We start from the raw sequence: 51,163 nt of genomic DNA on the forward strand, positions 1-51,163 counted from the left end.
AGTCACACACCGCACGGCCACCGCCTGACCACCTCCCGCGGCACCCTGCACGCCCGTCACCTCGTCAACGCGGCCGGACTGCACGCCGACACCGTCGACCGGCTGCTCGGCCACGAGGACTTCGCCGTCACCCCGCGCCGCGGCCAGCTCCTCGTGTACGACAAGCTCGCCCGCCCGCTCGTGCGGCACATCCTGCTGCCCGTCCCGACCGCCCTCGGCAAGGGCGTCCTGGTCGCGCCCACCGTCTACGGCAACGTCCTGCTCGGGCCCACCGCCGAGGACCTGGACGACAAGCGGGCCACCGGCTCCACAGCCGACGGCCTCGCCGGCCTCCGGGACCAGGGCCGCCGCATCCTGCCCGCTCTCCTCGACGAGGAGGTCACCGCCGTCTACGCCGGGCTGCGCGCGGCCACCGGCCAGGAGGACTACCGGATCGCCGCCCACCCCGAGCAGGCGTACATCACCGTCGGCGGCATCCGCTCCACCGGCCTGACCGCGTCCATGGCCATCGCCGCCCATGTCACCGGCCTGCTGGCTGCCACCGGGCTCGACCTCGGCCCGGTGCGCGAGCCGGACCCGGTGACCATGCCCAACCTCGGCGAGGCCTTCCCGCGCCCCTACCAGCGGCCCGAACTCATCGCCGCCGACCCCGAGTACGGCACCCTCGTCTGCCACTGCGAGCGCGTCTCCCGCGGCGAGATCCGCGACGCCCTCACCACGACGATCCCACCCCGCACCCTGGACGCCCTACGCCGCCGCACCCGCGCCCGCGCGGGCCGCTGCCAGGGGTTCTACTGCGGGGCGACGGTACGGGACCTGTTCGAGAGGGGGCGAGCGTGACGGGGACGACGCCGCCGGATGCGAGGGGGACCGTGCCGGGCGTGTCGGGAACGAGGCCGGGCGGGAATGGGGCGGCGCTGGACGCGAGGGAATTCGGGCAGGGCAGGCCGGGCGCGGGGGCGGGCGTGACGGGGGCCGTGCCGGGCAGGGCGGGCGCGGGGGCCGCGTCGGATGTGACGGGAACGGGGCTGGGCGGGGCGGGAGTTGTGCCGGGCGTGACGGGAACCGGGGCGGGCCGGGTGGGAAACCGGGGGCGGGTGTGACGGCTTCTCGGTCTGTGGACGTTCTTGTCGTCGGCGGCGGTCCCGCCGGGCTCGCCGCCGCCGCGCGGCTGGCGGCCGCCGGTGCCGGGCGCGTGGAGGTGCTGGAGCGGGAGGCGGCGGCCGGCGGAGTGCCGCGGCACTGCGCGCACGGCGGCTTCGGCACATGGACCCGCCCGCTGACCGGGCCCCGCTACGCCCTCCTGCTGACGGAGGCCGCCGACCGGGCGGGCGCGGCGATCCGGACCGGGGTGACGGCGCTCGACTGGGGGACGGCGGGACCGGTGCTCACCGCCGTAGGTCCCGCCGGAGCGGAGACCATCGAGGCGCGGGCCGTCGTGCTGGCCACCGGCGCCCGCGAACGTCCGCGCGCCGCCCGGCTGGTGCCCGGCAGCCGCTCCGCCGGTGTCTACACCACCGGTGAACTCCAGCAGGCCGTCCACCTGTTCGGGCAGCACATCGGCACCCGCGCGGTCGTCGTCGGCGCCGAGCGGGTCTCCTACGCGGCGGCCGACACCGTGCGCACGGCCGGCGCCGAGGTCGTCGCCCTGGTCACCGAGCACCCCCGCGCGCAGACCGGCGGGGTCCGCGCCCATGCGGCCCGGCTGGGGCAGCGCATCCCGCTGCTGACGGACACCACCGTCACCGAACTCCTCGGCCACGGACGCCTGTCCGGGGTCCGCGTCCGCCACCGCGACGGCCGTACGGCCGTACTGGCCTGCGACACCGTCGTCTTCACCGGGGACTTCGTCCCCGACCACGAATGCGCCCGCCGCGGCGGCCTCACCCTGGACCCCGGCACCCGCGGCCCGGCCGTCGACGGCTCCCTGCGCACCTCGCGCCCCGGGGTGTTCGCCGCCGGGAACGTCCTGCACGCCGTCGAACCCGCCGCCACCGCGGCCCGCGAGGGCGCCCGGGCGGCAGCGGCCGTCCTCGGCTTCCTGGCCGCGGGCCCCGCCCGGCCCGCACCCGCGGTCCCGCTCGCCGTCGAGCCGCCGCTGCGCTGGATCGCCCCGAACCGCCTCACGTCCGCGGCCCGGCCCGAGCACTACCTCCTGCGCACCGAAGTCCCGCTGTCCCGCACCGTCCTGTACGTCCGCCAGGACGGCCGCCTGCTGCACCGCGAGCGACTCGGCCCCTGCACCGCCCTGCCCCACCGCACCCTGACCCTCACCGCCCGCTGGCACGACCGCGCCGACCCCGAGGGGGGCGAGGTGCGGGTGAGCGTGGACTGAACGACTGCCCCCGGATGTAGTCCTCAAGGGTGCGACCGCCTGTCCACCCTTGGGACTCGGCCCTGGACACGTCCAGGACGATGGAGCGGGCCAGCTGGTCGACCGCGTAACGGGTGAGGTGCGGCTCGGTGTGCGGACACAGCCGGGCCAGCGCCTGGGCCGCACCTGCGGCGGCGTGGGCGACTGCCGGGGGAAGGTGGCGGATCCGCGTCCGTACACCGTGGGCACGCAGGACCGCCCGTATCGCCCGGTCCCGGTCGTAGGGCGCCGGATCGGCGATGTTGTAGGCGCCCGGCGGCCAGGAGGCGGCGGCGAGGCACGCCTCGGCGAGATTCTCCACGGCCGTCAGGCTGAGGCGGACGCTCGGCCCGGGCAGCAGGAGCAGGCCGCCGCGGACGCGGGACAGCAGCCGCGGCACCAGATGGGGATCCCCACTGCCGTAGACCGCCCGGGGGCGCAGCACCACGGCACCGGCGTCGAGCGCCAGTGCCTCACCGGCGGCCTTGGTGCGGCCGTACGCGTTCAGCTGGCCGCGGACCGGGTGGTCCTCGGTGATGCGGGCCCGGCCGGGGCCGGGCGCGTACACGCTGGCGCTGCTCACCCACACCACCGGCCGGCCGGCGGCGGCCCGAAGGAGCCGCGCCGTGCCGTCGACGTTGACCGCGCGCATCGCGACCGCGGCGGCGGAGCCGGGCACCGAGTCGCCGACCGCCGCCGCACAGTGCACGACGAGGTCGGCGCCGGCGAGGTCCGGCACCTCGCGGGCGGCGTCCCACGGTATGTGCCGGCCGACCGGGCCGGGGCGGCGCCCCACACACAGCACCTCGGCACCCCGGGCGGCGGCCATGGCCGCGACATGGGAGCCGCAGAAGCCGCTCGCCCCGGTGACGGCGATCGTGGTCATCGGCCCTCCTGGGGGCGGGTGGTGGCGCGGACGGTGAGGGAACGCCAGCCGGGCAGCGCCGCGGTCCGGTCGACGCGGGCCCGCACGATGACGGGCCGGTGGGCGGCCAGGGCGGCAAGGGTGTCGTCGAGCTGCGCGCGGGCCAGCCGCGCGCCGGGACAGGCGTGGGGTCCGGCGCCGAAGACGAGCTGGGCCACGCCGGGCGGCGCGGGCTTTCGGGCGTCCGGAGGATCGGCGTGGGCGCGGGCGGCGTGCCGCGCCACCAGGATCAGCCGGTCCCCCGCCCGCACCGGGCACCCGTCCAGGACGGCGCCGGCGGCCGCCGCGCGCGGCAGCAGCGGGGAGGGGGCGATCACCCGCAGCAGTTCGCCCACCAGGGCCGGCCGGAGCCGGTCGTCGGCCGCCTGGTCCCACAAGGCCGCGTCGGCACACCAGGCGGCCGCGCGCGGGAGGGCTGCCACCGTGGTGTTGACGGCGGCGACCGCCAGCATCGCCCGCAGGGCCCTCTCCCCGGCCTCGCCGGGGGCGTCCTGGGCGAGCAGGGCCTCCAGCCGCGCCGTCGCCACGGCCGCGGCCCGCGCGGCACCGGGCGGCCGGGTACCCGGCAGATGGTCGCGCACGGCGGCGGCCGCGGCGCGCGCGGCCGCCTCGGCGACACCCTCCGGGTCCCCGCCCGTACCGAGCAGCGCACAGACGGTGGCCCCGGCCAGTTCGCGTGCCAGCGGCACGAGGTCGACGGTGCGGCCCACGGAGAGCGGGGCCAGACGATGCTCCAGCACCTCGCGCCACACCGGGCGCAGCCGCTCCACCCCGGCCGCGCCGAGACCTTCGGCCACCGCGCGCCGGGCGGTGCGGTGACCGGTGCCCTCCTGATCGAACAGCGCCCCGCCGGCGGACAACTCCCGCGCGGCGCCGCCGGTGGTACCGGCCGCCACGCGGTCCAGTGGGACACCGGTGAGGGCGGCACGGTACGCCTCGCTGCCGTGCACCAGCACCGTGCCCCCGAGCCGCGTCACGGGCCAGGTGGCGGGCGAGGGCGAGCAGCGTGAACAGCACGGGTTGGGAGCGGGCGTACACGCGCCGGTCGCGGCGGCGGGCCGCCCGGACGCCGGGCGGGACGGGCCTGGTGGTCATCGCACGTGCACCTCGCTCGCGTCGGCGGGGCGGTAGCGGCGGTCCCAGCACCACAGAAGAGTCCGGTGCGCTCCCCACGCGCGCAGGCGACGCAGGCTGGTGTGCACGACCATGTGCTCGGCCCGTGCGATCCGGTCGCTGTGCTCGCGCGCCCGGTTGAGGACGACCACGTCCTCGGGCGGCCCCTGAAGCGGTACCCGGGGCGTGCCCCCGCAGCGCAGGTACAGGTCGGCCGTGACGGCGAGGTTGTGGCCGTGGCACAGCACGTAGGGCGTGCGGTAGCGCGGATGACGGTGTTCCCTGCGGTGGCGGCCGTACAGCGCGGTCGTCCGGATCAGCGCCGGCAGCAGATACCGCTCGGCGAGCGAGGGATGCTCGTCCTGGCGCGGAACGCTTCGGCCGCAGGCCAGCTCCCGTCCGCGTCCGAACTCCGCGCGCGCAGCCGCGATCCAGTCGCGGGCGAGGGCACCGTGTGGCGCCGATCCGCCCCGCCTCCTGGTGCGCGGGCACCACCACCCACAGGGCGCTCACGCCTTCTCCCAGACCATCGTCATGAGGCTGACCCCACCGCCGAGGCCCACGAACAGCACGCGCTCGCCGGGCCGCAGCCGCTCGTGGACGAGGTCGAGCTGCACGCCCAAGGTGGCGCTGGCCATGTTGCCCAGTTCAGGGACCGTGACGACGAGCCGGTCCCGGGGAATGCCGGTCAGCTCCACGAACCGCTCCAGATAGGGCACGGTGACCTGGTGCACCAGGATGTGCCGGAAGTCGGCCCAGGCCAGCCCGGTGCGCCGCCGCATCCGGTCGAGCGCGGACGTGCCGATCTTCTCGAAGACCTCGCGCAACTCGGTCCCGTCACCGTGGAAGTACGTGTGCTCGTCGCCGCGAGGGTGCCGCGAACCGCCACCGAAGATCCCGCCGACGGACCAGTGCTCCGAGTGCGTCTCGGTGTCCACGTCGAGGATGCCGCCCCGCTCCACCGCCTCCAGCACCACCGCGGCTCCCGCGTCACCGAAGGTGTAGCCGGCGAAACCGTCCCGGAACTGGCCGGGGCCGCGAGGGGCGTGCCGCACGGACCGGCTCGGGGTCTCCCCGGTGACCACCAGAGCCCGGCGGGCCCGGCCGGACAGGATCATGCCCGCGCCGTGTCGATGCCGTTGACGAAGCTGTTGCACGCGTTCGTCACATCCAACGCATGTGCCCGGGAGCCCAGTTCGGCCTGGACGACATGGGCGGTCGCCGATTCGACCATGTCCCGCGTGGCGGAGGCGAAGACCAGCAGGTCCACGTCGTAGGGGGCCAACCCGGCCCGGGCCAGCGCGGTGCGTGCCGCCCGCACCGCGAGCGTCGAGGCGTACTCGCCCTCCGCCACGGCACGGCGCGAGGTGATCCCGGTGACCCGTTCGAGCATCCGCGCCGGCAACCGCAGCCCCGACGCCGCGGTGATCCGCTGCTGCAGGTACTCGGACGTCACCTCGCGCTCCGGCAGGCAGGACGCCACCGCGGTGATGCCCGCCCGGAGTACCGGTCCCACAGTGTGGTCTGTGTATGTGCCGTGGACGCTACGAGCCGCCCGGACGGCCTGCCTGAGCACCCGTACTCAACCGGCCTGAGTAGACGGCCCCGCGCGCCTGCGCCCGGCTGCCCGAGGAGCGAGGACGGCAGCGGGCCGCGCGGTTCACAGGTCCGAGAACGACCCGTGCCGTCCGGCCCCGGAGGCGAACCGGGCGGCGCCCGCCGCGCTCTGTCCCAGTACGTCCATGCCGTACCGGAGTTCACCGCGCAGCGCCGCCTCCTCGTCCAGTCCCTCCTGGTCGAGGACCGACGCGCGGTCGCTGCGCAGGCAGGCCTGCGGGAAGCGGGCGATGTCCGCCGCCAGTGCCTCGGCCTCGGCACGGGCGTGTCCCGTCGGCACCACGCGGCTCACCAGCCCGATCTCGTACGCCTCGCGGGCCGGGACCGGACGGCCGGTGAGGATCATGTCCAGGGCCCGGCCGGTGCCGATCAGCCGGGGCAGCCGTACCGTGCCGCCGTCGATCAGCGGCACGCCCCAGCGGCGGCAGAACACCCCGAACACGGCGTCCTCCTCGGCGACCCGCAGATCGCACCACAGGGCCAGTTCCAGACCGCCCGCCACCGCGTGCCCGGCGACGGCGGCGATCACCGGTTTCGACAGCCGCATCCGCGTCGGCCCCATCGGACCGTCGCCGTCCTCGGCGACCCGGTTGCCGCGTTCCGTGCCGATCGCCTTCAGGTCCGCCCCCGCGCAGAACGTGCCGCCCTCGCCCCACAGCACCGCCACCCGGGCTGTTTCGTCCTCCTCGAACTCCCTGAAGGTGGCGGCGAGTTCGGCCGCCGTAGGGCCGTCCACCGCGTTGCGGGCCGCCGGCCGGGACAGGACGACGGTGGTGACGTACTCCTTGCGCTCCACGTGCACCGGCATGGGTGCCCCTCCTTCTGTGGTCCGGAAGGCCACTGTGCCTCAGATGACCTTGAAGCGGACCAGCGCCCCCAGCGTCAACGCGCCCGGCACCAGCGGCACCCAGACCGTGATGATGCGGTAGGCCAGGACCACCGCCGTGGCGACCGCGGCCGGGCCGCCCACCGCGACCAGGGCCACGATCAGCGCCGCCTCCACCGAACCCAGGCCGCCCGGTGTGGGCACCAACGCCACCGCGACGGTGGCCGCGAGATAGGCGAGCGCCATGTGCGCGGCCGGCACCGGCAGCCGCAGCGCCTGGCCCACCGCGGCGAGACCGGCCGCCTGCAGCGCGGGGAAGGCCAGCGAGCCGCCCCACAGGGCGAGGGCGCGGGCCGGCCGGGTGTGCACCGACCGGGCCTCGCCGAGGGCGTCCCGCACGAACGCGGTCACCCGCCGGCGCAGCGGTCGCACCACGGCCACGACGGCCGCCGCCACCGTCAGCAGGCCCGCCGCGCCCAGCAGCAGCGGGAGCGCCGAGCCGTCCGGCAGCAGGGGACCGAGCCGCAGCGCGTCGGGGAAGGCGAGCAGCAGCGCGGCCAGCAGACCGAGCCGGCCCACGGACTCGGCCAGCAGATACAGGGCGAGCGCGGCCGAGGAGCGGGCGAGCGGGACCCCGCACACGGTCATGAAGCGCAGGTTCACCGCGCCCGCGCCGAGACCGGTGGGCAGCAGATGGTTGGCCGAGGCCGCCGCGAACTGGGTGGCGAGCAGCCGCGCCTTCGGCAACGGCTGCACCACCGCACCCTGCCGGGTGACCGCGGCGGCCACCCAGGTCAGGCAGGTGGTGCCGGCCGCCGCGAGCAGCCACGGCCAGGAGGCGGTGCGCAGCTGGGCGAAGCCCTCGGCGAGCAGGGCGCGGTCGCGCACGGCGACCGCGCCGACGAGCACGAGCGGCACCAGGCACAGCACCTGGCGGACGGGGACGCGACGGGGGAGTCGTCCCCGGGGCCCTGGGGGAAGCGGGACGGCAGTCACATCCGCAGAGGTTTTCCGCGCCGTCCCAACGGAGGATGGCGGATGCGGGGACGGCGGCTTACAGGCTGCGGTCATCGGGGCCTTCGGGGGGTCGGGCCGGGGGGAAGCCGGTGCGGGTGAAATGAGACGGACATTGACCTCAACGAAGCTTGAGGTTCTACGTTCTCTCCCATGAGCATGGAGACCACCGCATGGACGCAGCTGCACAGCGTCATGAACGCACAGTCCGAGCGCCGACCGTTCGCCCGCGCCACGCTGCGCCGGATCGCCGCCTTCGCCCGCCCGCACCGCGCGGGCATCGTCCGGTTCGTGCTGCTCGGGGTGGTGACGGCACTGCTCGCCGTGGCCACTCCCGTGCTCGCCGGCCGCGTCGTCGACGCGATCGTGGCGGGGCACGACTCCGGCAGGGTCGTCCGGCTCTCCCTGCTCATCGCGCTCGTCGCGCTCGCCGAGGCGGGGCTCGGCATCCTCGGCCGGCGGCTGTCGGCGACGCTCGGGGAGGGACTCATCCTCGACCTCAGAACGGCTGTGTTCGATCATGTGCAGCGCATGCCCGTCGCGTTCTTCACACGGACTCGTACGGGAGCGCTGGTCAGCCGTCTCAACAACGATGTGATCGGCGCCCAGCGGGCCTTCGCCAACACCCTCTCGGGCGTGGTGAGCAACCTCGTCACGCTGGTGCTCACCCTCGCGGTGATGCTCACGCTGTCCTGGCAGATCACCCTGCTCGCGCTGGTACTGCTGCCGGTGTTCGTGCTGCCCGCCCGCCGCATGGGCACCCGGATGGCCCGTATGCAGCGGGAGGCGGCGGCGCTGAACGCGGCCATGGGCACCCGGATGACCGAGCGGTTCTCCGCCCCCGGCGCCACCCTGGTCAAGCTGTTCGGCCGGCCCGAGGAGGAGTCGGCCGAGTTCGCGGCCCGCGCCGTCCGCGTCCGGGACATCGGCGTGCGCACCGCGACCGCGCAGTCGGTGTTCATCACCTCCCTCACCCTGGTCTCCGCCCTCGCGCTCGCCCTCGTCTACGGCCTCGGCGGCTGGTTCGCGCTGCACGGCACCCTGCGGGCGGGCTCGGTCGTCTCGCTCTCCCTGCTGCTGACCCGGATGTACGCCCCGCTCACGGCGCTGGCCGGGGCCCGGGTCGAGGTGATGAGCGCCCTGGTCAGCTTCGAGCGGGTCTTCGAGGTGCTGGACCTCAAGCCGCTCATCGAGGAGAAGCCGGACGCCCGCGAGGTGCCCGAGGGTCCGGTCGCCGTCGAGTTCGACGACGTCCGCTTCTCCTACCCGGCCGCCGACCAGGTCTCCCTCGCCTCCCTGGAGGAGGTCGCCGCCCTCGACACCCGCGGCGGCTCCGAGGTCCTGCACGGCATCTCCTTCCGCGCCGAACCCGGCGAGACCGTGGCCCTCGTCGGCTCCTCCGGCGCCGGCAAGTCCACCATCGCCCAGCTGCTGCCGCGCCTGTACGACGTCGACGCGGGCGCCGTCCGCATCGGCGGGGTCGACGTGCGCGACCTGACCGCCGCCGCGCTGCGCGGCACCCTCGGACTGGTCACCCAGGACGGCCACCTCTTCCACGACACCGTCCGCGCCAACCTCCTGCTCGCCCGGCCCGACGCCGCGGACGAGGACCTCTGGGACGCGCTCGGCCGGGCCCGGCTCGCCGAGGTCGTACGGGCCCTGCCGGACGGCCTGGACACGGTCGTCGGCGAGCGGGGCTACCGCCTCTCCGGCGGTGAGCGCCAGCGGATGACCATCGCCCGGCTGCTGCTGGCCCGGCAGCGCGTGGTCATCCTCGACGAGGCCACCGCCCATCTGGACAACACCTCCGAGGCGGCCGTCCAGGAGGCCCTCACCGAGGCCCTGGAGGGCCGTACGGCCGTGGTGATCGCCCACCGGCTGTCGACCGTCCGGGCCGCCGACCAGATCCTGGTCGTCGAGGCCGGCCGGATCGTGGAACGCGGCACGCACGAGGAGCTGCTGGCGGCGGACGGCCGGTACGCCGAGCTGCACCGCACGCAGTTCACCGAGCGGGACGACGAGGTCGCCTCGGCCTGAGACCGAGGGGGTGGGCTGCGGCGGGGTTTGTTGCCCACCCCCTTGACGCGAGTGGTCCGGACCTTTAACTTCACGCCTTAATCAAAGACTCTGGACGCACTCAACACCCAGTCGCCACACGCCTGTTGGGCCGCGTCCGCACCCCCCACGCGAAAGGCTCGCCCCGCATGGCCAGACCGCTCCCCGCAGCCCTCTGCCTCGCCGTCCTGTCCCTCTCCGCCGGCCTGCTCAGCGCCGCCCCCGCCCAGGCCGCCACGGGCGCCGTCACCGGGCTCGCCGGCAAGTGCCTCGACGTCGCCGGCGCCCACTCCGCCGACGGCACGCCCGTCCAGCTCTACGACTGCAACGGCACCGGCGCCCAGCAGTGGACGGTCGGCGCCGACGGCACCATCCGCGCCCTGGGCAAGTGCCTGGACGTGACGGGCGGTTCGACCGCCGACGGAGCGAAGGTGCAGCTGTGGAGCTGTACCGGCGGCGCGAACCAGAGATGGACCGTCACCGCCGCCCACGACATCGTCAACCCGCAGGCGAACAAGTGCCTGGACGTCACCGGCAACAACTCCGCCGACGGCACCAGGATCCAGATCTGGAGCTGCGGCGGCGGAGCCAATCAGAAGTGGACCGCACCCGCGGCCGACGGCGGCACCACCCCGTCCGCGCCGATGGCCGTCGCGCCGTATCTGTACAACGGCTGGGGCAGCCCGCCGGACCCCGCCACCATCACCCGGGCCACGGGCGTGAAGTGGTTCACGCTCGCCTTCGTGCTCAGCAACGGCCACTGCGACCCGCGGTGGGACGGCAGCCGCCCGCTGACCGGCGGGGCCGACCAGCAGACCGTGGACACCGTGCGGGCCGACGGCGGCGACGTGATCCCGTCCTTCGGCGGCTACAGCGGCAACAAGCTGGAGAGTTCCTGCTCCAGCGCCGGCGAACTCGCCGCCGCCTACCAGAAGGTGATAGGTGCCTACGGCCTGAAGGCGATCGACATCGAGGCCGACGCCTACAGCAGCGCGACCGTGCAGCAGCGGACCGTGGACGCGCTGAAGACGGTGAAGGCGAACAACCCCGGCCTGAAGGTGTACATCACCATCGGCACCGGGCAGTCCGGCCCCGACACCAGCCTCATCGACCGGGCCGCCTCCTCCGGGCTGACCGTGGACGCCTGGGCCATCATGCCGTTCGACTTCGGCGGCGCCGGACAGAACATGGGCGACCTCACCACGCGGGCCGCCGAGGGACTGAAGAACGCGCTGAGGACCGCGTACGGCTACAGCGACGACCAGGCCTACCGGGACATGGGCATCTCGTCGATGAACGGCATCACCGACGACAACGAGACGGTGACGGTCGACGACTTCCGGACCATCCTCGGCTACGCGCAGGCCCACCACCTCGCCCGGCTCACCTTCTGGTCCGCCAACCGCGACCGGCCGTGCACCGGCGGCCCCGCCGACAGCTGCTCCGGCGTCTCCCAGTCCGACTGGGACTACACCCGCGTCCTCGCCGGCTACACCGGCTGAACCCCCGGCCCCCGAAGGAGAACCCCGTGCTCGCCCTCTTCCGCCGCCGCAGATCCACCACGGTCGCCCTGGCCGCCGCCGCCGCGGCCGCCGCACTGCTCACCACGGCCCCCACGCCCCTGCTCGGCGCCGCGCCCGCGCACGCCGCCACGGCCCGGGCCGCCGCACTGCCCACCGGTCTCGCCACCGTCATCGACGCCGCGAGCGGCAAGTGCCTGGACGCCAAGGCCGCGGCCACCGCCAACGGCACCGTCGTCCAGCAGTACGCGTGCAACGGCACCACGGCCCAGCAGTGGCGCTTCACCGACGCCGGCAACGGCTACGTCCACATCGACAACGGCAACGACACCAGCAAGGCCGTGGACGTCACCGACGTCTCCACCGCCGACAATGCGCCGATCCAGCTGTGGAGTTACGGCGGCGGCGCCAATCAGCAGTGGCAGGCCGTGGACGACGGCGGCGGCGCCTTCCACTTCGTCAACAGGAACAGCGGCAAGTGCCTGGACGATCCGGGCGCCTCGCTCGCCGACAGCACGCGGTTCGCGCAGTACACCTGCAACGGCACCGCCGCCCAGCGCTTCCAGGTGGTCCCCGTGACCCAGTCCGCGAGCGACCCCGACCTCGGCCCGAACGTCGTCGTCTTCGACCCGTCGATGTCGTCCTCGACCATCCAGAGCAAGCTGGACGCGATCTTCAAGCAGCAGGAGACCAACCAGTTCGGCGCCCAGCGCTACGCCGTCCTGTTCAAGCCCGGCGCCTACAGCGCGGACGTCAACGTCGGCTTCTACACCCAGGTGCTGGGCCTCGGCCTGACCCCGGACGCGGTCTCCGTCAACGGCGCCGTGCACGCCGAGGCCGACTGGTTCCAGGGCAACGCCACGCAGAACTTCTGGCGCGGCGCCGAGAACCTCTCCGTCAACCCGGCGGGCGGCAGCGACCGCTGGGCGGTCTCGCAGGCGGCGCCGTACCGCCGGATGCATCTGCGCGGCAACCTCGCCCTGGACGACGGCGGCTGGTCCTCCGGCGGCTACCTCGCCGACAGCAAGGTCGACGGGCAGGTCGACTCCGGCAGCCAGCAGCAGTGGATGACCCGCAACTCCCAGCTCGGCAGCTGGACCGGGTCCAACTGGAACATGGTCTTCACCGGCAGCCAGGGCGTGCCGTCCACCACCTTCCCCAAACCGCCGTACACCACCGTCGCGCAGAGCCCGGTCACCCGCGAGAAGCCGTTCCTGTACGTCGACGGCTCCGGGAACTACCAGGTGTTCGTGCCGTCGGTGCGCTCCGACACCACGGGCACCAGCTGGGGGAGCGGCAGCCCGGCCGGCGGTTCCCTGCCGCTGAGCCAGTTCTACGTCGTCAAGCCCGGCGCCACCGCCGCCCAGATCAACGCGGCCCTCGCGGCAGGACAGAACCTGCTCGTCACGCCCGGTGTCTACCACCTCGACCAGACGCTGAAGGTGACCCGCCGCGACACGGTCGTCCTCGGCCTCGGCCTCGCCACCTTCGTCCCGGACAACGGCATCACCGCGATGACCGTCGGCGACGTCGACGGCGTCAAGATCGCCGGTCTGCTCTTCGACGCCGGCACCACCAGCTCGAAGACCCTGGTCGAGGTCGGGCCGGCCGGCTCCACCGCCTCCCACGCGGCCGACCCGACCTCCCTGCACGACGTCTACTTCCGTATCGGCGGCGCCGGCGTCGGCAAGGCGGCCACCAGCCTCGTCGTCAACAGCGCCGACGTCATCGGCGACCACATGTGGATCTGGCGCGCCGACCACGGCAGCGGCGTCGGCTGGACCAGCAACACCGCCGACACCGGACTCGTCGTCAATGGGAACGACGTGACCATGTACGGCCTGTTCGTGGAGCACTTCCAGAAGTACCAGGTGATCTGGAACGGCAACGGCGGCCGCACCTACTTCTTCCAGAACGAGATGCCCTACGACCCGCCGAACCAGTCCGCCTGGATGAACGGCTCCACGAAGGGCTACGCCGCCTACAAGGTCGCCGACTCGGTCACCAGCCACCAGGCGTACGGCCTCGGCAGCTACTGCTACTTCAACGCCGACCCCGGCGTGAGTGCCGACCGTGCCATCGAGGCGCCGAACAACGCGAACGTCGACTTCACCAGCATGGTCACCGTCTCCCTGGGCGGCACCGGCACCATCAGCCACGTCATCGACGACACCGGAGGCCCGTCGAACTCCTCGGCCAACGTGGCCGACCTCGTCCGCTATCCGTGAGAGAAGCGGGCCCCGCGCACGTGTGAGGCGCCGTCGCCCGGATACGCGGATCTCGGCCTCACCGGGTCGAAGAAGGGCTGCGACCACGGCCAGTGCGGTGCCTGCACCGTGCCGGCCGCCGGCCGCCGCCTCGACAACTGCACACCGGGGCAGATCTGCTCCGTCGTGGGCATGATCGCCGAGGCCGCCGCGGGCCATCCCTCTCAGGTTGAGCGGCAATCTGTGCCGCTGCGGCGCCCTCGAGGAGCTGCCCGACGGCTCGCTGTGCGTCGGCGCCACCGTCCGCAACAGCGACCTGGCGGCCGACCCCCGCGTCCGCTACCCGGCGCTGTCCCAGGCACTGCTCGCGGGCGCCTCGGGACAGCCGCGCAACGCCGCCACCACCGGCGGCAACCCGCTCCAGCGCACCCGCTGCCCCTACTTCCAGAGCCTGGACAAACCCTGCAACAAACGCGAGCCCGGCAGCGGCTGCGGCGCCCGGGACGGAACCCACCCGTCCGACCTGGCCGTCGCCCTCGCCGCGCCCGTCGCCCAGGTGGAGCTGTATGTGCTGCTCCCGGCCGCGACCGCCGGTGTCCCCTCCGCCTACCGCAAGGCCCGCGACGGGCGTCGTACGCCTTCGCGCTCCGGGTCACGGACGGCGCGGTCGACCGTGTGGGGGTGGCCTTCGGAGGCTCGCCCACCGGCCCTGGCGGGCCCGGCACGCCGAGCCGCTGCGGGACAACGTCTACAAGGTGCCCCTCGCCCGCAATCTCGCCCTGGACGTCCCGGGCGACGCCCCGCCCGGCAGGAGGCCACGCTCGCCGTCGTGCAGGGCCCTGACGTGCCGCACCGGGGCTGGTGCGTGTCCCTGGCCGTCGCCGACACCCCGGAGGCGGCCCGTGAGGCGGCTCGGGCGGTCCGCGTCACCTGTACGGCCCAACCCCACGACGTCGGTCTGGATCCCGGCCACCCGGACGCCTACGAGCCCGAGGAGGCCAACGCCGGCTACCCGGGCCGGGTCGAGCACGGCGAGCCGGAGGCCGCCTACGCCGCCGCCGACGTCCGCGTCGACGTCACCTACCGGGTGCCGCCGCTGCACAATCACCCCATGGAGCCGCACACCAGCACCGTGCACTGGGACGGGGACCGGCTCACCGTGTACACCTCCAGCCGGAGCGGTACGACCGTTGCGCTGCCCGAGGACCGGATCACGGTCGTCTGCGAGTATGTCGGCGGCGGCTTCGGCGCCAAGGGCACCCCGCGCCCCGACGTCGTCCTCGCCGCGCGCCCGGACGGCCGGCTCACCGCCCTGCCGCACGAGGCGACCACCCACGCCTGTCGGGTGAAGGAGTTCGTCGAGCAGGCCGCGGTGCCCGCCCGCATCATGTACGACACGGCGACCCTGCCCAGCCCGTCCTGGACGCGCGCCCCCGGTGAGGCGCCCGGCATGGACCCGGTGGAGCCGCGCATCCGCAACGAACCCGAGCGGGAGCCGGACAGCGGCAAGCCCTTCAGCAGCCGGCACCTCGTGGAGTGCCTGCGCGAGGGCGCCCACCGATTCGGCTGGGCCGAGCGCGGTCCGCGCCCCCGCTCCCGCCGCGAGGGCCCGCTGCTCATCGGCACCGGCGTCGCCGCGGCCACCTACCCGGCCTCGGCAGTCCCGGCCACCGCGACCGCCCTCGCCCTGCCCGACGGCACCTTCACCGTCCGGATCAACGCCACCGACATCGGCACCGGGGCCCGTACCGTCCTCGCCCGGATCGCCGCCGACGCCCTCGGCGTGCACGAGGCCTGCGCCGAACTGGCGTCCCGGCTCACCGCGCACACCGGAGTGCTGCCCGCCGACGGCATCGAGACCCACGCCGACACCACGGGGGAGGCCGACGCCGACAGCCCCTGCACCCGGCACACCTTCGGCGACTTCACCGAGGCCGACCTCGCCTCCTACCACGTGCCCGCGCACGCCGACGTCCCCGCCGTCGAGGCCGACCGGATCCTCGCCGGCCTGCTGTCCGAGGGCTGAACGTGACGGGGCCGACCTGGGAGTACGACGGCTACCGGCCCGAGGAGGAGCGACTGCGGGAGTCGCTGTGCACCCTGGGCAACGGCTACTTCGCCACCCGCGGAGCGCTGCCCGAGTGCACCGCGGACGACGTCCACTACCCGGGCACCTACGCGGCCGGCTGCTACGACCGGCTCACCTCCGAGGTCGCCGAGCGCCGGGTCGAGAACGAGGACATGGTCAACCTGCCCAACTGGCTGCCGCTGCGCTTCCGTCCCGCGGGCGGCGCCTGGCTCACCCCGGACACCGCCCCCGTCACCGAGCACCACCAGGTTCTCCACCTCGACCCCGGCCTGCTGGAGCGCCGTACCGGCTACGGCCTGCCCGACGGCGCCACCCTCCATGTGCGCCAGCTGCGTCTCGTCCACATGGCCGAACCGCATCTCGCCGCGCTGCGCACGGAGTTCACCGTCGAGGGCGGCGAGGTCGACCTGGAGGTGGAGGCCGCGCTCGACGGACGGGTCACCAACTCCGGTGTGGCCCGCTACCGGGACCTGGACGGCCGGCACCTCACCCAGGTGCAGACCGGCACCACCGCCGCACCCGGCACGGTCTGGCTGCGCTGCCACACCCGTACCTCCCGCATCGAATGCGGCCTCGCCGCCCGGCTGACGGCCGACGCGCCGGTGACGGCGGTGTACGAGCCGGAGCGGGCCGTCCAGCACATCAGAGTGCGTCCGGCGCCCGGCCGCACCGTCACCGTCGACAAGACCGTCGCGCTGTACACCTCGCACGACCCCGCCATCGGCGACCCGCTGGACGCGGCCCTCGACCACGTCGGCGCCGCCCCGGACTTCGACGCGCTGCGCGAGGCCCACGCCACGGCCTGGGAGCAGCTGTGGCGGCGCACGGTATTGGAGGTCCCCGGCGAGGCGGGCAGCATCCTGCGCCTGCACCTGTTCCATGTGCTGCAGACCCTCTCCCCGCACACGGCCGACCTCGACGTCGGCGTCCCCGCCCGCGGACTGCACGGCGAGGCCTACCGCGGCCATGTCTTCTGGGACGAACTCTTCGTCCTGCCCTACCTCAACCTGCACCTGCCCGAGGTCTCCCGCGCACTGCTCCACTACCGGCACCGGCGGCTGGAGGCCGCCTGCCACGCGGCCCGGGAACTCGGCCGGCGCGGCGCGCTCTACCCGTGGCAGAGCGGCAGCGACGGCCGCGAGGAGGCCCAGCAACTGCACCTCAACCCGCGCTCCGGCCACTGGCTGCCTGACCACTCCCGGCTCCAGCACCACGTCGGCTCGGCGGTGGCCTACAACATCTGGCAGTACTGCGAGGCGACCGGCGACATCGACTTCCTGCACGGCGAGGGCGCCGAGATGCTGCTGCACATCGCCCGCTTCTGGGCGGACTCGGCCCGCTACGACCCCCACCTCGGCCGGTACCGCATCCGCGGCGTGGTCGGCCCCGACGAATACCACGACGCCTACCCCGGCGCCGCGGCACCGGGCCTGGACGACAACGCGTACACGAACGTCACCGCGGTCTGGGTGCTCGCCCGCACCCTGGAGCTGCTGACCGCCCTGCCCGAGCCGCGCCGCCGCGAACTCACCGAGAGCGCCGACCTGGAGGAGGACGAGCCGGCCCGCTGGGAGGAGATCTCCCGCACCCTCCATGTGCCCTTCCACGACGGGGTGATCAGCCAGTTCCAGGGCTACGGCGACCTCGCCGAACTGGACTGGCACGGCTACCGCACCCGCTACGACGACATCCGGCGCCTGGACCGGATCCTGGAGGCGGAGGGCGACACCGTCAACCGGTACAAGGCCTCCAAGCAGGCCGACGTCCTGATGCTCGGCTATCTCTTCTCGGCGTCCGAGCTCCGCTCCCTCTTCCACCGGCTGGGCTACCGCCTCGACGAGCCGACCTGGAGCGCGACCGTCGACCACTATCTGCACCGCACCAGCCACGGCTCCACCCTCAGCGGCCTGGTCCACGGCTGGGTCCTGGCCCGCGCCCGCCGCGCCGACGCCTGGGCCTTCGTCCAGGAGGCGCTGCGCGGCGACATCGCCGACCTGCAGGGCGGCACCACCGGCGAGGGCATCCACCTCGGCGCCATGGCCGGCACCCTCGACCTGGTCCAGCGCGGGCTGACCGGCCTGGAGACCCGCGGCGGCGCGCTGTGCCTCGACCCGGTCCCGCTGCCCGAACTCTCCTCCTACGGCTTCTCCATCCGCTACCACGGCCACTGGGGCGTCCACCTGCGCCTGCGCAGCAGCCTCCTGGAGATCGCCGTACCGTCCTCCGACCGCGCCCTCATCGACGTCTGCCTGCGCGACCGGGTGGTACCGGTGGGACCGGGTGAAACGGCACGCCTCGCGGTCCCCGAGTGACCCGCGCCGTCAGCTCTCGTCGTCCGAGGAGTGGCACCGCTTCGGGAACGAGGTGTCGCCGTCGGGCGTGGCGAGGAAGAAGACGTCGATCCTGACCTGGCCGGACGGCCCGCCCTTCCAGTAGCCCCGCTTGGGGGCGTGCCTGAAGAGGGAGAACCCGCCGGTGATCTGGGAGTTGACCTTGTCGGCGGCGTCCTGGCCCGGCTGCGGATCCGGCGCCGTACCGAAGGCGAGCACAAAACCCGCCGTACGGTCCGCCACCCCGGCCCCGCTGAGCTGCTTGCCGAGCTGCTGCCGTACGGACGCGTCGCTGCCCGTCCGCACGGTGAAGCTGCACGGCTTGAGCACCAGCCCGCGCTCCGCCGCCTGGGTGCTCGGCGGCGGGCTGGACGGCGCGCTGGGCCTCGGTGCCGTCCCCGTCCGCTGCTCGCGCGGCAGCGAGCCGAGGGCGATGACGAGCAGCAGCAGAAGCAGATCGGCGAAGAGCCACCCGGCGAGCAGCACGGTGCGCCCGGCGGCCGCCTGCGGCGGCCGGCCGCTCACGGCCGGCCCCGGTACGGCGGCGGGTCGGCGTTGTCCAGCCCGCCGGACGGGAGATGACCGGCGCGGCTGTCGAGCCGGTCCACGAGCTGCCAGATGCCCCGGGTGGAGTCGACCAGGTTCTCCGCCCGCTCGGTGAAGACCAGCAGCGTCTCGCCGAGACTGCGGGCCAGGTCACGGACCGCGGCGACCGCGACATCGTGCCGGTGGATCTCCTGCCCGGTCGTCTCCTGGGCGCGCCGCAGATCGGCGACGAGCGTCTCGATCGCGGCGCGCAGCTTCGCCTCGTCCTCGGCGGACTGCTCCCGGATCCGGACCAGTTCCTGGGCCAGCTCGCTGGGCGGGATGAGTCCCCGGATCAGCCGGGTCAGTTCGTCGACCGTCTTCGTCCAGCCGTCCAGGGCGCTCTGGATCCTGCTGCCGGGACCGGTCTCCAGGACGGCCGTGATCTCCTCGGAGGTGCGGCGCAACGCCGATTCCAGTTGCTGCGTACCGGCGCCCAGCTGGGCGGCGAGCCGCTCCGCGCTACGGCTGTCCAGCGGCTTGCCGGCCGGCCGCGCGGGCGTGGCGAGCAGGAACGTGGCCAGGGCCAGCTCGGTGGCGAGCCGCCCGCGCTCCTCCTCGCGGGACAATCGCCGCTCCCGGCTGCGCTGCAGGGCGTGCAGCGCCAGGGTCAGTACGACGACGACCACGATGAGCAGCGTGACATGGAGCGCGGACGTGCCCAGTGTCACCGTGGTCGGCTCGGGCGGGCTGCCCTCGGGGAAGCCGCGGGCCCAGCCGAGCAGGAAGGGGTCCTTGCTGCGGGTGGCGTCGTAGGCGTCCAGGGCGCCGCGCAGCCGCCACCAGGTGAGCGCGATGGGCGCGAACACCAGGACGTCGCGGGCGACGCCGAGCCAGCCCTCCAGGCCGCCGCGGTCCTTCGAGGGCGGGTCCGGGAGCAGTACGTCGGGCGGGTAGGCGGCGACCAGATCGGTGCCGGCGAGCGTGGCACCGCCCCGTTCCAGGTCGGCGACGACATGGTCGAGGACCCGGGTGTCCGAGCCGTCGGCGCGGGCACGGCCGGCGAGGGCACGGATCCGCCCGGCGATGCGGTCGAGTTCCGGGTCGGAGCCGGTGCGCTGCGCGGGAACCGATCCGGGGTTCGGCGGTGTTGCCTCTTCAGTCGATGTCATGCGGCGTCATTCGTGTCGTCCGGCGGGCTGCGGGTAGGGAGCGGGGCGGGTCAGGGCATGGAGGTCAGCAGGACATAGCCGACCGCGCAGAGCATGACGAGGACGAGCGCGGTCACGAAGAACACGCTCACCCCGTCGAGTTGCCCGAGGCCCTCGAACCGGCCGGGGCGGTCGGCCGACGGTGCCTGCGGGCCGTCGTCGTCGTGCGGGTCCCGCGCACTCCAGCTCGGCCGGTGCGACACGGCGGGCGTCTCCCAGTGCCCGGGGTCCGGGTCGACACCGTGGGAGTGGTGTGCCGTCCCGGGGCCGGCGGCGGAACCAGGCGGCGGGGACGCGCCCGGGACGGCCGGCTCCGCCCACTCGGTGTGCCCGGACGCGGGGCGCGTCGCCGACGGCGAGGGCTGCGAGGAGCCCTGGTACGGCTGGTGCGAGCCGGTCCGTGACGAGGCCGTGGCCGGGCGCGTGCCGGGTCTGCCGAGCACCGGACCGCCCGGCCGGGGCCCGTACGCGGATCCCGCGCCGGGGCCCGCGTAGCCCTCCGCGCGGAGGAACTGCTGCGACAGTTCGTACCGGACCGGCTGCTCGGCCGTGCCGTCCGCGGCGAGTTCCAGAGCGGCGGCGTACAGCCCCAAGGGCGCCCGGACTCCCGCGCGTTGGACCAGGTCGTCTGCTGCGGCGCGGTCCAGCCGCGGGCCGTACGCGGCGAGGAGCAGATGGCGGAAGCAGTCGACCTCTGTCACACGGTCGTCGCCGGCGATGCGGTCCACCGGGTCGAGCAGCAGGCCGCGCTCGTACCACAGCCGCGCGACGGCCGGGCTCTGGCCGGCGTCACCGAGGTGGCACAGCACCAGGTGCATGGCCCGCGGGTGGTGGCCGGCATAGCGCTCGACGAGGTCCAGCAGCTCCTCCGCGGGGCTCGCGGCGAGCAGGTCGGCGTGGTCCAGCGCGTCGGCGGGCATCCGCAGGGCCAGGGCCACGATCAGTCGCCGCCGGTGCCCGGCCCGGGCCAGGTCCAGTCCACCGGGCGGCACCTGGCGGCCGAAGACACCGGCCACCACCGCGGGCTCGGGCTCCGCGTCCCGTGTCGCCTCCACCACCCCGTCGGGGGCCAGTTCGGCGAGGCATGCCTCCACGGCCTCGGCCATCAGCAGGTCCCGCAGCTCGGGGTGGCGCGCGGCCCGCCGCTCCAGGCGGTGCCAGCGGCGCAGCGCCGCGGTGAGCCACTGCTCGGACTGCTTCCTCAACTCGCCGACGAAACGCGCCCGTTCGGACAGCAGAGCACCCCGTGCGGCGGCCCGATCCAACAGGTCGTCGTCGAGGAAGACGTCCAGCCGCACGCGCGGTTCGGCGATCCTGCCGTCCACGATCGGCACCGACCGGCGCCAGCTCTCCGCATCGGCCGCGGAGTGCAGCGGGTGCCGCGGCCGGATCCGCTCCAGCGCCGCGTGTCCGGCCTCCCGGTACAGCTCCACGAGCTGGGCGGCGAACCGCGCGGTGTCCGTGTCGGGCGGTGCCTCGGCCAGGTCCACGCGCCGGCGCTGGTTGATGTACATCGACTGGGGCGGACGGGCGGCGAGGAACACCACCCGCGGCTGATGGTTGCCCTTGTCGGTGGACTCCCGGCTCGCGAAGGTCCAGGGCCGTCCGGAGACGGGCCCGGCGATGTCGAGCAGGGCCGTCATCGTGGGCAGCGCGAGCTGCGGCCGGGTGATGACGCTGAACTCCTCGCCGGGCTCGGCGAGCACGTGGGCGACGAGCGTGGCCAGCTGCTCGGCCGGGACCTCGGCGACCCGGTCGCGCAGCGCGGCCAGCCCGGGCCGCGCCGCCTCTTCGAGGTCGCCGAGGGCGAGCCTGGCAAGGCCTGTCCCGGTGCCGTCCGGTTCGCTGTCCCGCCAGCCCGGCCAGTCGTGCAGTCCGAGGGCGAGCCGGGCGTCGATCGCGCGTGGGTCGCCGACCAGGACATGGGTCAGGGTGGCGCCGCCCCGGCCGTCCGGGCCCAGGGAGGGCAGCTTGCGCAGCACGGCCGCCTCGTCGTCGAACACCAGGTGGACGAGGCTGGCGGTGTCCTCCGGCTGCTCGCCCTGGCCGTCCTGGGTGGCCCAGACGTACTGGAGCCGTTTGGCCCAGCGGTCGATGGTGCGCAGCCCGGAATGGGCGACGGGGCGGACCCCGGCGTTGCCTTCGTGGTCCCGTTCGGCCCAGCCGAAGAGGATCTGGTCGACCGTCGTCATCGGACAGCTCCCTGGCCGAGGTCGGTGGGGCCGAGGACCCCGCACATGGCGAAGAGGGCGAGCATGGGTTTGAGGGTGCGGCGGGGCGCGAAACTCCCGTGCGGGGAGCGCTGCACACCGTCCGCCTCGACCGCCTTGTGGCCGGTGGCGGTGGCGAAGTGCAGGGTGGAGCTGGCGCAGCGCACGAAGGGCGCGAGCCAGCCGCGGGCGCCGCGCGAGCTGAGGAACGCGTAGGCGTCCTCGCTCTCCTCCTCCACGGTGGCCAGCTGCAGCTCCTCGTCAGGGGCGGTGTTCTGGAACCAGCGGTCGACGAGCGGCTCGTGGTGCCGCAGCAGATCGCACTTGCCGATCACCACGGCGGCCGGCAGCGGCAGGAACTGGGAGCCGTCGACCCCGCGCAGCCGGCCGATCTTGTCCAGGACGACACGGAAGGACGGGTCGCCGAAGACGCCGCCCGTGGCCGCGGTCAGCCCGCGGATCCGGGTCGGGTCGACCACGAAGACCAGCGCGCTGACCGCGCCGAGGAAGGGCACCTCGGCGTCGTGGTCGGCGAGCCACTCGCCGGAGACGTCGAAGAAGGCGACGGCGAAGCTGCGTCCGGTGACGCTGTTGTGGATCCACAGGGCGTCGGTGAACTCCGGTGACTGGGCAGGGGTGCCGGCCAGGCCCTGCCCCTGGTCCAGGAAGGGGCGGACGACGTCCTTCAGATAGCGCTGGTGCAGTTTGAGGTCGAGTCCGCCGACGACCAGGCCGAGGCGGGCCATCCGGTCGACGTCGTCGAGCATGCCGAGCATGGCGGCGAGCAGATGGCTCTTGCCGGCGGCGGACTCGCCGACCACGCCGATCACCAGCGGTTCGCCGAAGTCGCCGTAGCGGCCGGGCAGGACGTGCGGTTCACCGCCGCCGGCGCACAGCCGGTAGGCGTCGAGCCGGCGGTGGTTCCAGCGCACGTCGTCCTCGCCGTCGAGCCGGACGAGCGGTTCGGGCCGGCCGTCGGCGTTGAGGGTGACGGTCTCGGCCTTGTCCCACTCGACCATGTCGAGGCAGATGGGGCACCTCACCCGTGCTGCCATGTCACTCCTCCTGTCAGGCCAGTGCCAGCACGGCGATCAGCGCACCGATGAGCGCGACGACCAGGACGACGGACACGACCACGGCCGGCTGCGGCCCGGTGCCGCGCACCGGCACGGGGCGGAAGAACGGATGGCCGGTGGCCGGGTCGTACTCCGGCCGCTGCGGCCAGCCGGAGGCGCGCTGTCGCTCGTTGAAGGCGTGCTGGCGGGCGCGCAGTTCACGGAAGCGCTGACGGGCCTGCTGTTCGAGATCGGAGGTCCGCTGCGGGCCGGTGACGCCCGGACCCGGGCCCGTGCTCCGGCCCGCCTGGGTGTCACGGCGCAGCCGCAGCGTGTAGCCGCTGACCCGCTGGCGCGCCTCGTCGGTGAAGACCCCCTCCAGCAGGGTGCGCAGGCTGGTGTCGAGCCAGCGCACCCGGTCGCGCATCTCCGCGGCGGTGGTGGCCTCCTCGCCGGTGGCGAGATGGAAGAGGACGGCACCCGCGGCGTACACGTCGTCCCGGCAGTCGGCCCGGCCCTGGCCGGTGGCCTGTTCCGGGGACCGCCAGGGGGCGGCTCCGGCCGGTCCGCCGCGCGGCTCGCCCTCGTCCACGGCGAGGCCGAAGTCGGCCAGCTGCACGGTGCTTCCGTCCCACCACAGGTTCTCGGGCCGGATGCCCCGGTGCACCAGCCGCAGGTCGCCCAGGTGCCGCAGTACGGCGAGGAGGCCGTCCGTGATCTTCCATAACTCGCCCGGCGGCAGCGGCAGTCGGCCGGCCGTCGCGGACAGGGGTGTGCCGCGCCGGGTGGCCACCAGGAAGGGCGCCCGGCCGTCCGGGCGGTAGCCGACGACGCGGCTCAGCTCAGGCGGGTAGGCGGTGACGCCGAGCCGGCGCACCAGCACGTCGGCCGTTCTGATGGTGCGCTCCAGCTCCCGGCGCGCCGTGTCGCTGAGGGCGATGCGCTGCACGACATGCTCGCCGCCGCCGTGCACCAGCAGTCCGCGGCGTTCCCGGAATCCGTCCCGGGCGCTTTCTCCCTGCTGATCAAAATCGATCTCGAAGATCGATTTCCCGGCTTCACGGCCACCACAGGTGATCATTTCCAGACGCTCGATCAAACCCGCCCCCGATAAGTGTGCTGCGGAATCCGAAACTACACCCGCGGAGCGTCACTGCGCGTACCCTTCTCACCAACGGCCTAGGAAGCAACGGTGGTTGGCTCGGGGGACGACAGATGGCCAGTCCGACATGGAAACAACTGCGCGATGCCGGCGCATTCGAAACACTGGGCGAATTATTTCCGGACCTGCTGAGCAGTCACGCCTTTCTCGAGGACCTCGGAATAAGCCCCGCGCTGCTGCCGCCGTTCGCCCCGCCGCTGCCCGCCGCCTCCTGGTGGCGCACGGTCTGCCGGACCGTGGAGCAGGGGCGCTTCGCGGGCGTCACGCTGGGCGACCTCCTCGACGCGGCGGCGGCCCAGTTCCCCGGACACCAGGGCCTCGCGGCACTGACCGGCCGGGGCACGCCGACCGCACTGCGGGTGCTGTGCCTGATGTCCGCGCCGCTCGACGAGGCCAGGCTGCGCCTCGGCGCCGAGCAGCGCCTCATCAGGGAGGCCGCGGACCGCTCCGCCGGCCGGCTCACGGTGGAGGTCCAGCCGGCGGCCCGCGCGTCCGACCTCCTCTCCCGGCTCCACGCCGTCCGGCCGCACCTCGTGCACTTCGCCGGGCACGGCACGGACGACGGGCGGCTGCTCTTCGAGGACGAGACGGGCACCTCCGCACCGGTCCCGGTCGGCGCCCTGGCCACCGCGCTCGGCGTCCGGCCGGTCGACTGTGTCGTCCTCAACTCCTGCTGGTCGGCGGCGTACGCGGACGCCCTGCTCGACTCCGCCGGCACCGTCGTGGGCACCCGCGGCGAACTCCCCGACGACGCCGCGCTCGCCTTCGCCGAGGGCTTCTACGGCTCCCTGGCCGACTCCACCGCCATCGACCGCGCGTGCGAGGCCTCCCGCGCAGCCCTCGCACTCAGAGGCTACGAACCGGACGAGGTGCACCGGTGCTCCCGAAGGAGCCGAGCGGCATGACGACCCCCGACACGCCCGCCGCCACCTCCGCCCCGGCCGGCGTCGCCAGCGCCTTCGACCGCGGTCTGCAGCGCGGCGACAACCCGCAGGTGGCCGGCGCCGACGGACCGGCCTCCACCACCCTGGACTCACGCTGGCTCGGCACCTGGCGGCGGCCCGGCTCCCGGCACCGTGCCCCCTGCCGGGTGTGCGGCCACACCTTCCGGATGGACGACACCGTGTATCTGCGCCACGCGGAGGACGGCAGGCTGACCGACGTCACCCACCACCTGCGCAATCTGCCCTGCAGCGGCGAGGCCCCGGCCGCCGGCCCGCCCGACCCGGGCGCGCAGGCCGGCTTCTTCCGCGGCTTCGACACCACCGACCCCCGGCCCGACACCCTGCACACCGTACGGCTGATGCCCGACGACCCGGTGCTCGGCCATCCCGAGCAGCGCAACGCCTGCTTCGTGTGCACGCACACCTTCCGGCTGTTCGAGACGGTGGTCGTCTGCCCCTGCTCGCCCGAGGACCCCGGCTGCCGCAAGGCCGTCCACCAGGACCCGGCGCGCGGACTCGCCTGTTTCGAGCAGTGGCGCAGCGAACTCACCGTCCAGCAGTGCCCGATGAACTTCCGCACGCTGAGGCGGAGCTGACATGGGACGCTTCGACCGGCACGCGCTCATCGCCGGCTGGGACCAGCAGCGGCTGGCCGCGGCCACCGTCGTGGTGTGCGGAGTGGGCGCGCTCGGCAACCAGTGCGCCCAGGCGCTCGCCCTGGCCGGCGTCGGCCGGCTTCTGCTGTGCGACCCCGACGACGTCTCGGAGTCCAACCTCAGCCGCGCCCCGCTGTTCCGCGCCGACGACATCGGCCGGCCCAAGGCGACCATCGCGGCCCGCCGGCTCACCGAACTGTCCCCGGTGACCCGGATCGAGGCCCGCACCGCACCCCTGGTCAGCGGGGTGGGCCTGGCCGAGCTGCGGGACGCCGACCTGGTCGTCGGCTGCCTGGACAGCCTGGCCGCCCGGATCCAGCTCAGCGGCCGCTGCCAACTCGTCGGCGTGGCACTGCTGGACGGCGGCACCAGCGCCTGGGGCGGCGAGGTACGGCTGTACGAGCCCACCGGACCCTGCTTCGGCTGCGGCCTGTCCGCCCGCGACCGCGCCGCCCAGGACGACCCCTGGGCGTGCGCCGACGCCGTCGTACCCGAGGCCGGTGCCTCGGCGCCGGTCTCCGCGCTGGTCGGCTCCTGGCTGGCGGTCACCGCGGTACGCCTGCTGTGCGGTGCCGCCGTCGCCCCCGGCCTGATCCGGGTGGACGCCGCCGGCGGCACGGCGACCCCGGTCACCGTGCGCCGCGACCCCGACTGCCCGCTGCACACCCGTATCCCCGCCGACCTGGTGGCCGCCGTCCCGGACACGGCGCTGTCCACCCCGGCCGACCTGACCGACCATCTCGCCCCCGAGGAGACCGTGATGACCTGGGCGCCCCTGCCCGGTTCAGCGCCCACACGCGAGTCCACCCGGCTCGCTGACGCGCCCCCGCGCGCCCGGCTCGCCGATCTCGGCGTGGCACCGCGCGAGATCCTGCCGGTCCGCATGACCGGCCGCACCCGCGGAATCCGCTACCTGGAACTGGCCGAGGCAGGCGGGAAAGGAACGCCCCGATGACCTACGAAGCGGGCAAGCTGCCCTCCGAGATCAAACGTGTCCTGGTCGACACGCTCGCCGAGCTGTACCGCACCCAGAACCAGGCCGAGGAACTCCTGGAGGACATGGACTTCCCGCCGCAGACCCGGCCCCGCTGGGACGCGGCCCAGGACATCGTCGCCTACTGGCGGCAGGTGGTGCGCGCCCTCGAACTGGGCGCCGTACACCGCGGCGGCGTACGGCAGTTGCTGGAGACGATGCTGCGGCGCTGGCCCGGCAACCAGGACCTGCACAAGATCCGGGAGTTCCTCGGCGAGGAGCGACAGCAGCAGGCCGGCGCCGGCGGAAACGCCGACACGCAGTACCGGACCGTGGAGTTCGTGGGCAGCGAGGAGTACCCGGAGCTGCTCAGGCTGGTGCGCGAGCTGGTCGACGCCGACGCCGTGCAGCTGTACGCCGGCCACCGGCAGGCCGCCTACCGGGTGACCGGGATGACCCAGGACCAGCTGGACCAGGTGCGCGAGCGCGCCGTGCGCATCGCGCCCGGCGTGGAAGTGCTCTACGGCGAGTACGACTTCCGCCCGACCCTGTACACCCGCCTGGAGGTCATGGGCCCCGACGGCCAGCAGTTCGAGATCCCCTACGTGCCCAACACGACCCTGCCGGGCGAGTTGTTCCCGGCCGTCTGGGCGCAGTACCGGCCGGAGGTGGCCCAGGACGCCAACGGGCATCTGCTGCGGGCCGTTGCGGACTACCGCGACGAGAACGGCGAGGTCCGCCGCCTCGACCCGGACCAGCCGCTGTACAACCAAGGCGTCCGCGACGGCGGCCAGTTGCAGATGTCGGCCGAGTCGACGGCGGGCGTGGACAGCTGGCTGCGCGAGGAGGCGCTGACCCGGGCCCGCGACGACATCGTCGACTTCGCCGCCGAACACGATGAATTCACGCTGCTCGCCATGGAAGACGAGCGGATGCCGATGGACTACACGGTGGAACTGCACGTCCCCGGCTTCGCCCCGCCCGACGACCTGGAGTCCTGGCCGCCGGACCCCCGCCGTATCGACCGGCACGAGCTGATCATCTGGATGCCCGCCGAATTCCCCATCCAGGCCCCGCGGGTGCGCTGGCGCTCCGACGTGTTCCATCCGAACATCGCCCGCGACGAGGACCGCAAGGGCGCGGTGTGCCTCGGCCCGCTGATGACGGACTACACACCGGACCTCAGCATGTACTCGCTGTGCCAGATGCTCATCGACATGGCCCGCTACCGCAACTACGAGATCCTGCCGCACGACTACAAGATGGCCCGGGACTTCGAGAGCCTCGTGCAGGACATCGTCGAGCGCGGCGGATTCCTCGACGGGGACGCCGCCGCCTGGGCCTTCTCCTGGGAGGGCCAGGAGCGCATCAAGGAGATCGGCGGCACCACCTGGCTGGCCCGCGCGGGTCTGACCGAGCGGGCCGACCGCTCCCGGTTCCTGTCGGTCCAGCGCGTGGAGGCGAGCGCGGATGAGTGAGGAGAACCGCGCCGGCGCGGCCATGGTGCTGCTCTACAAGGGCACCTCCTTCGACCTGGTGGGCAAGATGACGCTCTCCTCGCTGATGGTCGAGGCGCTGCGCCGGGAGCTGCCCGCCATCGAGCAGGAGGAGCACCTGATCATGCATCTGCGGTATGTGCGCAGGCCGGATCCCCGGCTGGCGGACGGACCGCGCACCATCCACAATCTGCGCAGCCAGATCGGCCGGCTCGGCGTGATCATCTCCCAGGGCGGAGAGACCCTCATCGACCGCGAGTACCCGGTCCGGGAACTGCTCGGCCCGGTGCTGCAGCACGTGGTGCAGCAGCTCGACCCCGACGAACAGGTGTGGGGCTTCTGCCTCGACCATCCCTCCCTCAGTGGGCTGGCCCTCGGACGCTCGACCCCCGAGGTCGAGGGCGCCATGGACCTCAACCTCCGTGAGAGCAGGCGCAGTTTCACCGTGCGCAAGGTGGCCGAGCCGCCGGTGCCCGCGGTGGACCCCGCGGACCTGGGCATCGACGCGGCCGGGCTCGGCCAGGTCACCGTCCTGCTGTCCGGCGACATCCACGGCCATCTGCACGAGATGAAGCTCTCCCGACGGCTGGAGGAGGGCGGATTCCTGCTCGGCACGGTCCGGCGCGTCCTCGGCCCGGAGCCCGTGGAACGGGCGGAGCGGGCGAGCGACAACGGCGAGGCGGCGGCGGAACGCTATCTGGTGGAGATCAACGAGGTCACCCCGGCCGAGCACTCGGGCGCCGGAGCGCTGCACTTCACCTTCACCGGGGACTCCTTCCGCGATGTCAACCAGCGCATCACGGCCTCGGGCCAGGGCCAGGACCGGCAGCTGATGGGCTGGTACCACACCCATCTGTTCTCGGGGAAGGACTCGGGTCTGTCGAGCATCGACGTCGATCTGCACCTCGGCACCTTCCGGCAGCCCTGGCAGGTGGCCGGACTGATCAATCTCACCGGCGACGACCGGCTCCTGCGTTTCTACGCACGCTCCGGCGACTCGGTACGCGAATGCGAACAGTGGGTAAAAGATGACCGCGGTCGATACCGCCTTGCGCGTGCTGTTGTGGTCGACGGCCGCTGACGGCGCCGCGGCCACCCGTCCGGCGCCGCCCGAGGGCGAACTGAGAACCCCTCAGGAGCTGGCCGCGCCACCGCCCGACGTCACCACCGCCGTCGTCGGGCTGGCCGCGCAGTCCGCGGCCCGGTTGCGGCTGGACGCCCTGGCGGCCCGCGAGCGGCGGCCGGTCGGGGCCGGCGCCCTGCTGCTGGCCGCCGCGGTGGGCGGCCGCGCCCAGGCCCGGCTCGCGGCCGAGACGGTGCGGGCCGTACCGGCCGCCCGCTCGCTGTGGGACGTGCTCGCCTACCACGCGGTGGTCGCGCCCGCACTGCCGCACATCACCGACCCGGCGCTGGCCGGCCGGCTGCGGGCCGCCTCACCGCTCACCGCCCTGCTCGACCGGCCAGACCCGGTCGGCGAGTCCAACGCCGAACTCCTCCTGGAGGACGTACTGCTGACACACACTCAGGGGCGGCGCCTGATCACCACCGTCTACTGCGAGGCCCCGGCCTCCCCGGGGCAGGCCCTGTGGCGCGGCCGGCTCCTCGACCAGCTCCGGATGAGCGAGCGGGAGCTGGTGATCGACGTGTACGAGGCGGCCCTGCTGCGCCACACGCAGGCGCACCTGTCGCTGATACGCCAGGCCCGTGTCGGCCTGACCGTGCCGCCCGACCTGGCCGCGGCCCGCCCGGTCGCGTACTGGTGGGCCGCGCTCGCCCGGCTGGAGCGCTCGCACCGAAGGCTGCTGCGGGCCCGCTCCGGCATCGGCACCGCGTACCTGGCGGGCGTACGCCTGTACCGGCAGGTGGAACGGCTCGAAGCGAGTGGGGGGAGTCCCGCATGACCACGTCCGTGCGCCGTATCTCCGTCGTAGCCCCGGACGAGGCGTCCCTGGCGGCACTGCGCCGCCAGCCGCCCCGCGTCACCGTCGGCGAAGCCCTCGCCTCGGGGCCGTACATGCTGCTCGTTCCGCTCCAGCCCGGCTGGGACCTGCTGACCTGGGACACCGTCGCACCGCAACTGCTGCTCCAGTCCGAACTGCCGTACGGCACCCCGGTCTACCCGCCGGCCTACTCGCCGACCGTGCCCCAGCCGGCCGACCTGACCAAGCGGCCCGAGCCGGACGGCACCGGCGAGCCGCCCCGCGAGCAGCCCGCCCCCGCCGAGCCCGTCTACCGGCACCCGCAGCCCGAGCGGCTCCCCGAGGACCAGGCCACCGTCCTCGCTTACGGCCGGGACGTCGCCCAGGTCGCCTCGCTGCTGCGCGCCCGGCTGTCCGTGCTGGTCGTGGTGGAGAAGTCGGTCGTGCCGCACCTGTGGCGGGAGATGATCACCCGGGCCGAGCTGCAGGCGGAGGTGCTGGAGGAGTCCCCCGAGGACGACGACGCGCAGGAGCAGCCGCCGCCCGGCGACCCGCTCATCCCCGTGCAGCAGAACCCGCGCCAGCGCCTGCTGGCCCGGCTGCGCGAGCTGGTGCGCGCACTCAACGACGACACCGCGCTCGTCGTCCAGCACCTCGATCTGCTCGCCGGCGGTTCCGACGGGCAGCTCTCGCCCGAGGCCAGGGAGGTCACCGAGCTGCTGCACGGGGCGCCCGAGCGCGTGATGCTCGCCTTCGCCGCGCCCTCGCTGTCGGTGCCCGAGGTGCTGGCCGAGCGGTTCAGCACCCGCGTCACCATCACCGGCGTCCCGCGCACCGTCCGCTTCCCCGACGACCGGGAGGAACAGCCGCTCGGCCGGGCCCTGGTGACGGTCGGCGAGGCCGAGCGGTTCGACCGCTACGACCCCGTCGAGTTCTACAAGCACGTCGCCGGCATGAACCCGGTGCTGCTGCGCCAGGCCATGCGCTACGCCATGAGCGTGCACAAGGACCACCCGGCGCCGGTCGCCCGCGACCTGTACGCCACGATCCGGGCGTTCAAGGCCCAGATGTCCAGCAACTTCGAGGTGCCGGACGTCGGTTTCGACGACATCGCCGGCTACGACGAGGTCAAGGCCCACATCCAGCGGGCCATCGACATCGTGATGGGCCACCACCGGCTGCCCCCGCAGTACGACCATCTGCGCACCAAGCTGATCCCGCGAGGCTTCATCTTCCACGGCCCGCCGGGCACCGGAAAGACCCTGTTCGCCAAGGCGATCGCCAACCGGATGAACGCCACCATCCTCGTGGTCTCCGGCCCCGAGATCATGGGCACCTACGTCGGCGAGAGCGAGCGCAACGTCCGGGAGATCTTCGCCGAGGCGCGGCGCAACGCCCCCTCGGTCGTGGTCTTCGACGAGTTCGACTCCATCGCCTCGCGCCGCTCGGAGCACTCCGACGGCGGCACCCGGGCCGGCAACGCCGTGGTCGCCCAGATCCTCACCGAGATGGACGGCTTCCGGCCCGAGGTGCCGACCCTGGTGATCGGCACCACCAACCGGCTGAACCTGATCGACGAGGCCCTGCTGCGGCCCAGCCGATTCGAAAGCATCGCCATCGACCTGCCCAACGACGAGGCCCGGCTGAAGATGATCAGCCTGCACGCGACCAAGTTCGGCATCGACGTCAGCGGCGGAGTGGACGAACTGATCGCGTCGGCGCTGCGCGGACGCAACGGCGACGACATCCACTCGGTCTTCCGGGACGCCTTCGTCGCCGCCCACTTCCAGGAGCCGGCGGTGCCGCCGACCCCCGAACAACTGGGCCAGATCGTCGGCCGGTTGCAGCGCAAACGGCGCGAACAGCGCCGGTCGGGAAGGCGCTGACACCGTGGCGGCCACGAAGGACACACGCAAGGAGGCGCGGTGAGCTGGGGCCAGGACACCGTCGACACCATCAGGGACCTGGAATATGTGCGGCGGCGGCTCGACGGCGAGTTCGTCGGCCGCGACCGTGCCGTGCGGCTGCTGCAGCTCGCCGTGGTCTGCCGGGAGCACGCGCTGCTGCTCGGCCCCACCGGCACCGCCAAGAGCGAGCTGATCTCGGCCCTCGCCCGGCACATCGAGGCCCGCCGCTTCAGCTATCTGCTCACCCGGTTCACCGAGCCGTCGGAGATCTTCGGCGCGCTGGACTTCGAGCGGTTCCGGCAGGGCACCTACCAGGTGCGCACCGAGGGCATGCTGCCGAGTGCCGAACTCGTCTTCCTGGACGAGGTGTTCCAGGGCAGCAGCGCCATCCTCAACACCCTGCTGACCCTGCTCAACGAACGCCGTTACCACAACGGCGCACGGGCCGAGGACGCCCCGCTGGTCAGCCTGCTCGGCGCCACCAACGAGATACCCGACGACCCCGGCCTGACCGCGTTCTCCGACCGGTTCCTGATCCGCCTCCAGGTCGAACCGGTCGGCGGCACTGATCTGGAGCGGCTGCTGCAGGTGGGCTGGGAGCACGAGACCCGCCGGTTCACGGCCGCCGTCGAGGCGGCCGAACACACCCGGGCCGGCGGCGCGCCCGCCCGGACCGGCGGCGACCACACCTCGGGCACGGTGACCGTGGAACGGCTGGGCCGGCTCACCCTGCGGCTCAGGGACGTGAAACTGGACCCGGTCCTCGGCGAACACCGCGAACTGGTACGGCAGTTGCTGATCCAGGGAGTCCGGCTCTCGGACCGCCGGCTGGTGCGCAGCCTGAAGCTGGTCGCCGGAGCCGCGCTGCTGCGCGAGTCGCGCACCGCCGAGCCGGTGGACCTGTGGCCGCTGGCCCACATCTGGACCGACCCCGCCGACCGCACCACGGTCGAGGAGGCCGTACAGGCCGTGGTCGAGAAGTACGGCGGGGAGCCGGGCCGGCGGCGCCGCCCCGACCACGAGATCCTGCTCGACGCCCGGGAGATCGGCGCACCGCTGACCTCGCACCGCCAGCCCAGCGAGTGGAGCGTCGTCGAGGGCCTGCACAAACTCGCCGATCTTTCACGGGAGTTGAGGGAGCATCCGCCCGTGAACACACAGACCGAAGCAGAGCTGTCTCGTATCATTGGCGAAGTGAACGCCCTGCTCGACCAGTTCGAGTGAGGGCGGGAACACACGAGGGGGTACCCCAGCATGTGCAATCCCCGACGGGTCCGCGTCCGGGCCTCCAGCCGGCTCACCCGCATGTGGCAGGAAGAGGTGCGCCGCACCGGCCGGGCCAGCGCCGAGGTGGCCGGCGAGGCCACGCTGCGCGAGGAGTTCGGGACCCTGCTCGGCGCCCCGGCCCGCCGGGCCTTCGAGGCCGCGCTCGGCGCCGACACCCGGTGGACCTGGCACGACGACACCTACCGGCTGGAGATCGACGGCGGCACGATCGTCTACCACCTCGACACCGGCGAGATCGAGATGACCGCCCGGCTGAGCGACATCGTGACCGCCGAGGCCGAGGTGACCCGCACCCTGCAGGGCACGGTGGAGGTCAACGCCAGCGCCGAGCACACCGCGAAGTACTTCGACGACGGCTGGGCGGGCCTGAGCAAGTCGGTGGCCGAGCGCACCGCCCGCGCCCAGGCCCAGGAGCGCGCCGACCGCGACGCCGCGGAACAGATCGCCCGCCAGGAGGAACAGGAGCGGCTCGCCGGCCGGCGCCGGCTCGACGGACAGCGCGACGAGATCGACGCCGAGGCCCACGCGGAGGCCGAGCGCAGGGCCGCCGCCGCGGTGGAGCGGCGCCGCGGGGAACTCGACCGGGACGCCGAGGCCCGGCTGACCGAGGCGCGGACCGGTTTTCTGCGCCCCGTGCACGAGGTGCTGGCCGTGGCGTACCGCGACGCCATCGTGCAGTACGCGCGCGAGCACGGCGTGCAGGACATCCAGGTCGACGAGACGGGCGGCACACTCAACATCCAGTTCGAGATGGAGGCCTGAGCGATGCGGGTCAGGGTCGAGTTCCGGTACAACGCCGAGACCGGCGAGGTCGAGCTGTTCCAGGTGGACGACATCGGCCGCACCACCCGGATCGAGGACCACGACGCCACCCACGACGAGATCGCCTACGCGCTCGGCCGGGTGCTGGACCGCAGGCCCGGCGTGGCGGAGGCGGTGGCCGACCGGGAGCGCGAGCCGCAGGCATGGCAGGTGCCCGCGCAGACCGATCCGGCCGGCGCCGAGGAGCACCGCGAGCCGAGGCGTGCCCGCGAATGACCAGACCCCCCGACCTCCTGGCGCGCGCAGCCCACTGCTACGAGCAGACGGGCGACTACGCGCAGGCCGCCCGCTGCCACGACGAGGCGGGCCATCCGCTGAAGGCGGCCGAACTGTGGGAACAGGCCGGGGACCCGGTGCGGGCCGCCGACCACTGGATGCGCGGCGGCCGGCCCGGCCGCGCCGCCGAATGCCTGCTGTCGGCACGCCGGTTCGAGGCGGCGGCCGAGTGCTTCGAGCGGGGCGGCGACCTGCTGAGCGCCGGCTGGACGCTGGTCACCCGGACCCGGTCGTACGCCACCGCGGAGCAACTGTTCGCGACAGCACGGGCGCAGACACCGGGCGAGAAGCTGCGGTGCCGGATCGGCCGGCAGCTCGCCGCGTCCCGGGCCTACGGCCACAGCGCCCCCCTGCTGCGCACCCTCACGGCCGTACCGGAGCGCATCGGCTCGCTCACCCCGGCCCGGGAGCGGACCGAGGTCGAGCAGTGGGCGGTCACCGCGGCGGACCACATCCGCCGCCCGGACCTCGCCGCGCTGGTGTTCGCCGCCTCCTACCGGGCCCGCGTCACCGGCTGCGCCGACCGCTGGCAGCACTGGGCCGCCCGCACCCTCGGCGACACCACCGGCGTACCCACCGGACCCGCGCCGCCGGGCCCGGCACACACCTAGGCGAGCGGCACCACCAGATCCGTACATCGGGGGATCCATGAGTACTCTTTGGCCGCGCAAGAAGCGCACACTCCCACCCGTGTTCCCCGCCCGGCCGGCAGCTCCGCCCGCCGAGCCGCGCTTCCGGGCGGTCCGAGTGCCCCCACAGGACCACACCATGCCGCCCGCGCCACCCGACGAACCGCCGGCCGGCGAGCCGGGGGAGCGGGGCGAGGCCGGGTGGTCGGCCGTGGTCCGGTTCCCGTCCCCCCGCGCCGCCCTGGGACATACCGCGGCCACCGTGGAACTGGGCCCGCCCGGCCTGCGCAGATCGCCCCACGACCACTCCGTATGGGCGCTGCTCACCCCCGGACACCAGCCGGGCCTGCAACTGGCGCCCGGTTACGGCGGCCTGGTCTGCCAGGCCGACACCGACGGCCTGCTGTGGCCCGACGAGTCGGCCGTACCCGTCCCGCAGTCCATCGGCCACCTGTCCACCGTCGCCGGATGGGAGCCGGTCTCCCTCGCCGAACTGGCCGCCCACAGCCCGCTGGCCGCTGCGCCGGCCGGCCTGAAGGAGGTCGCCGTCCTCGCACCGGGCGCGCTGGGCCGCTGGCTGCTGCGCCGCTGCCTCGCCTCGGGCGTCGCGACCACCTTCACACCGGTCGAGCGGCTCGGCACGGACGGCCGGGCGGACGTCGGCTGGCTGCTGCTCAGGCTGCGCGCCGAGGACGGCGCCGTACCCGCCGGACTCGTCGAGGCCTGCGGCCGGCTGCCGGGACCCGTGGCCTGCCGGGCCGCCGACCCGGACTGCCGCGTCCTGATCGACCTCAGGCTGCGGCTCCCGCTGGACGACGCGGCCTTGCTGGAGGAGATCCCGCCCGGACGGCATCTCGTCGTGGAGGGCGCCCTGTCCGGACCGCCCTGGCAGTGGCGGCCGGTAGGCGAGCCGGCCGCCGGTGAACTCCTCGACGCGGGCCCGGTGCTGAGCCCCGCCCCGCCGGTCCGCACCCCCGTGCCCGTGCCCGCTCTCGGGCCGCCGCTGCCGGTCCGCCTGGTGACCAGCGCGCGCGCCCCGCACCGGGTCGACGCCGTGCTGGTCGCGGACGGCGAACTCGACGCGCTGCGCCGCTTCCTGCGCACCCGGCCGCTGCACGAGACCGCCGTGGTCGCGTTCGGACCGGGCCGCCACCTGGTGACCGAACCGCCAGGGCTGTGCCAGGCCCTGCCCTTCGGCACACCCGTCCACCAGGCCGGACCGGGCGCCCTGTACCTGGAGAGCGGCTGCGTCCTGAACCCGCCGCTGCCGGACACCGCACGCGACGAGGTCCTCGGCCTCAGCCCCGACGTCATCACCGTGCTGTGCCGCGGCGGCTCCTGGCGGCTGCGCCTGGCCGACGTACGCCCCGCCTGGCAGCTGTGGATGCCCGCGCCGCCCGCCTTCGCGGCCGGGCTGTCCGAGCCCGCGCGGGAGCTGCTGGACCGGCTGGCCGGCGCGATGCCCGAACCGGAGCCGTCCGCACCGGCCGTGGCCCGCACCCCGGAAGCGGAACGCCGGCGGCTGAACCAGGTCGCCATGGAGCACTCCCTGCGCGGCGAGTACCGCAAGGCCGCCGAACTGCTGGAGCAGGCGGGCCACTTCCAGCGCGCCGCCCAGATGTACGAGCGGGCCGCGGCCGAGCTGGGCGAGGGCCTGTGAGCACACCGCCGGCCGGCGCCTGGAGCGCCCAGCACATCCTCACCGTGCCCGCGGCCGACGCCCGCTGCCTGTGCCTGTCGCCGGACGGCACCGGACTGGTCGTGGTGCACGACGGCGCCGTGGTCCGCCACGACGACGAGGGCCGCGCCGTATGGCGGCTGCCCTGGCCCGGCCCGCCGCGCGGAGCCGGCCGGTACCCGGGCACCGACGCGGCGGTGTGGACCCCCGACGGCGACCGGCTGTTCCTGCTCGGCGCGGGCCACCTGGTCCTCCTCGACGCCGACACCGGCGAACCCGTGGAACTGCCCGCGCAGCTGCACACCGAGGGCGAGATCACGGCCCTCGCCCTGGCACCGGACGCCCGGCTGCTGGCGGTGGGCCTGCGCAGCGGCGACGTCCTGCTGCTGTACCGGGCCGAAGGCACGGTGACCCGGCTGCGCGGGGTCGACCCGGTGGTGGAGGTGTGCTGGATCCCGGGCCGGCAGCACACCCTGTGCGTGGCCACGGCCACCTCCGCCCAGCTGTGGGAACCGCACGGCGGCACCATGACGGGCACGCTCGGCGGGCTCTTCCAGGGGCTGCGCCGAGTGGCCTGCTCGCCGGACGGGCGGGCGATCGCCGTCGAGGACTACGCGGGGTTGCGGCTGCTCGACGCGGCCTCCGGCCGCGAGCTGCGGCGGGAGTTCGTGCCGTACCGCATGGACGCGCTGACCTTCAGCCACGACGGCTCGCTGCTCATCGCCGGCTCCGAGCTGGAGGGGCTGCGCGTCCTCGGCCCGCGCCTCGACGCCCTGGGCAGGCTGCCGGCCCAGGTGACCGGGCCCGGAGCGCTGAGCCTGTCGGCGAGCGGGCTGTTCGCCGCCCGGCTCGACGCGGACACCGTGGCGGTGTGGGAGCCGTCCGGCGCGGTGCCGCGCCCGCACCGGCACCGGGACCCGGCCGCGCTGCGCCGCTGGGCCAACGCGATGGGCCTCACCGTCGGCAAGGTCCACACCCGCAGCGGGGAGCGGCCCCCGGGGGTGCTGCGCGCGCTGCGGCTGCCCGAGGCCGGACTGGCCTGTGTCGCACCGGCCCTCGCATGGTCGCCGGACGGCACCCGGCACTGGTGCGAGTCGGGCCCGGGCCGCATCCTCGCGTACGCCGCCGACGCCACGCGCCCGCTCGGCGAGGCACCCGTGCCGAGCTTCCCGCACGGCTGGTACGACGCCGCCTGCCTGGCGGGCGACCGCCCGCTGCTGGTACTGGCCGCGCACTACGAGCGGGGCGTCAACCGGCTGGTGGACCCTGACGACGGCGCCGTGCTCGCCGAGCGCACGGCGGGGCAGGCGGTCGCCGCCGACCCCGTACGCCCCCTGCGCTGGGCGGCGCCCGAACCCGGCCCCGACCCGCGGCAGTTGCTGGTGCACGACCTGGCCCAGGACGGCGGCGGCCCGCAGCGGCTGCCCGTGGAGGACGGGGTGCGCCGGCCCGCCTGGTCCCCGGACGGCCGTCTCCTCGCGGCCGGCACCCGCGGCCGGATCATCGTCTGGAACGCCGGACCCACCGGCCGGTGCCGCCGGGTGCAGGTCCTGGACTGGCCCGACCCGCGGGCCATGGTGTGCCGGGTGGCCTGGTCCCCGGACGGCAGCCGGCTGGCCGCCACACCGGGCAGCGCCGGCGGCCCCGTCGTGCTCTGGGACACCGGCACCTGGAAGCGGCGGCAGCCCTTCGGCGAGGCCGGCGGCCGGGACTGGGCGCCCGCGCTGTCCTGGTGCGCCGACTCCCGGCTGCTGGCGTTCGCGTCCGCCGAGCAGGACTCGGTGGCGGAGGTCTGGGACGCCCAGGAGGCGCGCCGGATCCGGGTGCTCGTGCCGCCCGACGGGGTCGGCGGTCATCTGTGGACGCTGCGCTGGTCACCGGTCGGCGACCAGCTCGCGGCCACCTACAACTCCGGCGGCGCGATCCTGTGGGAGCTGTTCACCGGCGGCCAGCGCACCGCCGCCGCCCCGGTCCCGCCGAACGGCCAGGAGGAACTGATCCGGCTCGCCGTGCTCGCGGCCGTCCACGGGTTCGGCGTGCCGCTTGACCTGCTCGCGGACGTGCTGGCACTGCTGCACGGCACCACCCCGCCCCGGCTGCGCACCCTCGCCGACCACCGCGGCCTGCACGCGCTGCGCGAACTGGGCTGGCCCGGGCCCGCCCTGGCGGGACTGGCGCTGCTGCTGGTCGCTGACCTGCCCGCCGGCCCGGCCTATCTGGCCCCGCCCGAGGTCACCCCGGCCGAACTCGCCCAGGCCCTGGGCCGGGCGCTGACCGGCTCCTCGATCCCCGCCCGCAGATCGGCCCCCACCCTCACCGAACTGACCGCGGCACTGGGCACGGTGGACGACCGGCTGGTGGCACTGCTGCGCATCCTCGGCCCCGAGGCGGTCGCCGCCGACCCCACCCTGCCGGCCCGGATGCGCCGGCTGCCGCTCTCCCTCACCCCGCCCGGACCCGCGCAGCGCGCCCTGCTGGGCCTCAGGCTGCTGGACGGCGACACCGGCCTCGCCACGGGCGGCGCGGGCGGCACCGGCCGCTCCGGACTCGCCCGGCACGGCCCCGCCAACCGGCTGCTGCCCACCCAACTCGCCCTGCCCACCGAGCTGCTCAGAGCCCGGCACGCCCGGGAGGAGCTGCTGTACCGCACCAGCAGCGGCCGGCTGCCGCGCGATCCGCACGGCCTGGTGCTGCTGCTGGACGACACACCTGCCACGCACGGCAAGGTCGGATCCGTGCTGCGGCTCGCCGCCCATCTGATGGCCGCCACCGTGCTCCGGCTGGGGCGGCCCTGCGCCCTGGTGCCGCTCGGCGAGCCCTGGCGGTCGCGGATCCTCCAGGGCCCGGAGGACCTGGTCCAGGTGTGGGCCGCCGGCCCGCTGACGGCGGGTGACGCGCCGACGGCGTTCCGGGAGGCCGAGGTGGTGGCCGCCCGGCTCACCGCCGACATGTCCGGGCCGCCCCGGATGGTGCTGCTGTCCCATCCGTACCTGCGGCCCGCCCCGCGACCGGGACTGCGCGAACTGCGCGTGCACTACCCGCACATCCCGTGGCGGGAGCCGGCCCGGCACCGCCATGTGCTGCCGCCGGAACCCTCACCGGAGGAACTGCGGGCGGCGCTGACGGCACTGCTGTCGGACGACTGAGGCCGCCGGTCAGCCGCAGAGCATCTGCTCGATCGCGTCGGGGCCCAGCCTCTCCAGCAGCTGTTCCAGCACCTCGGGCCGGAAGGCGTCCCCGAGCACCTGGACGCCTGAGCCGTCCACGCTGATGCTGATCCGCACCAGGCGCCCCTCGGGATGCTGCTCGTACTCCTCGGGCTGGATCAGGTCGGGGACGTGCTCGACCATCCGGTATTCGGGCATGGGGTCACCATCGTCCTTCCACTGCGGTGCCGCACCGCGGGCACCGGCCGTCGTCGAGGGCGTTCTCGCCGAGCGCCCAGATGTCCCGTGCCACCACGGTGGTACGGCAGTGCGGGCACCGGGTGGCCCGTCCGCCGGCGCCCAGGGCCCGCTCGACGTACACATGCCGCAGCCCCTCCTCGTGCCCGATCCGCACCCCGGCCGCCAGGTCGGCCACCGGCGTGGGCGCGTGCCCGGTGCGGCGGTGGGCGGGGGTGGCCCGGACCAGATGCCAGGGGATCGCGGGGTCCAGCGCGGCCAGCGCCCGGGCGATCGGGCGCAACGTGCCCGGGCCCGCGGTGAGTCCGGGGATCAGCGGGGTCGACACCTCCACCCAGACACCGCGTTCGCGCAGCCCGGTGAGGGCGTCGAGCACCGGGCCCGGCCGGGCGCCGGTGAGTGCGCGGTGGTCGTGTTCGTCGAGGGTCTTCACATCGACGTTGACGGCGGCGACATGGCGCGCCGCGAGATCGACGGCCTCGGCGGTGAGGAAGCCGTTGCTCTTCCACACCACGTCCACCCCGACCGGCCGCCCCGACTCGGCGAGTGCGGTGGTGAGTTCGATGGCCAGCGAGGGTTCGGTGTAGGAGATCGCGATACATCCCGAGCGCCCGGCGGCCTCCCCGACCACGTCCTGAGGGTCCACCGGCGCGGCGTCCCAGCGGACCGAGTCCACCCTGCCGTACTGGGACATGCGGTGGTTGATGCAGTAGTCGCAGGCGAAGGTGCAGCCGGGCGCGGCCAGGGTGAGACAGGGCGTGCCCGGCCGGTAGTGGTACAGCGGCTTGCGCTCGACGGTGTCCCAGTGCCGCACGGACGACGCGAAGGTCGCGGTCTCCAGCCGGTCCCCGGTCCGGCGGCGCACCCCGCACAGGCCCGTCTCGCCGTCCTTCAGCGCACAGCGGAAGGGGCACAGCACGCACTGCACCCGTCCGTGCCGCTGCCGGTGGAGGACCGCCGGCGTCCACTGCATGCCCATGTACGGTCCCCCGTCCGGTCGGTGCTCCTTCGTCAGGGTAGCTTCCGGCCTGCTCAACTCACCCGGAAATCGTCCGACTTGGATCAGCCGGGGCGCCGAACGCGGCCAGCACGGCACGACCTGCCGCCAGGTGTGCCCGGTGGCGGTCACCGGCCGAGGGGTCCGCGGGCGGTACGGCCCGGTCGCCGACGGACCGCAGGCGCAGCACCTCGGCCACGGCGCGTTCCCCGACGTCCCGCCCGTCGTACCCGGCGGGGTCGCTCTGGAAGGCGAGCGCGGCCGCGGCCAGCACCTCGGCCGCCGAGGCGCACCGGGACGGGCCGCCCGCCAGCAGCCGCCGCGCTCCCTCGGACACGTCCGTACGGCCGGGGCGCCGGCCGGCGGCGAACAGCGCGGGGAGCGACAGCCCGTCCAGCCCGGCCCAGCCGCCCTCCACCAGCGCACCGGCCACGACACGGGCCTCGCGGTCGGCCTCGTGAGCGTCCTCAAGCTCTTCTTCGCTGTCGTCCGGAGCGCCCGGGTGCATGGCCGGCCGGGCGGCGGCACCGGCCAGCCGCAGCCGGGCCCCGGGCGGCGGATGGGCGCCGTCGTAGTCCCGTTCGTCCACCTCGTCCCCGGTGTCGAGCAGCTCCGCGAGTACGGCGGCGTAGACGGGCCCGCACAGTACGGCGGCGCACACATCGGCGAACGCCTCGCCCGCCCAGCGCTCCCAGTGGACGGACCGGTCCGGGGGCAGCCCGGCCGCGGCCACCCGGCGGCGGATCTCCTCGCCGAGACCGCAGTCGTCGTCGATGTGGTGCGCGGCCTCGTGCGCCACCGTCAGCAGGGCGGGCAGATGCGCGCCGAAGGACCAGGGCACGTCGATGACCGGGAACGGCAGCCGCGCCGCGGCCTCGCGGCCCTCGCGGGTGTGGATGCCGCCGCGGGGCAGCAGATCGTGGTAGGCGCTGCCCCGGCGATGGGCGCGCGGCGCGGCCGCGCGGCTGAATCCGACCAGCGGGGGCTCCTTGGGGCGGGCACCGGCGAGCCCCAGGACCGGGCCGTAGCACTCCCACGCCAACTCGTCGGCGACGTCCAGGAAGCGGCGGTACTCGCGGACGCGGCGCAGCAGGAACCGGGTGCGGTAGAAGTCCCACACATGGTGAAGGTCCAGGACCCGGCCGGGCACCTCCTCGGCCCGCCCGTCGGTGAGCCGGGCGCGTACGTCTGCCACGCCGACGCCTAGCAGCGTGAGCACCGCGTCCACCTGGCTGCGGTGCTTCTCCAGCGGTCCGCCGGCGCGGCTCGCACCTTCCCACCGGCACAGCTCCTCCTCCAGCCCGGCGACCGCGTGCCGACGTGCGGCGGCGCGCCGGGCGGACAGCGGGGCGGGGGCCGGGGCCGGGGTGGTCAGGACGTGTCCCGGGCCGGCTCGGGCGCGTGCTCCGGCTTCGACTCGGCCGCGGGCCCCGGCTGCGGCTCGCGCCCGGCCTCCGGCTGCGGATCGGGATGGGGCTCCGGCTCCGTGGCGGGCTGGTGCGGGGATTCGAGGACGGCCGACGGGTCGTCGGCGGCCTGCTCCATCAGCAGTGGCGGTACCGGCTCGGCGTCGAGACCGCGGCCGGGCTGCACGGGTCCGTACTCCTCGCGCACCCCGCCGAGCCAGGTGCCGCGCAGCCGCACGACCCGGAAGAGCGGGGTGAGGGCCTCGCCGATCCACTGGAAACCCAGGTGCCGACCCTGCGCGACCTGTGCCGAGCCGGCCAGGTCGAGCAGGCGCAGCGGCCCGGCGCCCACGGACGTGGCCAGGCGCAGCTCGGCCGAGGCGCCCGCCTCGGCGGCCACCAGCACGGCGGCGGCCTCGGCCCGTACCACCTCGGTCACGGCGAGCAGCCCGGCGTCCCACCGGCCCTCCCAGTAACGGCGCACGAGCGCACCGGCCAGGGCACGGGTGTCCGGAATCCCGCTCCCGGCCAGGCCCCGGTACGCCACCAGGGCGGCCCGCTGCCGGGCGAACCGCAGCAGCGCCCCGGCGTCCGCGTCGGCCAGGGCGGAGAAGAGCGGGTCGGTGGTGCCCGACGCCTTGAAGCGCAGGTCGATCCCGCCACCGGCGTCGTACACGAACGCGCCGCGGGCCTCGGGTGCCGTCTCGGCGAAGGGGACGCGGCGGTCCGCCAGGGTCCCGGCCGGGCGGACGGACCCCCGGGACTCGTGCAGGACGTCACCCACGGCGACCTTCTGGAGCAGCGGCCAGGCCAGCCACCAGTCGCCCCACGCCTCGCGCATGGCGTCCCGGTACACGGCGAACGCATGAACCACGGCGTTCAGCTCCTCCCTGTCCCACCCCGGTACCTGCGCGCAGGCTAGCAGCGGCGCGCCCGGGACACGCCCGAACTGCCCGGTACCGCAGGGGATTTGCCGCATCGAGCGGCGTGGTGCGCTCCGCAGGTCCGCTCGTGGGCCCGACGGGTTCTCCATCCGTGGATGGAGACAGGTGGAGATCTCTCCATCGACCCGTGGGCGGTGGTGATCGACTGGGTGGGCGAAGCATTCTTGAGACATGGGCACTCTTCACTCGGCACTTGTCCTGATCACCGTCGTCTGCGTGGTCGTCTTCCTCGCGGCCTGGATCGCGGGCGCCGTCTACTTCGGCGTGAGAAGCCACAGAGGCGTGCGCGGCTGGGCGCGCGGACTGCGGCGCTCGCTGCCGCGCCGGCTGCTGCTGATCGCGGGCGTCTCTGTGTTCTCGGCCCTGATAGGGCACTCCCGGGGCTTCTGGCGTCACCTGCAGTACTGGCAGCCCGAGCTGGCGGTCCTCGGTGCCCTGCTCGCCGTCGCCTCGACCGCCCTGCTGCTGTGGGCCCGCTGGGTGCTGGGCACGATGTGGGCCAGCATCCCGACGGTCCAGGAACACCACGAGCTGCGGACCGACGGGCCCTACCGCCTGGTCCGCCACCCCATCTACACCGGCCTGCTCGGCCTGGTCACCGGCGCCATGCTGGCCGAAGGCTTCGGCGTCCGGATCGCCTACCTGGTGGTCGCCGTGCCCTGGCTGCTGCGGCGGGTCAAGGTCGAGGACGGCCTGATGGCCGCGCAGTTCGGCCCCGCCTACGACGCCTACCGGGCCGAGGTCCCGGCGCTGATCCCCCGCATACCGCGGATACGTCCCACCGCACGCTTCGGCCCCCGCCACGCCGGAAGCGGGCAGCGATAGTGCCGTACGCCGGATGACCGGCCCTCGCCGTGGCCTCTGCCGAGGGCGACGGCTGTCGCCGGCTACGCCATCGCTCTGATCTCCAGCAGGATGTGCTCCAGCGTTTCGGTGCCCTCCAGGAAGGCGCGCCGGTCCAGCACCTTCAGCACGCGCCCGTGGGCGGTGGCGAGGTCCGTCAGCCGGTCCAGGTCGCCGCGGTCGCTGAACTGCAGCAGGGCCGCACCGCCGGCGGCCACCCGTAAGGGAGCCTCCACCAGATAGCGCTGGTGGGCCCGGTAGCCCGGATCGACGTACGCCCGCTCGTGGTCGGTCCGGTAGCGGTACTCGTCCGGGGCCAGCACGAAGTTGGAGTGCCAGTAGACGCAGTCGAAGCGGTCGCCGGGGTCCAGGGCGGCGAACAGGTCGCTGCGCACCGCGGTCAGCCGGTCCTCGACGTGGTGCCGTACGGCGTTGCGGCGGGTGTTCTCCACCGCCTGCGGACTGATGTCCGTGGCCACCACCCGGCCGGCGTTGCGGAGCGCCGCCGTCACCGCGATGACCCCGGTCCCCGAACCGACCTCCAGGAACGATCCGCCGGCCGGCAGCAAGGACGGCCCCTCGCCGGTGAGTCCCAGGACCTCCATCGCCTTCTCGGTCGTCGCCGAGAAGGGCGGTGCGAAGACGTCGTCGAGCAGGTCCCACTCCCGGCCCGCCAGGATGAAGGTGTCCGGACGGTCCGGGCGGCTCGCGGCCGCACGGCTTCGTTCGAGCGATCTCTCATAGCTCGTGCGGTCCGTCATCTGGGCCCTTTCCTCCGGCCGTTCGTCCTCCGTCATCACAACATGGGCGACTGCGCCCGGTACCGAGGAGAATCGGCCAGTCCGGGCGGTAGGTGCGGGCCAGGGTGAGCGACACGAGTACCGCCAGGCACAGCAGCGGCAGGCTGTAGCCGTACAACGTGCCCGCGAGCCGCCCGGCCGGGAAGAACACCAGACCCGCGCAGCTCAGGCCCAGCGAACCGCACAGCTGCTGGATCGCCGGCAGTGCCCCGGAGGCCGCGCCCCGCAGCTCCGGCCGGATCCCGTCGAGCGTGTCGGCGAACACCCGCGCCACGAAGGCGCCGTAGCCGATCCCGCCCGCCAGGAGCACCGGACTCAGCGCGACCGGGGAGACCCGGGGGAGCAGCGGGGCCAGGGCGAGCAGGCTCGCGCCCACCAGGGCGGTCGCGTACACGCTGTGCCGCGGGGAGCGGGCCCGCCGCCCGGCGAGGGTGGAACCGGCGATCGCACCGACGGCCCAGGGGATCTGCAGCAGCCCGGCGTGCAGCGGGCTGACTCCCCGGACCTTCTGCAGCCACTGGCTGAACAGGAAGAAGAACGGGGTGACCGCGAGGAAGAAGGCCGCGGCGCTCGCGCTGCCCGCTCGGAACCGCGGCCCGCGCCACAGCCCCAGGGGCAGGGTGACGGGCCGCCCGCCCCGGCCCTGCAGGACCAGGGCGCCCACCACCACCGCCGCGCCGGCCGCCCCGAACAGCCAGGGCAGGCCGCCACCGATGGTGCGGGCCAGCGAGATCGCGAGCACGAGGCCGAGCAGTCCGAGGGCGAGCCCGGCCGTGGTCGGCCAGTCCACCCGCTGCCCGGGGTCGCGTTCGAGCACCGGGACGCAGCGGGGAAGGGCCAGCAGCACCGCCGCCCCGACCGGAAGGTTGATCGCGAAGATCGCCCGCCATCCGGTGCCGGCGACGTCGGATTCGGTCAGCAGCGCCCCGAGCACCGGACCGAGCACGGAGGCGAGGCCCATCGTCGCCCCGTACCAGCCGATGGCGCGGCGGTGTGCCGCCCCCTGCCAGAGGGCGGAGATCGCGAACAGCGCCTGCGGGGCCATCACCCCGGCACCGATGCCCTGCACCAGCCGCATGCCGATGAGCACCTCGGCCGTCGGTGCCAGGCCGCAGCCGGCCGAGGCCAGTGTGAACAGCGCGACCCCGAGGGCGAACACCCGCCGCGGACCGTGCCGGTGGCCCAGCCGCCCGGCCGGCAGCAGCGTCGCGGCGAATCCGGCCGTGTAGGCGGCCGAGACCAGAACGAGCTGCCCGTCGCCGGTGTGCAGCTCCGCACCGATGTCGGGGGCGGCGACATTGACGATCGTCGTGTCGAGCAACTGGATGAAGGTGGACGCGAGCAGGACCGCGAGGGCCGTGGGGCGAGTGTTCGGCACGTTCCCACTCCACTCCACCGCACCCGCCCGATCAACTCCCATATCTGGCCGGGCCCTTCGCGATACCCCACGGATATGATGAACCATGGACGTCCGGCACCTGCGCTATGCCCTGGCCCTGGCCGAACACCAGCATTTCGGACGTGCCGCCGCGGCCGTCGGGATAGCCCAGCCACCGCTGTCCAAGCAGATCGCCGCGCTGGAGCGGGACATCGGCACCCGCCTGTTCGACCGCACCGCGCACGGTGTGTTCCCCACCGCGGCCGGCGAGGCCTTTCTGGCCCGTGCCCGCCGTGTCCTCGACGAGCTGTCGGGGGCCGCCGACGACGCGCGGCGCGCGGCCCGCGGCGAGACCGGGCGGCTGCGCCTCGGCTTCATCGGATCGGCGCTGGTGGAGCTGCTGCCCGAGGTGCTGCGCCGGTTCAGTGCCGAACGGCCCGGCGTACAGCTGCACCTGGACGAGATGTCCACCGCGCACGGCGTCCGGGCGCTGGTGCGGGGCGAACTCGACGTGGTGGTCTCCCGGGGCGCGCCCCGCGGAGCCGGCGTGGAGGCGCTGGTGTCGGCGCCGGTGGGCCGTGATCACCTGGTCGCGCTGGTCGCCGCGACGGACCCGTTCGCGGGGCGGCCGCACCTCGACGCGGAACAGCTCGCCGGCCGCCCTCTCGTGCTCGCGCCGCAGGACGAGGAACCGGCCTCGCTGGCCCGCCTGCGGTCGGTCCTCACCGCTCCGGGCGGGCTTCCCGCGCCGGTCACCTACGCCCGCGACATCCACACCATCATGGGGCTGGCCGCCTGCGGCGTGGGCGTCGGCCTCGGTCCCTCGTGTGTACGGCCGCTGGCCCGGCCCGACATCCGCATCTGCGACATCCGCCCGCACGTGGAGCTGCCCGACCTCGTGCTGTCCTGCCACGCGAGGGACCGCTCCCCGGTGCTGCGCGCCTTTCTGGAGACGGTCCGCGAGGTCCGCCCGAGCGCGCGTCCCGTGCTCGACCGCTGTCTCAGAACGTGACCGGAAGCCCGTCCGTGCGCAGCGTGATGTGGCCGCCGATCCACCGGACCTCCCCGGGGTCCACCGCGAGCCTGAGGCCGGGCAGCCGCCGCGCCAGGGTGCCGAAGGCGACCTGGAGTTCCATGCGCGCCACACCCGCACCCGGGCAGTGGTGGGGGCCGTATCCGAACACCATGTGCCGGTTCTCGGCACGGGTGATGTCGAACCGCTCCGGCTCCGCGAAGTGCCGCTCGTCGCGCGAGGAGGCGTGCATCAGCGGGATGACCCCCTCGCCCTTGCGGATCGGGGTGCCCGCCAGCTCCACATCGTCCAGGGCCACCCGCATCAGGCCGACGTCGGACGGCGGGGCGTACCGGAAGATCTCCTCCACCGCGGGAGCGGTCAGCTCCTCGGGCCGCGCGGTGAGCAGCTCCCACTGGTCCCGGTGCCGCAGCAGCTGGAAGATGCCCCGGCCGATGGTGTTCACGGTGGTGTCATGGCCGGCCAGCAGCAACTCCGCGCCCAGCCAGGACAGTTCGGCCTCCGAGAGCCGGTCGTCGTCGTCCCGGGCCTGCACCAGCGCGCTGAGCAGATCGTCCCGGGGCTCCGCGCGGCGCGCCGCCACCAGCTCCCGGACGTACGCGGTGAACGCCTCCCGCGTGGCCAGCCGCTGTTCGTTGGAGCCGACGCTCATCAGCGTCTCGGTCCACGTCTTGATCTGGTCGCGGTCCTCCAGCGGCGCCCCGACGATCTCGCAGACCACCCAGATCGGCAGGACGGAGCAGAACTCGTGGTAGATGTCGACGGGTTGGGGCAGGGCCGCCACCCGGTCGACCAGCTCGTCGGTGATCTCCTGCACCCGGCCGCGCAGTTCCCCGGCCCGGCGCGGCGCGAACGCCCCCGCGATCAGCCGGCGCAGCCGGGCGTGGTCGGCGCCGTCGAGGTTGAAGATGCTGTAGGGGTTGTCCCCGAAGTCCGGGCCCTTGACCATCCGGGGAGCGCCGGGTTCCCGCAGCGCCGCCCGGGACAGGCGCCGGTCCGTCAGCGCCGTGACCACCTCGTCGTACCCGCTCACCACCCACGCCCCGTCCCCGCTGGGCAGTGTCACCCGGCTGACCGGGCACGTGGCCCGCAGGCCGGACAGCTCGGCCGGCGGCTCGCCGAGCGGGCCGGGAGGGAACGGGAAGGCGGTCGGTTCCTGCTGACTGCTGCTCATGGCGATTCCCCTCTGCCGGGCGCCCCTGCGGACACCCGTCGGTTCCTCCCAGTCTGCGGACCCGGGCCGGGCGCGTCTTCGGGTCTTGGACGGGGCTCGCCCGGCGCCGGACCGTACCTGCGAACGGGGCGTATCCCCGTCCCGCGACCAGGTCACCGCGCACGGCGGCGCGCACTACGCTCCCTGTGACCATCCGTCCCCGGCGATCCAGAGGCCTGCCATCGTGCGCTACGGGGTCAACATTCCGCTGATCGGCGTCCCCCTTCCCGACCACGAGCCCCTGCTGCGCGAACTCGCCGGCCTGGGCTACACCGACGTGTGGACGGGCGAGGCAGCCGGGCACGACGGCTTCACCCCGCTGGCTCTCGCCGCCGCCTGGGCACCCGGACTGCGCCTCGGTACGGCGGTGGTGCCCGCGTTCACCCGGGGCCCGGCGCTGCTGGCGATGACGGCGGCCACCCTGGCCGAGGCCGCGCAGGGCGAGGTGGTGGTCGGCATCGGCTCCTCGGGGCCGCCGTTCGTCGACCGGATCAACGGCATCTCCTCCGCCGACCCGTACCGGCGGGTGCGGGACACGGCACGCTTCCTGCGGCACGCCTTCGACGGGCGGACCGTGCGGGGCCGCTTCGACAGCTTCACCATCGACGGGTTCCGGCTGCCGCACGTACCGGTGCGACGGCCCCGGGTGATGATCGGCGCACTGCGCCCCGGCATGCTCCGGCTCGCGGCCCGCGAGTCCGACGGCGCGATCACCAACTTCCTCGCCGTCGGGGACGTTCCGGCGGTGGCCGACGCGCTCGGGCCGGCTCGCCCCGGGAAGGAACTCGTCGCCCGCCTGTATGTGTGCCCGACCCGCGACCGGACGTACGCGCGGCAGATGGGCCGCCGGCTGCTGGTGGGCATCCTCAACGCACGCACGTACTCGGCCTTCCACGCCTGGCTCGGCCGGGAGGACGCCCTGAAGGCCACCTGGCAGGCCTGGGCCGACGGCGACCCGGCGCGGGCGGCGGACGCCGTCCCCGACGAGGTGGTGGACGACCTGCTCGTCCACGGCAGTCCCGAGGAGTGCCGTGCGCACATCGCGCGCTTCGTCGAGGCCGGCATCGACACGCCGTTCCTGCATCTTCTGCCCGCACCCGAGACGGGCGGTGGCCCGCAGGGGGCGCTGCGGGCCCTCAGCGCCCTGGCACCCGCGCGCTGAACCCGCCGGACACAAGGCCCCGGCAGGGGCGGACCACGAACGACACGGAAAGGGGGAGGGGCGCCCGGTTCGGCCCGGCGCCCCGCAACTCCATGAAGGCGATCGCATACGCCCGCAGGGGCGGCCCGGAGGTACTGGAACTGCTCGACCGGCCGCTGCCCGAGCCGGGCCCCGGCCAGGTGCGGGTGCGGATCCGCGTCTCGGGCGTCAACCCGACCGACTGGAAGGCACGCGGCGGCGGCCCCACCGACTGGAAGGGGGCGGCCCCGGACCAGGTCCTGCCCGTGCCGCAGGTCCCTCACCAGGACGGGGCGGGCCTGATCGACGCCGTCGGCGAGGGCGTCGACGAGGCGCTGGTGGGCCGGCGGGTCTGGGTGTGGGAGGCGGCCTGGATGCGCCCCGACGGCACCGCGCAGGAGTATGTGGTGCTGCCCGAGCACCAGGCGGTGCCGCTGCCGGACACCGCCTCCTTCGACCTGGGCGCCTGCCTGGGCATCCCGGGGTTCACCGCGCACCGGGCCCTGACCCTGCCCGGCGGCGGACCCGAGCAGCTGGGCCCCGGAACGCTGACCGGCCGCACGGTCCTCGTGGCGGGCGGCGCCGGTGCCGTCGGCAACGCCGCCATCCAGCTGGCCCGGTGGTCCGGCGCCACGGTGGTCACCACGGTGAGCAGCGCCGAGAAGGCCGCGCTGGCCCGCGCCGCCGGGGCCGAGCATGTCGTCGACTATCGCGCCGATGGCGCGGCCGCAGCCGTCCGGGCCGCCGCGCCCCGGGGCATCGACCTGGTCGTCGAGGTCGCCCCGGCCGTCAACGCGGAGCTGAACCAGCAGGTGCTGGCCTACGGCGGCACGGTCGTCTTCTACGCCAACGACGGCGGCAACACCCTCACCCTGCCGGTCTTCGACCAGTTCATCGCGGGCACCCGCTGGCAGGGACTGCTCGTGTACGCCGTCCCGCCCCGCGCCAAGGCCCAGGCGGTGGCCGACCTCACCGCGGCCGTGGCGGCGGGTGCTCTCCGGGTGGGGGAGGAGGCGGGACTGCCGCTGCACCGCTTCGCCCTGGAGAAGACCGCCGAGGCTCAGCAGGCGGTGCAGGAGGGCACGATCGGCCGGGTCCTGGTGGACGTCGCCGACTTCTGAGCGGTGACGCGGAACGGAAGAGGGGCACCGGACGTCCGGTGCCCC

General features: G+C 74.3%; 43 protein-coding genes and 1 pseudogene. 25 read left to right on the forward strand and 19 right to left on the reverse strand.

What is annotated here, in order from left to right:
- Positions 1-840, forward strand: an 840-nt coding sequence (locus AB0L75_RS38785) for an FAD-dependent oxidoreductase (RefSeq protein ID WP_365190854.1), incomplete at its 5' end; no start/stop codon positions are given.
- Positions 841-1,099: 259 nt separating this feature from the next.
- The gene (locus AB0L75_RS38790; RefSeq protein WP_365190856.1) at positions 1,100-2,335 is read left to right on the forward strand and encodes an FAD-dependent oxidoreductase; all 1,236 of its coding nucleotides are present in this window, start codon (positions 1,100-1,102) and stop codon (positions 2,333-2,335) included.
- Here AB0L75_RS38790 and AB0L75_RS38795 read toward each other — a convergent pair.
- From AB0L75_RS38795 to AB0L75_RS38825, 7 genes are all read right to left on the reverse strand, one after another.
- Positions 2,271-3,239, reverse strand: coding sequence for an NAD(P)-dependent oxidoreductase (locus AB0L75_RS38795; protein ID WP_365190857.1), 969 nt, complete (start codon positions 3,237-3,239; stop codon positions 2,271-2,273). The genes AB0L75_RS38790 and AB0L75_RS38795 overlap by 65 nt on opposite strands.
- Entirely contained in the window at positions 3,236-4,255 is a 1,020-nt protein-coding gene (locus AB0L75_RS38800) for a cytochrome P450 (protein WP_365190858.1), read from the reverse strand. The genes AB0L75_RS38795 and AB0L75_RS38800 overlap by 4 nt, the downstream gene beginning before the upstream one ends.
- Before the next feature lie 114 nt (positions 4,256-4,369).
- Entirely contained in the window at positions 4,370-4,639 is a 270-nt protein-coding gene (locus tag AB0L75_RS38805; RefSeq protein WP_365190860.1) for a hypothetical protein, read from the reverse strand.
- Positions 4,640-4,900: 261 nt separating this feature from the next.
- Positions 4,901-5,509 (reverse strand): 3-oxoacyl-[acyl-carrier-protein] synthase III C-terminal domain-containing protein, encoded by a 609-nt coding sequence (locus AB0L75_RS38810; protein ID WP_365190861.1) that lies wholly within the window; start codon positions 5,507-5,509, stop codon positions 4,901-4,903.
- Complete coding sequence (locus AB0L75_RS38815; RefSeq protein WP_365190862.1) at positions 5,506-5,907, reverse strand: hypothetical protein; 402 nt, start codon at positions 5,905-5,907, stop codon at positions 5,506-5,508. Before AB0L75_RS38815 ends, AB0L75_RS38810 begins: the two co-directional genes overlap by 4 nt.
- Before the next feature lie 144 nt (positions 5,908-6,051).
- Positions 6,052-6,816, reverse strand: a complete 765-nt coding sequence (locus AB0L75_RS38820) for a crotonase/enoyl-CoA hydratase family protein (protein ID WP_365190863.1) — start codon at positions 6,814-6,816, stop codon at positions 6,052-6,054.
- Positions 6,817-6,855: 39 nt separating this feature from the next.
- Complete coding sequence (locus AB0L75_RS38825; protein ID WP_365190864.1) at positions 6,856-7,905, reverse strand: lysylphosphatidylglycerol synthase transmembrane domain-containing protein; 1,050 nt, start codon at positions 7,903-7,905, stop codon at positions 6,856-6,858.
- Between the two features lie 102 nt (positions 7,906-8,007).
- On the opposite strand from AB0L75_RS38825, the gene AB0L75_RS38830 reads away from it, so the two are divergent.
- The 6 genes and pseudogenes from AB0L75_RS38830 (at position 8,008) to AB0L75_RS38855 (ending at position 18,031) form a co-directional block, all read left to right on the forward strand.
- A complete protein-coding gene (locus AB0L75_RS38830) occupies positions 8,008-9,885 on the forward strand; it encodes an ABC transporter ATP-binding protein (RefSeq protein WP_365190911.1) in 1,878 nt (625 codons plus the stop codon).
- 167 nt (positions 9,886-10,052) lie between these two features.
- The gene (locus tag AB0L75_RS38835; RefSeq protein WP_365190866.1) at positions 10,053-11,405 is read left to right on the forward strand and encodes a lectin; all 1,353 of its coding nucleotides are present in this window, start codon (positions 10,053-10,055) and stop codon (positions 11,403-11,405) included.
- 119 nt (positions 11,406-11,524) lie between these two features.
- Positions 11,525-13,651, forward strand: a complete 2,127-nt coding sequence (locus AB0L75_RS38840) for an RICIN domain-containing protein (protein WP_365190913.1) — start codon at positions 11,525-11,527, stop codon at positions 13,649-13,651.
- Between the two features lie 48 nt (positions 13,652-13,699).
- Positions 13,700-13,855 (forward strand): annotated as a pseudogene (locus AB0L75_RS38845) (oxidoreductase); the annotation flags it as partial.
- A gap of 4 nt (positions 13,856-13,859) precedes the next feature.
- Positions 13,860-15,656, forward strand: a complete 1,797-nt coding sequence (locus AB0L75_RS38850; RefSeq protein WP_365190867.1) for a molybdopterin cofactor-binding domain-containing protein — start codon at positions 13,860-13,862, stop codon at positions 15,654-15,656.
- Positions 15,657-15,658: 2 nt separating this feature from the next.
- Positions 15,659-18,031: a glycosyl hydrolase family 65 protein gene (locus AB0L75_RS38855; protein WP_365190868.1), complete on the forward strand. Its 2,373-nt coding sequence runs from the start codon at positions 15,659-15,661 to the stop codon at positions 18,029-18,031.
- A 9-nt stretch (positions 18,032-18,040) separates the two neighbouring features.
- Here the strand turns inward: AB0L75_RS38855 and AB0L75_RS38860 are convergent, their stop codons facing one another.
- The 5 genes from AB0L75_RS38860 to AB0L75_RS38880 are packed head-to-tail and all read right to left on the reverse strand — an operon-like array spanning position 18,041 to position 24,131.
- Positions 18,041-18,574, reverse strand: a complete 534-nt coding sequence (locus AB0L75_RS38860) for a hypothetical protein (RefSeq protein ID WP_365190870.1) — start codon at positions 18,572-18,574, stop codon at positions 18,041-18,043.
- Positions 18,571-19,746, reverse strand: a complete 1,176-nt coding sequence (locus tag AB0L75_RS38865) for a hypothetical protein (RefSeq protein ID WP_365190872.1) — start codon at positions 19,744-19,746, stop codon at positions 18,571-18,573. Before AB0L75_RS38865 ends, AB0L75_RS38860 begins: the two co-directional genes overlap by 4 nt.
- Positions 19,747-19,796: 50 nt before the next feature.
- Positions 19,797-21,977, reverse strand: a complete 2,181-nt coding sequence (locus AB0L75_RS38870; protein ID WP_365190873.1) for a hypothetical protein — start codon at positions 21,975-21,977, stop codon at positions 19,797-19,799.
- Positions 21,974-23,050: a hypothetical protein gene (locus AB0L75_RS38875; protein WP_365190874.1), complete on the reverse strand. Its 1,077-nt coding sequence runs from the start codon at positions 23,048-23,050 to the stop codon at positions 21,974-21,976. Before AB0L75_RS38875 ends, AB0L75_RS38870 begins: the two co-directional genes overlap by 4 nt.
- A 13-nt stretch (positions 23,051-23,063) precedes the next feature.
- Positions 23,064-24,131: a hypothetical protein gene (locus AB0L75_RS38880; RefSeq protein ID WP_365190875.1), complete on the reverse strand. Its 1,068-nt coding sequence runs from the start codon at positions 24,129-24,131 to the stop codon at positions 23,064-23,066.
- A 134-nt stretch (positions 24,132-24,265) separates the two neighbouring features.
- Here AB0L75_RS38880 and AB0L75_RS38885 point away from each other — a divergent pair, with 134 nt between their 5' ends.
- From AB0L75_RS38885 to AB0L75_RS38945, 13 genes are all read left to right on the forward strand, one after another.
- Positions 24,266-25,117 carry a CHAT domain-containing protein gene (locus AB0L75_RS38885; protein WP_365190876.1) on the forward strand — a complete coding sequence of 284 codons (852 nt, stop codon included), beginning with the start codon at positions 24,266-24,268 and terminating at the stop codon, positions 25,115-25,117.
- Positions 25,114-25,752, forward strand: coding sequence for a hypothetical protein (locus AB0L75_RS38890; protein ID WP_365190877.1), 639 nt, complete (start codon positions 25,114-25,116; stop codon positions 25,750-25,752). The genes AB0L75_RS38885 and AB0L75_RS38890 overlap by 4 nt, the downstream gene beginning before the upstream one ends.
- A gap of 1 nt (position 25,753) precedes the next feature.
- Positions 25,754-26,767, forward strand: a complete 1,014-nt coding sequence (locus tag AB0L75_RS38895) for a ThiF family adenylyltransferase (protein WP_365190879.1) — start codon at positions 25,754-25,756, stop codon at positions 26,765-26,767.
- Positions 26,764-28,263, forward strand: a complete 1,500-nt coding sequence (locus AB0L75_RS38900; RefSeq protein ID WP_365190880.1) for an effector-associated domain EAD1-containing protein — start codon at positions 26,764-26,766, stop codon at positions 28,261-28,263. The genes AB0L75_RS38895 and AB0L75_RS38900 overlap by 4 nt, the downstream gene beginning before the upstream one ends.
- A complete protein-coding gene (locus AB0L75_RS38905; protein ID WP_365190882.1) occupies positions 28,256-29,362 on the forward strand; it encodes a JAB N-terminal domain-containing protein in 1,107 nt (368 codons plus the stop codon). The genes AB0L75_RS38900 and AB0L75_RS38905 overlap by 8 nt, the downstream gene beginning before the upstream one ends.
- A complete protein-coding gene (locus tag AB0L75_RS38910) occupies positions 29,310-30,182 on the forward strand; it encodes a hypothetical protein (protein WP_365190883.1) in 873 nt (290 codons plus the stop codon). Before AB0L75_RS38905 ends, AB0L75_RS38910 begins: the two co-directional genes overlap by 53 nt.
- Positions 30,179-32,086: an AAA family ATPase gene (locus AB0L75_RS38915; protein WP_365190884.1), complete on the forward strand. Its 1,908-nt coding sequence runs from the start codon at positions 30,179-30,181 to the stop codon at positions 32,084-32,086. Before AB0L75_RS38910 ends, AB0L75_RS38915 begins: the two co-directional genes overlap by 4 nt.
- Positions 32,087-32,125: 39 nt before the next feature.
- On the forward strand, positions 32,126-33,331 hold the full coding sequence (locus tag AB0L75_RS38920; protein ID WP_365190886.1) for an AAA family ATPase: 1,206 nt from the start codon (positions 32,126-32,128) through the stop codon (positions 33,329-33,331).
- A gap of 30 nt (positions 33,332-33,361) precedes the next feature.
- On the forward strand, positions 33,362-34,156 hold the full coding sequence (locus AB0L75_RS38925) for a hypothetical protein (protein ID WP_365190888.1): 795 nt from the start codon (positions 33,362-33,364) through the stop codon (positions 34,154-34,156).
- Positions 34,157-34,159: 3 nt separating this feature from the next.
- Complete coding sequence (locus tag AB0L75_RS38930; protein WP_365190889.1) at positions 34,160-34,432, forward strand: hypothetical protein; 273 nt, start codon at positions 34,160-34,162, stop codon at positions 34,430-34,432.
- The gene (locus tag AB0L75_RS38935; RefSeq protein ID WP_365190890.1) at positions 34,429-35,103 is read left to right on the forward strand and encodes a hypothetical protein; all 675 of its coding nucleotides are present in this window, start codon (positions 34,429-34,431) and stop codon (positions 35,101-35,103) included. The genes AB0L75_RS38930 and AB0L75_RS38935 overlap by 4 nt, the downstream gene beginning before the upstream one ends.
- 79 nt (positions 35,104-35,182) lie before the next feature.
- Positions 35,183-36,781: a hypothetical protein gene (locus AB0L75_RS38940; protein ID WP_365190891.1), complete on the forward strand. Its 1,599-nt coding sequence runs from the start codon at positions 35,183-35,185 to the stop codon at positions 36,779-36,781.
- Positions 36,778-39,945 carry a hypothetical protein gene (locus AB0L75_RS38945; protein WP_365190892.1) on the forward strand — a complete coding sequence of 1,056 codons (3,168 nt, stop codon included), beginning with the start codon at positions 36,778-36,780 and terminating at the stop codon, positions 39,943-39,945. The genes AB0L75_RS38940 and AB0L75_RS38945 overlap by 4 nt, the downstream gene beginning before the upstream one ends.
- A gap of 9 nt (positions 39,946-39,954) precedes the next feature.
- On the opposite strand, the gene AB0L75_RS38950 is transcribed toward AB0L75_RS38945, so the two are convergent.
- From AB0L75_RS38950 to AB0L75_RS38965, 4 genes are all read right to left on the reverse strand, one after another.
- Entirely contained in the window at positions 39,955-40,164 is a 210-nt protein-coding gene (locus AB0L75_RS38950) for a radical SAM-modified peptide, FtsH ternary system-associated (RefSeq protein ID WP_365190894.1), read from the reverse strand.
- A gap of 4 nt (positions 40,165-40,168) precedes the next feature.
- Positions 40,169-41,176, reverse strand: coding sequence for an AmmeMemoRadiSam system radical SAM enzyme (gene amrS / locus AB0L75_RS38955; RefSeq protein WP_365190895.1), 1,008 nt, complete (start codon positions 41,174-41,176; stop codon positions 40,169-40,171).
- Positions 41,177-41,240: 64 nt separating this feature from the next.
- Complete coding sequence (locus AB0L75_RS38960; protein ID WP_365190897.1) at positions 41,241-42,419, reverse strand: hypothetical protein; 1,179 nt, start codon at positions 42,417-42,419, stop codon at positions 41,241-41,243.
- Between the two features lie 152 nt (positions 42,420-42,571).
- A complete protein-coding gene (locus AB0L75_RS38965) occupies positions 42,572-43,480 on the reverse strand; it encodes a hypothetical protein (RefSeq protein ID WP_365190898.1) in 909 nt (302 codons plus the stop codon).
- 241 nt (positions 43,481-43,721) lie between these two features.
- On the opposite strand from AB0L75_RS38965, the gene AB0L75_RS38970 reads away from it, so the two are divergent.
- Positions 43,722-44,375: an isoprenylcysteine carboxylmethyltransferase family protein gene (locus tag AB0L75_RS38970; RefSeq protein ID WP_365190900.1), complete on the forward strand. Its 654-nt coding sequence runs from the start codon at positions 43,722-43,724 to the stop codon at positions 44,373-44,375.
- Between the two features lie 62 nt (positions 44,376-44,437).
- On the opposite strand, the gene AB0L75_RS38975 is transcribed toward AB0L75_RS38970, so the two are convergent.
- Positions 44,438-45,154: a methyltransferase domain-containing protein gene (locus AB0L75_RS38975; protein ID WP_365190902.1), complete on the reverse strand. Its 717-nt coding sequence runs from the start codon at positions 45,152-45,154 to the stop codon at positions 44,438-44,440.
- Complete coding sequence (locus AB0L75_RS38980; protein WP_365190903.1) at positions 45,132-46,571, reverse strand: MFS transporter; 1,440 nt, start codon at positions 46,569-46,571, stop codon at positions 45,132-45,134. Before AB0L75_RS38980 ends, AB0L75_RS38975 begins: the two co-directional genes overlap by 23 nt.
- Positions 46,572-46,656: 85 nt before the next feature.
- Between AB0L75_RS38980 and AB0L75_RS38985 the strand changes: the two genes are divergently transcribed.
- Positions 46,657-47,583, forward strand: coding sequence for a LysR family transcriptional regulator (locus AB0L75_RS38985; RefSeq protein ID WP_365190905.1), 927 nt, complete (start codon positions 46,657-46,659; stop codon positions 47,581-47,583).
- Here the strand turns inward: AB0L75_RS38985 and AB0L75_RS38990 are convergent.
- Positions 47,573-48,778 carry a cytochrome P450 gene (locus tag AB0L75_RS38990; RefSeq protein WP_365190906.1) on the reverse strand — a complete coding sequence of 402 codons (1,206 nt, stop codon included), beginning with the start codon at positions 48,776-48,778 and terminating at the stop codon, positions 47,573-47,575. The two genes, AB0L75_RS38985 and AB0L75_RS38990, sit on opposite strands and share 11 nt — an antisense overlap.
- Before the next feature lie 223 nt (positions 48,779-49,001).
- On the opposite strand from AB0L75_RS38990, the gene AB0L75_RS38995 reads away from it, so the two are divergent.
- On the forward strand, positions 49,002-49,979 hold the full coding sequence (locus AB0L75_RS38995) for an LLM class F420-dependent oxidoreductase (RefSeq protein WP_365190908.1): 978 nt from the start codon (positions 49,002-49,004) through the stop codon (positions 49,977-49,979).
- Positions 49,980-50,071: 92 nt separating this feature from the next.
- A complete protein-coding gene (locus AB0L75_RS39000; protein ID WP_365190910.1) occupies positions 50,072-51,118 on the forward strand; it encodes an NADPH:quinone reductase in 1,047 nt (348 codons plus the stop codon).
- The last annotated feature ends 45 nt before the right edge of the window (positions 51,119-51,163 follow it).

It is taken from the genome of Streptomyces sp. NPDC052101, assembly GCF_040680235.1.
GTDB lineage: Bacteria > Actinomycetota > Actinomycetes > Streptomycetales > Streptomycetaceae > Streptomyces.

Excerpts from the sequence above, each read along its gene's own strand:
- AB0L75_RS38795 (WP_365190857.1), bottom strand. The coding sequence starts at position 3,239 with ATGACCACGATCGCCGTCACCGGGGCGAGCGGCTTCTGCGGCTCCCAT.
- AB0L75_RS38810 (WP_365190861.1), bottom strand. The coding sequence starts at position 5,509 with ATGATCCTGTCCGGCCGGGCCCGCCGGGCTCTGGTGGTCACCGGGGAG.
- AB0L75_RS38820 (WP_365190863.1), bottom strand. The coding sequence starts at position 6,816 with ATGCCGGTGCACGTGGAGCGCAAGGAGTACGTCACCACCGTCGTCCTG.
- AB0L75_RS38825 (WP_365190864.1), bottom strand. The coding sequence starts at position 7,905 with ATGACCGCAGCCTGTAAGCCGCCGTCCCCGCATCCGCCATCCTCCGTT.
- AB0L75_RS38830 (WP_365190911.1), top strand. The coding sequence starts at position 8,008 with ATGGAGACCACCGCATGGACGCAGCTGCACAGCGTCATGAACGCACAG.
- AB0L75_RS38835 (WP_365190866.1), top strand. The coding sequence starts at position 10,053 with ATGGCCAGACCGCTCCCCGCAGCCCTCTGCCTCGCCGTCCTGTCCCTC.
- AB0L75_RS38865 (WP_365190872.1), bottom strand. The coding sequence starts at position 19,746 with ATGACATCGACTGAAGAGGCAACACCGCCGAACCCCGGATCGGTTCCC.
- AB0L75_RS38870 (WP_365190873.1), bottom strand. The coding sequence starts at position 21,977 with ATGACGACGGTCGACCAGATCCTCTTCGGCTGGGCCGAACGGGACCAC.
- AB0L75_RS38875 (WP_365190874.1), bottom strand. The coding sequence starts at position 23,050 with ATGGCAGCACGGGTGAGGTGCCCCATCTGCCTCGACATGGTCGAGTGG.
- AB0L75_RS38880 (WP_365190875.1), bottom strand. The coding sequence starts at position 24,131 with ATGATCACCTGTGGTGGCCGTGAAGCCGGGAAATCGATCTTCGAGATC.
- AB0L75_RS38885 (WP_365190876.1), top strand. The coding sequence starts at position 24,266 with ATGGCCAGTCCGACATGGAAACAACTGCGCGATGCCGGCGCATTCGAA.
- AB0L75_RS38890 (WP_365190877.1), top strand. The coding sequence starts at position 25,114 with ATGACGACCCCCGACACGCCCGCCGCCACCTCCGCCCCGGCCGGCGTC.
- AB0L75_RS38895 (WP_365190879.1), top strand. The coding sequence starts at position 25,754 with ATGGGACGCTTCGACCGGCACGCGCTCATCGCCGGCTGGGACCAGCAG.
- AB0L75_RS38900 (WP_365190880.1), top strand. The coding sequence starts at position 26,764 with ATGACCTACGAAGCGGGCAAGCTGCCCTCCGAGATCAAACGTGTCCTG.
- AB0L75_RS38905 (WP_365190882.1), top strand. The coding sequence starts at position 28,256 with ATGAGTGAGGAGAACCGCGCCGGCGCGGCCATGGTGCTGCTCTACAAG.
- AB0L75_RS38910 (WP_365190883.1), top strand. The coding sequence starts at position 29,310 with ATGACCGCGGTCGATACCGCCTTGCGCGTGCTGTTGTGGTCGACGGCC.
- AB0L75_RS38915 (WP_365190884.1), top strand. The coding sequence starts at position 30,179 with ATGACCACGTCCGTGCGCCGTATCTCCGTCGTAGCCCCGGACGAGGCG.
- AB0L75_RS38925 (WP_365190888.1), top strand. The coding sequence starts at position 33,362 with ATGTGCAATCCCCGACGGGTCCGCGTCCGGGCCTCCAGCCGGCTCACC.
- AB0L75_RS38930 (WP_365190889.1), top strand. The coding sequence starts at position 34,160 with ATGCGGGTCAGGGTCGAGTTCCGGTACAACGCCGAGACCGGCGAGGTC.
- AB0L75_RS38935 (WP_365190890.1), top strand. The coding sequence starts at position 34,429 with ATGACCAGACCCCCCGACCTCCTGGCGCGCGCAGCCCACTGCTACGAG.
- AB0L75_RS38950 (WP_365190894.1), bottom strand. The coding sequence starts at position 40,164 with ATGCCCGAATACCGGATGGTCGAGCACGTCCCCGACCTGATCCAGCCC.
- amrS (WP_365190895.1), bottom strand. The coding sequence starts at position 41,176 with ATGCAGTGGACGCCGGCGGTCCTCCACCGGCAGCGGCACGGACGGGTG.
- AB0L75_RS38970 (WP_365190900.1), top strand. The coding sequence starts at position 43,722 with ATGGGCACTCTTCACTCGGCACTTGTCCTGATCACCGTCGTCTGCGTG.
- AB0L75_RS38975 (WP_365190902.1), bottom strand. The coding sequence starts at position 45,154 with ATGACGGACCGCACGAGCTATGAGAGATCGCTCGAACGAAGCCGTGCG.
- AB0L75_RS38985 (WP_365190905.1), top strand. The coding sequence starts at position 46,657 with ATGGACGTCCGGCACCTGCGCTATGCCCTGGCCCTGGCCGAACACCAG.
- AB0L75_RS38990 (WP_365190906.1), bottom strand. The coding sequence starts at position 48,778 with ATGAGCAGCAGTCAGCAGGAACCGACCGCCTTCCCGTTCCCTCCCGGC.
- AB0L75_RS39000 (WP_365190910.1), top strand. The coding sequence starts at position 50,072 with ATGAAGGCGATCGCATACGCCCGCAGGGGCGGCCCGGAGGTACTGGAA.